Source organism: Acinetobacter sp. UBA1496 (genome assembly GCF_002324975.1).
Taxonomy (GTDB): Bacteria; Pseudomonadota; Gammaproteobacteria; order Pseudomonadales; family Moraxellaceae; genus Acinetobacter; species Acinetobacter variabilis.
In genome coordinates, this window is the sequence record NZ_DCRI01000099.1 from 1 (window position 1) to 51,851 (window position 51,851).

Annotated in this window: 53 protein-coding genes and 3 tRNA genes; 21 read left to right on the forward strand and 35 right to left on the reverse strand. The window is 43.1% G+C overall.

The genetic code is table 11. The features are described 5' to 3' along the window. Window positions 1-37: 37 nt before the first annotated feature. The 5 genes from B3143_RS12335 to B3143_RS12355 form a co-directional block, all read right to left on the reverse strand. Window positions 38-122 (reverse strand) — tRNA-Leu (locus tag B3143_RS12335). Between the two features lie 38 nt (window positions 123-160). Then, window positions 161-234 (reverse strand) — tRNA-Trp (locus B3143_RS12340). Between the two features lie 33 nt (window positions 235-267). Continuing rightward, window positions 268-352 (reverse strand) — tRNA-Leu (locus tag B3143_RS12345). Between the two features lie 107 nt (window positions 353-459). Beyond that, window positions 460-1,281 carry a protein kinase domain-containing protein gene (locus B3143_RS12350; RefSeq protein WP_005235111.1) on the reverse strand — a complete coding sequence of 274 codons (822 nt, stop codon included), beginning with the start codon at window positions 1,279-1,281 and terminating at the stop codon, window positions 460-462. Then, window positions 1,271-2,779 carry a DUF3336 domain-containing protein gene (locus B3143_RS12355; protein ID WP_214001362.1) on the reverse strand — a complete coding sequence of 503 codons (1,509 nt, stop codon included), beginning with the start codon at window positions 2,777-2,779 and terminating at the stop codon, window positions 1,271-1,273. Before B3143_RS12355 ends, B3143_RS12350 begins: the two co-directional genes overlap by 11 nt. 194 nt (window positions 2,780-2,973) lie before the next feature. Between B3143_RS12355 and B3143_RS12360 the strand changes: the two genes are divergently transcribed. Next, window positions 2,974-3,846 (forward strand): ATP-binding protein, encoded by an 873-nt coding sequence (locus B3143_RS12360; RefSeq protein ID WP_214001363.1) that lies wholly within the window; start codon window positions 2,974-2,976, stop codon window positions 3,844-3,846. A gap of 56 nt (window positions 3,847-3,902) precedes the next feature. Here the strand turns inward: B3143_RS12360 and B3143_RS12365 are convergent, their stop codons facing one another. The 3 genes from B3143_RS12365 to tsaD form a co-directional block, all read right to left on the reverse strand. Then, window positions 3,903-4,946 (reverse strand): hypothetical protein, encoded by a 1,044-nt coding sequence (locus tag B3143_RS12365; protein ID WP_214001364.1) that lies wholly within the window; start codon window positions 4,944-4,946, stop codon window positions 3,903-3,905. Between the two features lie 489 nt (window positions 4,947-5,435). After that, complete coding sequence (locus B3143_RS12370; RefSeq protein WP_286740762.1) at window positions 5,436-6,392, reverse strand: sensor domain-containing diguanylate cyclase; 957 nt, start codon at window positions 6,390-6,392, stop codon at window positions 5,436-5,438. 205 nt (window positions 6,393-6,597) lie between these two features. Then, window positions 6,598-7,614 (reverse strand): tRNA (adenosine(37)-N6)-threonylcarbamoyltransferase complex transferase subunit TsaD, encoded by a 1,017-nt coding sequence (tsaD, locus tag B3143_RS12375; RefSeq protein ID WP_214001366.1) that lies wholly within the window; start codon window positions 7,612-7,614, stop codon window positions 6,598-6,600. A gap of 146 nt (window positions 7,615-7,760) precedes the next feature. Here tsaD and rpsU point away from each other — a divergent pair, with 146 nt between their 5' ends. Both rpsU and B3143_RS12385 read left to right on the forward strand, forming a co-directional pair. Beyond that, window positions 7,761-7,976: a 30S ribosomal protein S21 gene (rpsU, locus tag B3143_RS12380; RefSeq protein WP_001136722.1), complete on the forward strand. Its 216-nt coding sequence runs from the start codon at window positions 7,761-7,763 to the stop codon at window positions 7,974-7,976. A gap of 33 nt (window positions 7,977-8,009) precedes the next feature. Next, window positions 8,010-8,456, forward strand: a complete 447-nt coding sequence (locus B3143_RS12385) for a GatB/YqeY domain-containing protein (RefSeq protein ID WP_005235099.1) — start codon at window positions 8,010-8,012, stop codon at window positions 8,454-8,456. Between the two features lie 80 nt (window positions 8,457-8,536). Here the strand turns inward: B3143_RS12385 and B3143_RS12390 are convergent, their stop codons facing one another. The 13 genes from B3143_RS12390 to B3143_RS12450 all read right to left on the reverse strand — a co-directional run bounded on the left by B3143_RS12390 (window position 8,537) and on the right by B3143_RS12450 (window position 21,472). Continuing rightward, the gene (locus B3143_RS12390; protein WP_214001367.1) at window positions 8,537-8,896 is read right to left on the reverse strand and encodes a hypothetical protein; all 360 of its coding nucleotides are present in this window, start codon (window positions 8,894-8,896) and stop codon (window positions 8,537-8,539) included. Window positions 8,897-8,997: 101 nt separating this feature from the next. Next, the gene (locus B3143_RS12395) at window positions 8,998-10,440 is read right to left on the reverse strand and encodes a M48 family metalloprotease (protein ID WP_214001368.1); all 1,443 of its coding nucleotides are present in this window, start codon (window positions 10,438-10,440) and stop codon (window positions 8,998-9,000) included. Window positions 10,441-10,525: 85 nt separating this feature from the next. After that, on the reverse strand, window positions 10,526-11,506 hold the full coding sequence (locus B3143_RS12400) for a 2-hydroxyacid dehydrogenase (RefSeq protein ID WP_214001369.1): 981 nt from the start codon (window positions 11,504-11,506) through the stop codon (window positions 10,526-10,528). A 22-nt stretch (window positions 11,507-11,528) separates the two neighbouring features. Further along, window positions 11,529-12,176 carry a hypothetical protein gene (locus tag B3143_RS12405; protein ID WP_214001370.1) on the reverse strand — a complete coding sequence of 216 codons (648 nt, stop codon included), beginning with the start codon at window positions 12,174-12,176 and terminating at the stop codon, window positions 11,529-11,531. Window positions 12,177-12,385: 209 nt separating this feature from the next. Continuing rightward, window positions 12,386-14,275, reverse strand: a complete 1,890-nt coding sequence (locus tag B3143_RS12410; RefSeq protein WP_214001371.1) for a M48 family metalloprotease — start codon at window positions 14,273-14,275, stop codon at window positions 12,386-12,388. A gap of 91 nt (window positions 14,276-14,366) precedes the next feature. Next, on the reverse strand, window positions 14,367-15,902 hold the full coding sequence (purF, locus tag B3143_RS12415; RefSeq protein ID WP_214001372.1) for an amidophosphoribosyltransferase: 1,536 nt from the start codon (window positions 15,900-15,902) through the stop codon (window positions 14,367-14,369). A 24-nt stretch (window positions 15,903-15,926) separates the two neighbouring features. Next, window positions 15,927-16,508, reverse strand: a complete 582-nt coding sequence (locus tag B3143_RS12420) for a CvpA family protein (RefSeq protein ID WP_005235088.1) — start codon at window positions 16,506-16,508, stop codon at window positions 15,927-15,929. Between the two features lie 5 nt (window positions 16,509-16,513). Further along, entirely contained in the window at window positions 16,514-17,515 is a 1,002-nt protein-coding gene (locus B3143_RS12425; protein WP_005235085.1) for a quinone-dependent dihydroorotate dehydrogenase, read from the reverse strand. Window positions 17,516-17,605: 90 nt separating this feature from the next. Continuing rightward, window positions 17,606-18,085 (reverse strand): type II secretion system protein GspM, encoded by a 480-nt coding sequence (gene gspM / locus B3143_RS12430; RefSeq protein WP_214001373.1) that lies wholly within the window; start codon window positions 18,083-18,085, stop codon window positions 17,606-17,608. Next, window positions 18,085-19,227, reverse strand: coding sequence for a type II secretion system protein GspL (gene gspL / locus B3143_RS12435; protein ID WP_214001374.1), 1,143 nt, complete (start codon window positions 19,225-19,227; stop codon window positions 18,085-18,087). Before gspL ends, gspM begins: the two co-directional genes overlap by 1 nt. Window positions 19,228-19,257: 30 nt before the next feature. Next, window positions 19,258-19,713, reverse strand: coding sequence for a SixA phosphatase family protein (locus tag B3143_RS12440; RefSeq protein WP_214001375.1), 456 nt, complete (start codon window positions 19,711-19,713; stop codon window positions 19,258-19,260). A 73-nt stretch (window positions 19,714-19,786) separates the two neighbouring features. Further along, window positions 19,787-20,860: an NAD(P)H-dependent glycerol-3-phosphate dehydrogenase gene (locus tag B3143_RS12445; protein ID WP_214001376.1), complete on the reverse strand. Its 1,074-nt coding sequence runs from the start codon at window positions 20,858-20,860 to the stop codon at window positions 19,787-19,789. A gap of 33 nt (window positions 20,861-20,893) precedes the next feature. Beyond that, on the reverse strand, window positions 20,894-21,472 hold the full coding sequence (locus B3143_RS12450) for a nitroreductase family protein (RefSeq protein ID WP_004782456.1): 579 nt from the start codon (window positions 21,470-21,472) through the stop codon (window positions 20,894-20,896). 265 nt (window positions 21,473-21,737) lie between these two features. Between B3143_RS12450 and B3143_RS12455 the strand changes: the two genes are divergently transcribed. Then, on the forward strand, window positions 21,738-22,115 hold the full coding sequence (locus B3143_RS12455) for a hypothetical protein (protein ID WP_375725705.1): 378 nt from the start codon (window positions 21,738-21,740) through the stop codon (window positions 22,113-22,115). A 62-nt stretch (window positions 22,116-22,177) separates the two neighbouring features. Here the strand turns inward: B3143_RS12455 and rhlB are convergent, their stop codons facing one another. Both rhlB and B3143_RS12465 read right to left on the reverse strand, forming a co-directional pair. Continuing rightward, window positions 22,178-23,329: an ATP-dependent RNA helicase RhlB gene (gene rhlB / locus B3143_RS12460; protein WP_004782458.1), complete on the reverse strand. Its 1,152-nt coding sequence runs from the start codon at window positions 23,327-23,329 to the stop codon at window positions 22,178-22,180. A gap of 96 nt (window positions 23,330-23,425) precedes the next feature. After that, the gene (locus B3143_RS12465; protein WP_004782461.1) at window positions 23,426-23,641 is read right to left on the reverse strand and encodes a cold-shock protein; all 216 of its coding nucleotides are present in this window, start codon (window positions 23,639-23,641) and stop codon (window positions 23,426-23,428) included. A 384-nt stretch (window positions 23,642-24,025) separates the two neighbouring features. Here B3143_RS12465 and B3143_RS12470 point away from each other — a divergent pair, with 384 nt between their 5' ends. The 6 genes from B3143_RS12470 (at window position 24,026) to B3143_RS12495 (ending at window position 27,843) form a co-directional block, all read left to right on the forward strand. Next, entirely contained in the window at window positions 24,026-24,259 is a 234-nt protein-coding gene (locus B3143_RS12470) for a sulfurtransferase TusA family protein (RefSeq protein ID WP_175968201.1), read from the forward strand. 141 nt (window positions 24,260-24,400) lie between these two features. Further along, entirely contained in the window at window positions 24,401-25,270 is an 870-nt protein-coding gene (gene rpoH / locus B3143_RS12475) for an RNA polymerase sigma factor RpoH (RefSeq protein WP_004782464.1), read from the forward strand. A 135-nt stretch (window positions 25,271-25,405) separates the two neighbouring features. Then, window positions 25,406-25,771, forward strand: coding sequence for a DUF423 domain-containing protein (locus tag B3143_RS12480; protein WP_214001378.1), 366 nt, complete (start codon window positions 25,406-25,408; stop codon window positions 25,769-25,771). Window positions 25,772-25,810: 39 nt separating this feature from the next. Then, window positions 25,811-26,008, forward strand: a complete 198-nt coding sequence (gene thiS / locus B3143_RS12485; RefSeq protein ID WP_005235073.1) for a sulfur carrier protein ThiS — start codon at window positions 25,811-25,813, stop codon at window positions 26,006-26,008. A 17-nt stretch (window positions 26,009-26,025) separates the two neighbouring features. Continuing rightward, a complete protein-coding gene (locus B3143_RS12490) occupies window positions 26,026-26,808 on the forward strand; it encodes a thiazole synthase (RefSeq protein ID WP_214001379.1) in 783 nt (260 codons plus the stop codon). A 309-nt stretch (window positions 26,809-27,117) separates the two neighbouring features. Further along, window positions 27,118-27,843, forward strand: a complete 726-nt coding sequence (locus tag B3143_RS12495; protein WP_005235069.1) for a hypothetical protein — start codon at window positions 27,118-27,120, stop codon at window positions 27,841-27,843. Between the two features lie 40 nt (window positions 27,844-27,883). Here the strand turns inward: B3143_RS12495 and B3143_RS12500 are convergent, their stop codons facing one another. The 3 genes from B3143_RS12500 to B3143_RS12510 all read right to left on the reverse strand — a co-directional run bounded on the left by B3143_RS12500 (window position 27,884) and on the right by B3143_RS12510 (window position 29,560). Continuing rightward, a complete protein-coding gene (locus B3143_RS12500) occupies window positions 27,884-28,195 on the reverse strand; it encodes a putative quinol monooxygenase (RefSeq protein ID WP_005235067.1) in 312 nt (103 codons plus the stop codon). 15 nt (window positions 28,196-28,210) lie between these two features. Beyond that, entirely contained in the window at window positions 28,211-28,792 is a 582-nt protein-coding gene (locus B3143_RS12505) for an NAD(P)H-dependent oxidoreductase (protein ID WP_005235065.1), read from the reverse strand. Window positions 28,793-28,948: 156 nt separating this feature from the next. After that, window positions 28,949-29,560, reverse strand: coding sequence for a glutathione binding-like protein (locus tag B3143_RS12510; RefSeq protein ID WP_004782472.1), 612 nt, complete (start codon window positions 29,558-29,560; stop codon window positions 28,949-28,951). Between the two features lie 216 nt (window positions 29,561-29,776). Between B3143_RS12510 and B3143_RS12515 the strand changes: the two genes are divergently transcribed. Both B3143_RS12515 and trmB read left to right on the forward strand, forming a co-directional pair. Then, the gene (locus B3143_RS12515) at window positions 29,777-31,222 is read left to right on the forward strand and encodes a SulP family inorganic anion transporter (protein WP_214001380.1); all 1,446 of its coding nucleotides are present in this window, start codon (window positions 29,777-29,779) and stop codon (window positions 31,220-31,222) included. Between the two features lie 150 nt (window positions 31,223-31,372). Beyond that, the gene (gene trmB / locus B3143_RS12520; RefSeq protein ID WP_005235062.1) at window positions 31,373-32,089 is read left to right on the forward strand and encodes a tRNA (guanosine(46)-N7)-methyltransferase TrmB; all 717 of its coding nucleotides are present in this window, start codon (window positions 31,373-31,375) and stop codon (window positions 32,087-32,089) included. Window positions 32,090-32,132: 43 nt separating this feature from the next. Here trmB and B3143_RS12525 read toward each other — a convergent pair whose 3' ends face one another. The 5 genes from B3143_RS12525 to B3143_RS12545 form a co-directional block, all read right to left on the reverse strand. Beyond that, window positions 32,133-32,909, reverse strand: coding sequence for a Rossmann-like and DUF2520 domain-containing protein (locus B3143_RS12525; protein ID WP_034169997.1), 777 nt, complete (start codon window positions 32,907-32,909; stop codon window positions 32,133-32,135). Between the two features lie 83 nt (window positions 32,910-32,992). After that, complete coding sequence (locus tag B3143_RS12530) at window positions 32,993-33,790, reverse strand: thioesterase family protein (RefSeq protein WP_214001381.1); 798 nt, start codon at window positions 33,788-33,790, stop codon at window positions 32,993-32,995. Between the two features lie 62 nt (window positions 33,791-33,852). Then, window positions 33,853-34,524: a class I SAM-dependent methyltransferase gene (locus tag B3143_RS12535; protein WP_005235056.1), complete on the reverse strand. Its 672-nt coding sequence runs from the start codon at window positions 34,522-34,524 to the stop codon at window positions 33,853-33,855. Window positions 34,525-34,766: 242 nt separating this feature from the next. Next, complete coding sequence (locus B3143_RS12540; protein WP_034169998.1) at window positions 34,767-36,455, reverse strand: AMP-binding protein; 1,689 nt, start codon at window positions 36,453-36,455, stop codon at window positions 34,767-34,769. Between the two features lie 97 nt (window positions 36,456-36,552). Then, window positions 36,553-37,188, reverse strand: a complete 636-nt coding sequence (locus B3143_RS12545; RefSeq protein ID WP_214001382.1) for a TetR/AcrR family transcriptional regulator — start codon at window positions 37,186-37,188, stop codon at window positions 36,553-36,555. 146 nt (window positions 37,189-37,334) lie between these two features. Between B3143_RS12545 and B3143_RS12550 the strand changes: the two genes are divergently transcribed. The 8 genes from B3143_RS12550 (at window position 37,335) to B3143_RS12585 (ending at window position 46,818) form a co-directional block, all read left to right on the forward strand. Further along, the gene (locus tag B3143_RS12550; RefSeq protein WP_214001383.1) at window positions 37,335-38,507 is read left to right on the forward strand and encodes an isovaleryl-CoA dehydrogenase; all 1,173 of its coding nucleotides are present in this window, start codon (window positions 37,335-37,337) and stop codon (window positions 38,505-38,507) included. Window positions 38,508-38,542: 35 nt separating this feature from the next. Continuing rightward, the gene (locus tag B3143_RS12555; protein ID WP_004782485.1) at window positions 38,543-40,144 is read left to right on the forward strand and encodes a carboxyl transferase domain-containing protein; all 1,602 of its coding nucleotides are present in this window, start codon (window positions 38,543-38,545) and stop codon (window positions 40,142-40,144) included. Window positions 40,145-40,156: 12 nt separating this feature from the next. After that, window positions 40,157-40,951 carry an enoyl-CoA hydratase/isomerase family protein gene (locus tag B3143_RS12560; RefSeq protein ID WP_180139268.1) on the forward strand — a complete coding sequence of 265 codons (795 nt, stop codon included), beginning with the start codon at window positions 40,157-40,159 and terminating at the stop codon, window positions 40,949-40,951. Window positions 40,952-40,970: 19 nt separating this feature from the next. Next, window positions 40,971-42,965 (forward strand): acetyl/propionyl/methylcrotonyl-CoA carboxylase subunit alpha, encoded by a 1,995-nt coding sequence (locus B3143_RS12565; protein ID WP_214001384.1) that lies wholly within the window; start codon window positions 40,971-40,973, stop codon window positions 42,963-42,965. Continuing rightward, complete coding sequence (locus B3143_RS12570) at window positions 42,962-43,864, forward strand: hydroxymethylglutaryl-CoA lyase (protein ID WP_214001385.1); 903 nt, start codon at window positions 42,962-42,964, stop codon at window positions 43,862-43,864. Before B3143_RS12565 ends, B3143_RS12570 begins: the two co-directional genes overlap by 4 nt. A 100-nt stretch (window positions 43,865-43,964) precedes the next feature. Next, window positions 43,965-44,669, forward strand: a complete 705-nt coding sequence (locus tag B3143_RS12575) for a CoA transferase subunit A (protein WP_180013207.1) — start codon at window positions 43,965-43,967, stop codon at window positions 44,667-44,669. A gap of 2 nt (window positions 44,670-44,671) precedes the next feature. Further along, entirely contained in the window at window positions 44,672-45,310 is a 639-nt protein-coding gene (locus B3143_RS12580; protein WP_214001386.1) for a CoA transferase subunit B, read from the forward strand. Between the two features lie 95 nt (window positions 45,311-45,405). Further along, window positions 45,406-46,818: a short-chain fatty acid transporter gene (locus B3143_RS12585; RefSeq protein ID WP_104426287.1), complete on the forward strand. Its 1,413-nt coding sequence runs from the start codon at window positions 45,406-45,408 to the stop codon at window positions 46,816-46,818. 57 nt (window positions 46,819-46,875) lie between these two features. Here B3143_RS12585 and B3143_RS12590 read toward each other — a convergent pair whose 3' ends face one another. The 4 genes from B3143_RS12590 to B3143_RS12605 form a co-directional block, all read right to left on the reverse strand. After that, a complete protein-coding gene (locus tag B3143_RS12590) occupies window positions 46,876-48,369 on the reverse strand; it encodes an OmpA family protein (RefSeq protein ID WP_214001387.1) in 1,494 nt (497 codons plus the stop codon). 193 nt (window positions 48,370-48,562) lie between these two features. Then, a complete protein-coding gene (locus B3143_RS12595) occupies window positions 48,563-49,801 on the reverse strand; it encodes a dihydroorotase (protein ID WP_286740792.1) in 1,239 nt (412 codons plus the stop codon). 10 nt (window positions 49,802-49,811) lie between these two features. Continuing rightward, the gene (locus B3143_RS12600; protein WP_005235044.1) at window positions 49,812-50,828 is read right to left on the reverse strand and encodes an aspartate carbamoyltransferase catalytic subunit; all 1,017 of its coding nucleotides are present in this window, start codon (window positions 50,826-50,828) and stop codon (window positions 49,812-49,814) included. Between the two features lie 225 nt (window positions 50,829-51,053). Continuing rightward, a complete protein-coding gene (locus B3143_RS12605; protein WP_286740794.1) occupies window positions 51,054-51,386 on the reverse strand; it encodes a hypothetical protein in 333 nt (110 codons plus the stop codon). A gap of 305 nt (window positions 51,387-51,691) precedes the next feature. Here B3143_RS12605 and B3143_RS12610 point away from each other — a divergent pair. Next, window positions 51,692-51,851 (forward strand): transposase (locus B3143_RS12610; RefSeq protein WP_286740796.1); only part of this gene is annotated, 160 nt, incomplete at its 3' end.

Consider the following 51,851-nt stretch of genomic DNA (forward strand, 5'->3'; position numbering starts at 1 on the left):
GCAAAAAAAAACAAGGCATCAACCTTGTCTCTTTTGATGGTGGGGACGGAGAGACTCGAACTCTCACACCTCGCGGCGCTGGAACCTAAATCCAGTGCGTCTACCAATTTCGCCACGTCCCCATCAGGGTACCAACTTTGTGTTGGAATTTTTCAAACTTTGGCAGAGGATCAAGGATTCGAACCTTGACGAACGGTTTTGGAGACCGTCATGCTACCATTACACCAATCCTCTACTCGGCCATTTTACTCAATCTCTTAAGTAAATTGGTGGGGACGGAGAGACTCGAACTCTCACACCTCGCGGCGCTGGAACCTAAATCCAGTGCGTCTACCAATTTCGCCACGTCCCCGATGGCTGTGTATACTATAGGGATCAATTTCACCTGACAAGCTCTTTTTAAGAAAAAACTACTCGTTTGATTAAATAAAAAACAATATCCAATTTATTGTATTTTTCTCATGCAATTTCAGTAAGTAAGGCCTGTTTTACGGCTTTGAAATCAGACAATCTATCCTGTGAGTGCTTTCGAAGCATATTTTGTAGCAGGCTTTGCAAAGCTTGATATTGTGCAGGGAGCTCAGGTTTAAAATGCTGACAATGCAATAATGCCCAATCTTGATAATCTGTCGCTTCTAAACGTTGCCCTGTAAGCCACTCATAAAAAATGATACCCAGCGCATAAACTTCGCTCTGTAGCGACTTGGCTTGCCCTTGGAACAATTCGGGCGCCATATAACGAGGCGTTGCGTTCATTGCTTGGCTGGTAGTGTTGAGGGGCTGCACCTGCTCAAAATCAATCAAACAAACCCGATTCTGATAAATGACAAAATGCTCTCGTTTGAGATCAGCATGCAGATACCCGAGTTCTTGTAAGCTTATCAACGTTTCTAATGCCCGTAGTATATGCTGACGGACTTCTTGAATTGAAAACAGCTTAGGGCATACCTCAAAATGTGCTGGTGCATCAGGCAGGATCAAAGCCAGTTTGAAAGATTCATCTCCAATCTGAAACGGCTTTCGAATAGTTTGATGCGGAAGCATGAAAGTCCGCCCTTCTTGCTCACCATAAGCTTCATAAAAATCCAATTCATGACTTAAGCCAGTCTGGGCATAGTGAGAAATAGCCGTTGAATCCAGATTCTGGGTTTTTAACCACAATGCTGACCCGGTCTCAGGATTAAATTCTAGATAATAAAGACGGCGACCAAAACCCAGACTTCGGGCTTTGGTCTTAAGCTGAAAATCAAGCTGATGCAGTTTGGCGGGGTTAAGTAACAATATATTCCTGCTTGGCATCTGGAGCATGCTGGTAATTTAGCAGTTCCAGACAATGCTGAATAGTTTTACCTACCCGCTCCTGAGTTTCGATCAGAGAGATTTTTGGCCAGGTCGCCCGCTCACCTTCACGCTGCAACACCTTGAATAAATGCGGACGAGGATTTTGCAGCATATAGCTATAATGACGCAGGCTATATTTACCCACAATATTCACATCGCCATAGTAACGCTGATCCACCACGCCATAACCATGATCCAGCAAACGGCGGACTGGCGGCAAACTTCCCGCATGCTCACGGGCAAAATCCATAATCCCTTTGGTAAATACCACACTCTGACGGCGTACAATGCGTTTCGGCCAGCTTAATGTCCCTTTACGGAAGCGTGAAATATCATCCTGCATAAAAGGCACAATGTGTGGATTGGCCTGACTGGCAATGGTGTAATTGATATTGTACAGCCGCGCCATTTTCTCCTGCGGGAAATCGCTACGAACACTGCCATCTACCCAGCATGTTGCGCCCATATAAGGCGTATATTGCCCATCGTGGCGTTTACTGGTGAGACGTACCGGCGGGAACAAAATTGGCACAGCACAAGATGCCAGCACCGCACTCCAGACTAGTACATCTGGAGAGGTATAGGCATTCATGATCCGGGCATCCTGCGCTGCATCATAAGGCGCGACCGCAATATTAATATGTAGACCCGAAGTTTTTAATGCTTCTTCAAAGGTCATATCTCCCAAGTTTTCGATCAGGAATTTTTTCAGGTATTTAACATCCGCCAGACCACCATTACCCTTCAGTAATTCACTCATGGTACGGAAATGGAATGCTTCATGGAAAAAGTTATGACCTTTTAAAATATCCACATATTGTGCGGGTTTGGAGACGCCCAACATAGCGGTCATAATTGCACCAGCACTAGAACCCGACATCACTCGAGGTAACAGATCCTGTTCCATTAGCGCTTTACATACACCGGTATGAAATAAGCCGAGTGTTGCACCGCCCGAGAACATTAAAGCTGGCTGACCATAAGCACGTTGGCAGTGCTCAAAATATTCAATTTTCTCTTCAAGAGTCAGACAGGTACATTGTGCAGAAGCAATATAAGCCAAGCCCAGACTGACTTCTTCTACATAATCCTCAATAATTTTTTTAGTGCCGACATAAGTGACGGTAAACAATAAAGGATGGGCGATATTGGCAATATCGTAACTCAGCCCTTCACGCAGGATATACATCAGGTCACGAGTGCGTTTCTGCTGACGGTAACGTCTTAATTTCCCCAGTCGATGCGCAATCACTTCGGCATCAAAATACGGTGAACTATTATCCAATTTCCATTCTTGTGCCCCAGATTCTTCGTCGATCTTTAAGGCAATATATTTCCATTCTTCGTAAGTTTCAGCCTGCTGCAATTGCTGCTTCAGCTTTTTAATACGATAGGCCTGATGTGGATTGATATCCTGAGTAAAATCTTTAAACAGCATCTGCCCCTCTTCCCTATCTATATTGTAATTTTCAGACACCCTGCAGCCATAAACAAAAAACGGGCATCTATTTTCTTTGTACTACAATAACGAAAATTCACCACTTTAGGCAAATTATCACACTTTCCAGACTTTGACTGTGAATTTTACAGTGATAGTATTCTAGCCATAATTGTAAATGTACTGCTCAAATCTTGGCGAAAATTGATTTACCTGACAATATCGTAAATGCTCTTTCTACTGTTCTTCTCCAGCTCCAGCAAAGCCTGCCTGAATTAAAACAAAGTCCTGATTTTTCTGCTTATGCCTATAAATGGCAGGCTGGAGAACTCAAACCCATTCACCAGCTTAAACAGATTGAACTGGCAGATTTAAAAGGCATTGAGCGACAAAAAGAAAAAGTCATTCAGAATACTTTGCAGTTTCTAAAAGGATTACCTGCCAATGATGTCTTACTCACTGGCTCTCGCGGTACAGGCAAATCTTCGATCGTGCGTGCCTTGTTGACTGAATATGCAGATCAGGGTCTACGTTTGATTGAAATTGAACGTGATGATTTGTCAGATCTTCCACAAATTCAGCAACTGATCGCCGGTCGTCCGGAAAAGTTTATTGTCTATTGTGATGACCTGGCCTTCAATGCGGAAGATGAAAACTATCGCAGTCTAAAAAGTGTTTTAGATGGCTCATTACAGTCCGGTTCCAGTAATTTTGTGATCTATGCGACTAGTAACCGTCGTCATCTATTACCGGAATTCATGCATGAAAATACCCCGGTGACCAAAGTAGATGTACCGCAATATACAGAGTTACATCCACAGGAAGCCATTGAAGAGAAAATTTCCTTGTCGGATCGTTTTGGTTTATGGCTGTCGTTCTACCCAATGGATCAAAACCTGTATCTGGAAATCGTTGAGCATTATTTGAAAAAGGCAGATATGCAACTTACAGCTGAAGCCCGTGCTGAAGCATTACGCTGGTGTCAGGCACGTGGCCAACGCTCAGGCCGTGCAGCCTATCAGTTCTCTAAACACTGGATTGGTTCGCAGCAGTTAAATTCTCTGTAAATTTTTCCCCAAATAAAAAAAGCTCCTTAATGGAGCTTTTTTTATAAGGTTAGTTCTTATTTTTTATTGCCAATAATCGTAGACCACAGCAGATCATCCAGCTCACTGCCATTGAAATAGACAGTCGCTTTTAAGGATTCAGGCTGATTCTGTTTAACCTCAATCACCTGATCATAACTGTCAGTAATTTTAAGCACCCCCTCTTTCGGCAGATGCTTATAATTATTTAACACCGTTTCGTCCATCTTGAATGATGTAGTCGTATTAAAATCAAAACTATAACGGTAATCCGCCAAATTTGGCTGACCAATAATGCTGTCGCTGCTGGTTAAGGTACGAATACCATTACTGCCACTACCATAGTCATCTACAAGGCTATAGTTATAATTACGTACCAGTAAGTATTCCTTGCTCAGCTCATCATACTCGGCGCCAGATTTACCCGCATTCTTGTCTTCCGCTACACGCTGAAATTCCAGACGGGCAATTTTATAGCTTTCCAATGCACCCAAATTGTTTTTGCTTTTGGTATGAACAATCGTACCTGAAATCAGATAATCATCTTTTAGATTAAAATCAACATTGGAACCATAATGTACATTGCTAAAGGTCAAGGTCGTAGTATCATCGTTGACCGTTTGGGTAATGGTTGAATCTTTGCGATAGGTTTTATCCAGAACAATACAGTTATTTTTATCGGTTTTTAATTTAAAAGTTTTCACTGCACCATTGGTATTCACTTCAGAACAGATCAGATTCGGATATTTGATGCTGTTCACACCCAAATTATAAATCTTGATAATACGGCTCGTGCGTCCATAAGGATAATCCGCAAAAACTTCACCAATCATATGACCTAACGCAACGTTATAGTCCGTATCATTACTGGTGCTATTGTTAATTTTGTCGCGGATTTTCTCGATGATATCGCGATCCTCAAAAGGAATAAATTCTTCTGAAAGTTCAGGAGAAATACTCTGCTCTGGAACATTTGGCGGTGTGGTCACTGTAGAATTGTCTGAGCTACCTCCACTGCCACCACATGCGGTAAGCAAGCCTGAAACCAAAACCAGCCCAAAGAATGACATCTGCTTTTTCATAAAATTTTATTCCCTAGAATTTCTTTGCATTTTTATTCACTGAGAATGAAAGATGGGTGTATTAAAACTGCACAATACAAACCCACTACCTGTCGATGATATTTTTTCTGGACAGTATTTCTTACACTCTGATCGTGCTTTATCTTTTAATAAACTAAGGATTAACTCTGTAATTTTAATTTATATTTCGAACAACAATTATCATAAGAAATGAAGCGCTTATTTGAATTTTTTTCCTTACCAGAGTCACTTTTCAACACACTTAAAGCACATTTAATTAGATCGATTAAGTTTGCAACAAAGCTTATAAAATTTGTAATGGTTAAGTTAAAGATGGATTGAATTTTCTTTTTTATGGAGAATCATGTTCAACTTTCATACATGGCGATGAAAGAGAATATTGAAAGATAGGATGACTTTAGAGCATAGAAAATAATCATTTTCATGATATGAGATGCTTAATCACTTATAGAAGATTTAAAGCGTGAATTATTTTAGATTGCTCGATTCACTGGATTTTTTCCGACGCTTATACTCAAACATGTTCTGATCCGCTTGTGCGAGCGCTGCAAATAAACCATGACCAGGATGACGCATCGCCATACCAATCGCTGCGCCAATGTTTGCTGCTGCAAAGGCATTAATTAAACGATCCACTAAACTTTCAGTACTCGTTTCATCATTTTCCACGCTAAGAATCACAAACTCATCGCCACCTAAACGGGCAACAATATCGTTGATCCGTACATTATCTCGTAATACTTGAGCCGCGTTTTGAATCAGCTTATCACCTTCATCATGACCCAAACTATCATTCACCTTTTTTAGGTCATTCAGGTCAATAAATAATACAGCGGCGGGATGACCATATTGCTTGCAACGCTCTTCTTCAGCTCGCAGCAGTTTTTCCCAGGCCCGGCGATTATAGAGCCCGGTCAATTCATCTTTACTGGCTTCTTCCTGCAATAATTCATGCTGTCTTATCTGCTCACTCTGACGCAATTCTGCCTGCAAGATCGAACTGAGCAATTGTCCCAATAACTCGATCAGTTGCATATCTTGCAAAATAGCTTCCGATTTGGTTTCTGGATCAATCGCACAGAGTGTTCCAAACAAACTGCCATCTTCTTTAAGGAGTGGCTGACCAATATAAGATTTTATACAGACCTGCTGATTAATCGGCGCTGTGGCGTATAAAGGAATTTCTTCAGAGCGGGGGGCAATTCTCGGGGCCTTACCTACGACCATATGAGAACAAAAAGAATCAGCCCACTGAAACACTTGGCCGGGTCGTATATCATAACCATGGTCTTCACTTTGCAGCACAATCCAGTCTTGGCCTTCTACTCGAGTGATCATCCTTAAATTAAAGCCAAAATGCTGATGCAGATATTTTAAAACTGCCTGTCCCGCATCCTGAAAACTTTTGAAATTTATAATTTCCATCCGAGATTGCCTCTGCTGCGAACCTGTAAAAATATGCATGATATAAACTTAAGCTATTAAACTATTTTTCCGGTTTCAATAGAATATACGAGCTCTAAATACAGCCATAAAACTATATATTTACAACATACCGTTGCTATAAGTTTTCATTTAAAAATTCACAATAAAAAAAGAGGCCTAAGTCTCTTTTCTTCAAGCCTGAAATCTATGCCTCTGTCGGATTAGTCAGTTCCGTCATTGGCCAGCGTGGTGTGGTGGTCACCGCCAAGCCATCATGCTGTCCTGCTTTTAGACGCTGATAGCCCGCAAAAGCAATCATGGCACCATTGTCTGTACAGAGTGCAGGTTCCGCATAATAAACCGATGCACGAATCTTGGCTAAATCTGCTTCTAAACGCTCACGTAAACGCTTGTTGGCACTGACACCGCCCGCAATTACCAGACGTTTAAGCCCTGTTTGCTTCAATGCTTTCACCGACTTTTTCACTAAAGTATCTACAATAGCTTCCTGAAAACTGGCAGCGATATCGGCATCGCGGTTTTCATCACCGAGTTTTTTCATTTGTACAGAAACTGCGGTTTTTAGACCACTGAATGAAAATTCTAAACCTTGATGCAGCATTGGACGTGGGAAAGCAAAGGCATTCGGATCGCCCTGCTCAGCCAGTCTGGAAATATTCGGGCCACCTGGATATGGCAAACCCATCATCTTCGCAACTTTATCAAATGCTTCACCCGCTGCATCATCAATCGATTCACCGAGTAATTCATACTGCCCAATGCCATAAGCAGCCATGAGCTGTGAGTGACCACCAGACACCAGTAATGCCACAAATGGAAATTCCGGTGGCGTTTTAGAAAGTAATGGCGCCAGCATATGACCTTCCATATGATGCACACCAATCGCCGGTTTATTTAAGGCAAAGGCCAAAGTCCGACCAAACAGTGCGCCCGTCATTAATGCGCCCATCAGGCCCGGACCACGGGTATAAGCCACCGCATCAATTTCTGATTTTTTGATGCCACTTTGTTCAAACAGTTCATTCAGTAAAGGAATGAGTTTACGCACATGGTCCCGCGAAGCTAGTTCTGGTACGACGCCGCCATATTCAGCATGCAGTTTAATCTGGCTGTACAGCACCTGTCCGCGCAAACCCAACTCGCTGTCATACAGCGCAAGTCCTGTTTCATCACACGACGTTTCCAAGCCTAAAACGATCATTAAACTGCCTATAACCTGTATCAAATATATTGCAGCAACTATTATAGACTTGTGATATGAGATGTAAATGAGTAAAATACTGACCTTCACTTGTGATCGAGGGCAATTCGGCCCTGATCTTATCCATAACTTAATGAGGATTCTTCATGCCACAAGTTAAATTGAAAGAAGGCGAACCAGTAGACGTAGCTATCCGTCGTTTCAAACGTTCATGCGAAAAAGCGGGTGTTCTTGCTGACGTTCGTAAACGTGAATTCTACGAAAAACCAACTCAAGAACGTAAACGTAAAAAAGCTGCTGCTGTTAAACGCTACCAAAAGAAATTGGCACGTGAATCAGTACGTACTACTCGCCTTTACTAAGATTAATTTGTGATTGACTGCTTGGAATAAATAATGACTACTTTAAAAAACCAGATTACTGACGTATTGAAAGCCACTATGCGTGCCAAAGATATGTCAAAGTTGACGGTCATTCGTAGTCTGCAAGCAGCAATTAAGCAAATCGAAGTCGATGAGCGTAAAGAACTTGACGACGCTCAAGTTCTTGCGGTCATTGAAAAGCAAATTAAACAACGTAAAGAATCGATTAAAGCCTTTGAAGGCGCTGGTCGAGATGATTTAGCTAGTAAGGAACAAGCCGAAGTTGAGGTTCTCTCTCAATTTCTACCAGAAGCTATGACTGAGGAAGAACTTGATTCCCTGATTGCGCAAACAATTGAAGCGCAACAAGCTACTAGCATGAAAGATATGGGTAAGGTGATGAATTCTCTGCGTCCGCTCATAGCCGGGCGCGCCGATCCTGCACAAGTTTCAGCAAAAATTAAAGCAAAACTTGCTTAATTCCCCCATTCTATTTCAAATCTAAATCTGCGTTGAACTGCCTCCATTCTGGACAGTTCTCAGCATTTTCTTATTTATTCTTACTGTAAATTACAGTCCACATTATAACGTTTCAGCAACTGCATCTCTTTTGAAGATTTTACCTGCAGTATGACATCCTGCTTGCCTACATTTTGATACTGACGATCCAGATAAGCCCGGTTCTGGTCTGCCGCTTTATATAAACGATCCACATAGCGCTGCACAATCGCGCAAAACTGCTGATTCTGCGATGCGCTAAAACCCTGCTGCTGTGGATTTAAACCTTTTAAAAACTGACGTGATTCTTTTTGATAATCAGCATTAATCTGCTCAACGGACTGCACGTATTCTGCCGCACTAGCCGCCAATACATTTCCGCCACACCCCAATATCAATAAACCCAATAATATTTTTTTCATAAAATAATTAAAATAGACAACTTAGCTTTGCCCGGATTGTAGCGTGATTTAGTGAACTTCGGCTATATCTACTGAAGCTAAAAATCATTAGAAAAATAGACTTAAATTTTAAACTGTCGCGTTTGCTGCATCTGTTTTAAACGTTGACCAATGGTTGCTGACAAAGATTGATTATTTTTGCTGATGCGTTGAGCATGTATTAAGGATTTAATCGCAGTTTCTTCATAGCCTGACCAGTACTCTACTTCGGCACGATAACGTAAGACATTGGCGGCTTTTATCGATGAATCAGGTGCTGCATTCGCTGCCAGTTGCATTAATCTCCAGCCACTAACATCACGGGTATTGCTATTTAAAAAGGGCTGCACAATCGTTTTGGCCTGATCAGGTTGTTTGGCACGAATCAGGGTTTCGGCATATTTATAATTTAAAGCACGGTTTTCCGGCATGATCCTTGCGGCTGAACTAATGCTTTTTAGCGCATTATCCAGCTGATTTTGCCCCAGATAAATATCAGTCTGAAATAACACCTGCAAAGGATGCATTTTATTGTGCTTTTTGGCTTGATCCAGTGCGGTTTGTGCCGCCTGAAAATCTCCCTGTTGAAGCTGATAAGCCGTTAAAGCGAGCTGACCAGGAAAATCATTACGTTGCACCATTAAGTTGAGCTGTTGTTCAGTAGTCTGACGTGACAGTACCCGTGTATACCATTTAATGATTTCAAAATCCTGATCATTTAAATTACGCTTAACCGCAGGCAGCTGATTGGCACGCAAACGTGCTTCACTCATACGCTCAGTAGTTAGAGGATGCGTCAGCCAGAAATCAGGCATAAAGCTTAAACGGCTAGTGGAACGATGCATCACTTCAAAGAAATCCGCCATACTGTGCGGACTGTATCCGGCAGCATACATATATTGCATGCCGATCCGGTCCGCCTCACGTTCCTGATTACGGCTATAAGTTAATTGCTGATCCAGTAGAGCTGCCTGAGAACCCATCATCACTGCTGCACCTGCATCACCATCTGCCTGTGAAGCCACTAATGCACCCACCAGAATCCCTGCCAGGGCCAACAGTCCTTGTCCTTTAAAGGTTTCTTGCGAACGACTGTAATGACGTTGTGTGACATGTGCAATTTCATGTGCCATCACCCCTGCCACCTCATCCGTATTTCGAGCAGAATTAATCAAACCCGCATTCAGGGCAAATAACCCACCAGGTACCGCAAAGGCATTAATTTGCGGATCATTGATTACCATTAAACCGATCGGTTGCTGTAATTTGGTCTGACTGAGAATTTGGGAAAATATGGAAAGTAACTGATCTTCAAGCCATGGATTCTGAATCACAGGCATTTGTTTCTGGACTTGACGATAGACCTTTTCACCAATCATTTGTTCTTTTTGCTGGTCGATCAATCCGACGCCCGCACCAATATCCGGTACAGAAAATTGTGCAGCAGGCTGATTAAAATAATCATTATCACTATGTCCTGCTGCTGCACACAGACTTAACCCGCACGCCAATACCAAACGTTTCAATGAAAAATCTCTAAAATTCAGTTTCAACCTGTCTCGAATATAGCATCGAAAAATGAGCATAGATGCAGGAAAATGTTATTTAATATTACTTAGATGAACCAATCACTTGCGGATTCACCACATAGCGTGGCACCCGCCCTTCAAGTGCATCGACCAGATTCTGATAAGCCAGCTCAGCCATTTTTCGACGTGTTGCCACTGTGGCCGAACCGACATGAGGCAAGGTAATAACATTATCCAGCTCAAATAATTCTGATTCTTTTAAAGGCTCTTTCTCATAAACATCCAGCCCCGCAGCAAAAATTTGGTTGGCTTTTAAGGCTTTGATCAAAGCCTGCTCATCAATCACAGACCCACGGGAGATATTCACCAGCACCGCATGTGGCTGCATTTGTGCCAGTTGTTCGGCTCCAATCAGAGCTTTTGATTCAGCATTTAAATCCACGGTAACCACCACAAAATCTGAGCGCTGCAAAAGCTCATTCAGAGAGCAATACTGTGCATTGAGGCCTTGAGCCAATTCCGGTTTTTCATGGCGATTATGGTACAGGATATTCATATTGAAACCGTAAAACCCACGACGTGCAACTGCTGCCCCAATATGCCCTAGGCCGATTATCCCCAGCGTTTTTCCGAAAATATCCACACCAAACTGTGCTTCACGTGTTGTACGGTGCCATTGTCCCTGCTTGGTCCAGTGATCCAGATAAGCCACTTTGCGTGCAGCTGCCATTAATAGCGCAAATCCCAGATCTGCCGTGGTTTCAGTCAGGACATGGGGGGTATTGGTCAGATAGATATTTTTTTCATTCAGATAATCAACTTCATAGTTGTCATACCCGACACTGACACTAGAAATGATTTTAAGTCGGGTTGCTGGTGCCAGATTATCGCGATTGAGCAGTCGGCCTGTCCCAATCATGCCATCGGCATCGCGCACCTGTTCCAGCAACTGCTCATGCACATTGCCCAGTTTCGGCTGTAAGGTCACTACATTAAAATTTTGTTCGAGTTTTTTTTGGACATCCTGATCGATCTGGCTGAATACAATCACTTTTTGTTTCATATGTCCCTATTCCACATCAATATTAATCTGAGTTCGCTGGCCTGTTTTGCATAAACTGCCATAAGCGTTTTTTATGTATTGGCTGATCCAGCATTTCCTGTAAAGATGCCAGTTGAATCATTTTATTATGTGTCACATGCGGAATAGAGCCAAGGGAAATGATATTTTTTTCCAGGCTCATCATGTCCAGAAAACCTTGAATATAAGATTCAACACCTCGACCATCTTGCAGATTCACCCAAGGAAATGGCCAGTTCAGTTCATAAAATTCACTTTGCAGAGCACGCTGGATGTTGATCCATAAAAGCTGGGTTTGCTCGGTCATTTCTGTGGCATCGATGACAATCGTACAATGTTCCAAGCTTAAAGCCTGCAAGTTGAATGGCGGAATATGTAGAATTTCCCGCTGTTCCTGAATTGTTGCAACAACTACTGGCGCTTCACTTTTAGCTTCAGCTTTTGCTTCAACTGTAACAGGCTCAGGCGCAATTAAAGGAGCTTTTGCTACCGGAGCAATCTGAGCCGGTTGTGGCAGGATGATTTCGCTATGCAATTCTGCTGGGGCCTGATCACGCCAGATCGAAACCTGATGCTGCTGACATACGTCGCCCTTGGGAATCCAGATATCTATTCCTAATGTTGCCAGTATGTCACGCTGATGCCCAATCATCTTTTCTTCATCACCTATTTCAGGTCGAACATTTTAACGGGATTCGCTTTTCTTTGCCGAACTATTTCCAGTTTTTCACTCTCTATCTTGAATCATTTTAACTCAGAATAGAAATCAATTTATAAGATTACTTTTTTTCTACTGCAAGTTCTTTTATAGATCAGTTCTTGAAAAACTGGACTTAAATACATCTTCTTAATTTAAAAATATTAGATAATCATCAAGCTGTTTTTCTTAAGCATTTGCGAGGTAATTTCATTGGATTCAAAGCCCAAGCGCCAGTATAAAAGCTCCATCACATCCAATTCATCCTGAGTCATGATCCGGTCGCTCCACAGGCAAACTTCTGCAATTCCCAACATGCTCAGACGATCACGCAATAACAATCCGGCAATATCATTTAAAATCTCAGCTAAATCAATCGGCTCATCTGAGATTTCACTATACAGCTCAAGTTCTCGTGGTGTCAGAATACGATTTAAAATCTTTTCCCTAACTTCCAGCTGATTATCGCTATTAATCTGCTGCACATGCAGCAAGGCATCAATCAGACGTACAATCTGTGGTTTGACCTCATCCAAAGACGTTGGCGTATGCATCGGCAGTAAATTCAGTTCATACTTCACCCGCTCTAGCAATAAAGCATCCAGCAAACCGATTTCACCATCTTCCTGAATAATCCTTGCCAGCTTCATTAAAAACTGCCGTGCAACTGTGGTAGGCATTCCACCAATATTTTTACAGGCTTGCTGGAAAATCGAGATATGTACCCGTCCATCCAGATTTAATAATGAATCAATAATCGCACGACTGACCTCTGCCTCGGTCGGAATAAATTCACGATATTGCCGGATCATCAAAATTGCGACCATCACTTCACGTGAACCGGTCGAAGTTTGCAAAGCACGTTCAATCAGCTCCGGACGCGGCATATTGGCACGCAGCTCCGGATTTAATGGCTTGATGGCATCTTTAATGGCGAAGCTAATTGGAGACAAGCGTAACAAAGGCAAAGGTTGTGGGGATTCCCAGACTGCTGTGCTTTCAGGCACGACATCTTCGAGTGAACGAAACAGACTAAACAAAGGCTGGTTTTTTAATTTCTTCAGATTTTCAAGCTGCAGATCCTGAATCAAGGCAGGATTTAATTCATAAATACGCTGATTAATATTCGGATGAATATTCAACCAGTTCTGTGGACTTAAAGAATTGGCAAAACACATATGTGAAATGGATTCGGCATATTCACTGTAAATCTGTGAACCTGAATGATGCACATGAATGCGCAATAAAGTCTGAATATTGGCATCATTCTGAATCAGGCGTCGGGTTTTCTGGTCATTTTTATAGGTACGTCCGCCCAATGAAATATATTTAATAAAACGTGTAATCAAAATACCCAAGCTGCCAATCAACCAGATGACTGCTCCGATTGAGACATAGAAAGTTTCAAACTTGTTTTCGCGAGGTACATCATTTCGATAAAACCCCAACTTCGCAATCTTGCTGCCCCACTGGCTAAAAGTGGTCAGACTGCTATATAGAATTTTCAGGCGGGTATTTTCAGCTGTTTCACCAGATAGAATCTTGTTAAATTCATGACTGAGCAAGCCATAAAGTTCAATTTCATCAAGAGTTTGTAATGCACCCCAAGTCAGAATAATAGCAGTATCACGTGGACTAAAACCCGCTGTTAATGCATTAACCCCCACTTCATTCGGCAGGACATACATAGCTGGCGGTTCAATCAGGAACGTATCTGCCAGTTGAGTATTGATCCGTAGTGCAGCACTTTCTTCCGGGATACTTTCCATTTGGTTCAGTCGACGCGCGCCCATTTGCTGGGCTAAAGAATAGCCGCCGGCACGAAACGTATAAAATTCATAGATGACCGAAATAATCATCAAGAACAAAACCAGTGCTACCAGATAAGGACTAAGGACATGCCACCATATCGACTGGCCAGGATCAGCATAGAAAACAAACAGGCCAACCACTGTATTGATAATCAGAACTGTTAATAGTATCGCAATCAGACAAAAGCTGGCTAGCAATAGCATATTCTTGTTTTTGACCAAAGCATATCCTACGCTTTTCAATCTACCACCCTAACTGATCTGGTCTTTCCTTGGGCTCATCATAAAACAAAAAAGCGGGAAATTCCCGCTTTTTCATCATGATTTTAATTGCTTAGACTTCGCGTACACCGGTCAGATCAACTGATGCTGCATCAATATTCACATCAATAAAATTGTCGCCTTTTTTGACGCCATCACTGCGTTTTTGCTCTAATTGATCGAGGTATTCAGCATTAATTCCACCTGCGACATACACACCATCAAATACAGAACAGTCAAATTCACGCAAATGAGGAACTTTTTTGGTACGTACTGCATCTTTCAGGTCTTCCAGATCCTGGAAAATCAGACGGTCAGCACCAATAATTTCACGGATTTCTTCTACACTACGTTCAGAAGCGATCAGTTCAGATTTCGCCGGCATATCAATACCGTATACGTTTGGATATTTCACCATAGGTGCCGCAGAAGCGAAGAATACTTTTTTCGCACCCGCATCACGTGCCATCTGAATAATTTCATTACAAGTCGTACCACGCACAATCGAGTCATCGACTAGTAGAACGTTTTTGCCCTGGAACTCGAGCTCAACCGGGTTCAGTTTTTGACGTACTGATTTTTTACGCAGTTGCTGACCTGGCATGATGAAGGTACGGCCGATATAACGGTTTTTCATGAAACCTTCACGGAATTTCACGCCCAGCATATTAGCCAGTTCAAGTGCAGAAGTACGTGAAGTATCCGGAATTGGAATCACCACGTCGATGTCGTGCTCATCGCCCCACTCGCGCAGGATTTTTTGTGCCAGCTTCTCACCCATTTTCAGACGGGCTTTATACACAGAGATCCCATCAATGGTTGCATCTGGACGGGCAAAGTACACATATTCAAAAATACATGGACGGTATTCTGGATTTGCTGCACATTGCTGGGTAAAGAAGTTACCGTCAGAATCAATGAAAACCGCTTCACCCGGTTCGATATCACGCTCAACCTTGAAGCCTAGCGCAGTAATCGCTACAGATTCAGAAGCAATGATATATTCCATACCATTTTCTGTTTCGCGCGAACCGTAAATCAATGGACGGATACCGTTTGGATCACGAAAACCTACCAGACCTTGGCCAGTAATCATCGCAACAACGGCATAACCACCTTTACAACGCTCATGTACACGCGTTACAGCCTGGAAAATATCTTCAGATGTTGGTACCAGCTTGCCACGTTTTTGTAATTCGTGCGCTAGTACGTTTAGTAGCACTTCTGAGTCTGAATCAGTATTCATGTGACGCAGATCAGTTTTGAATAAGTCATCATGAATTTCTTCAGCATTGGTCAGGTTACCGTTATGCGCCAGCGTAATCCCATAAGGTGAGTTTACGTAGAATGGTTGCGCTTCAGCACTGCTTGAGGTACCTGCCGTTGGGTAACGCACATGACCAATACCATAATTACCCTGAAGAGCACGCATATGACGGGTATGGAATACATCACGCACCATACCGACATCTTTACGCAGGAACAGACGGCCTTCCTGACAAGTCACAATCCCAGCTGCATCTTGTCCACGATGTTGTAACATCGTTAATGCATCAAACAACATTTGGTTAACAGGTGATTTACCAGCTATACCAACTACTCCACACATAGCAACCTCGCAGACAAGCTAGGATTAATAAAAAGGATTATTCGTTGACGCATCTGAACTCTTGGCCTTGGATGCCGGTTCAGATGAGGAATCTGAAGGTTTCTGTGCCCCTTCAGACTTGATATGTTGCAGGGCGCCATTTGCGGCTTCTTTGGAGAGCTCTGTTGCCCAAGGCGCATATGGCAATAAGACCTGTATAAATTTAGACTGCTTCCAGTGCGGCGAACTTTCGACCCACGGACCAATACCCTGCATGGTAATCAGAACAATCAGCAAACCTTTCAGGCTGCCGAAAACACCCCCCGCAAGACGATTCAGCGGACCAAGTTTCAGGGTTTTTAAAATGCGGTTGAGCAGAAAGGTGACAATCCAGGTGAGTACCACAATCATCAGAACAATAAAGGCAAAGGCTGCAATCTTCTGTACCACTGGATCTGTACTGAGAGCAACCATTGAGGGCGCAAGTAGTGTTGAATATTTCGCCGCAATAATCAAGGCAAAAATCCATCCCACTAAGTTCGCAAAGGCTTTGATAAATCCTTGGCGCAAACCGTTGAGCCCTCCAATGAGCAAGATAATCAGTAGAAAGATATCAATGGCATTCATAGGACTTAAAGCGCGGCTACACAGTCTTTAACCAGTTCCGGCCCAGTATATATGAGGCCACTATAGACTTGTACAAGGCTTGCACCAGCTTTTTTCTTGGCCAGCGCATCCGCACCTGAAAGAATACCACCCACACCAATCAATGGAATTTGTCCCTTTAATTCCTCTGCAAATGCAGCCAGACATGCCGTGCTTTTCTCAAAGACTGGCGCGCCTGATAAACCGCCCGCTTCTTCTGCATGCTCCAGACCTTCCACACCTTCACGTGACAATGTGGTATTGGTCACGATCAGACCATCAATCTTGTATTGCAATAACTGCTTGGCAATAAAGGCAATATCTTCAGCTTCAAGATCCGGTGCAACTTTTAATACCAGAGGAACGTAATGCTGATGTTCCTGAGCCAGTTCCAGCTGACGATTCTTCAGCGTTTCCAGCAATTCAGTCAGTGCATCGCCACTTTGTAAACTGCGCAGGTTCTTGGTATTTGGAGAAGAAATATTAACGGTGATATAGGAAGCATAATTATAGACTTTTTCTAAACAAATAAGGTAATCATCTACTGCTTTTTCTACCGGAGTATCAGCGTTTTTACCGATATTGATTCCCAGTACACCTTTAAATTTTGCAGCTTTAACGTTTTCAATCAACTTATCCACGCCATCATTATTAAAGCCCATACGGTTAATAATCGCTTTGGCTTTCGGAAGACGGAATAAACGTGGATGAGGATTACCAGGTTGCGGGCGTGGAGTAATGGTACCAATTTCAATAAAACCAAAGCCTTGACTGGCCAAGGCATCAATATAGGCACCATTTTTATCTAACCCTGCTGCAAGACCGACCGGATTAGGAAATTCGATTCCCATACAGGTCACAGGTTTCACAGCAACATTTTGACGCATCATGCCCATTTTATGGGATGATTTTAATAGTGATAGTGTCAGCTCATGTGCACGCTCTGGTGCTAAAGAAAACAACAAAGGGCGGGCTAGAGAATACAACATATCTAGAAAAGTCTACTGCTTTTTAAGTCGGCATATTATAGGCATAGGCTGACAAAAAAACCATGCTTTGCAAATCTTTATTTTTACCAGTTATTGCACAGTCGCTGTTAATTTAATCTGCCCTGCTTCATTATTTAGTTCCATTTTCTCGATACTTAGCCCCATTTGTGCCAGCTGCGTCAGGAAGTTGGCCAGCACAGAATAATTTTCATGAGACAGCATCAACTGAATTTTTCCATCCATTTGCTGTGATGCAATCGACAGCCCTTGTTGCTGGGCAATGCGTTGCACTTTTTCTGCTGCATCTAATTGCAAGTCTCCTGCCGGCTTCATGGTAACCGCATTGCTTTGCATCCAGACCAGCGTATCTTTTAGATCATTTAAACGTTTCTGCTGGGTATCTGCTGCCTGATGCATCGCCCAGAGTGCACTTGCAACAGCGGTCACCAACACAAAGATCGTTGTAAAGATCACCAGAATGCGTTCACGTGCTGACAAACGATCCAGATAATCGGTCAGTTTTTCAATTTGCAGATCCATACGGTTCTGTAAAATTTCAATGGCTTTCATTATTGTATTTTCACCAGTCCTACGACGCCTGTTCCATTCGCCTGTATATTTCCCAATTCCACTTTAAAGCCCTGCTGCCCCAGTTGCTTGGTTAAAGTATTTAAACTTTCAGATGAATTGGACTGTAATTGTAGACTCAATCCTGACGGGTCATAATTGACGCGCTGTGCCACAATCTGGTTTTGCATTAGTACCGGCCCGACTCGGCTGATGAGCTGTAAGGCCTGAGTGTCTGCGGTCTGGCTTTGACGAAGCTGAGCTTCGAACTGGCTTTTAATGTTCTGCTCAGTGACCGGATAATTCTGTCCGAACCAGTATTTAAACTGATCAATCGCCTGCATTGCAGTGGTATTGGCGACTTTCTTATATTGGTACCAGCGCACTGCATCGTAAGTGACCTGCAGTACCAGAATCCCAAGAAAAACCGCCGCACAGGCTTTCCAGTAACCAGAAACAGTATGATCCGATTTACCCTTTGGCAGGATATTAAATGGATGCTGTTTCGGTTTTTTTAGCATTGGCAACGTATATTGGAACGAGTTTAATTGTTCACGTGTTGCTACTGCTTCTAAACTACTCATTTGTTCAGGGCTGAGATTGCTGACCTGATATTCCAGATCTTTAGGCTGAAAATCCAGATAAAGGCTCAAATCATCCACTGACTGGCCGATATATTCAGCTTCACGTACCAGCAAATGCCCACCAATTTGTGCAATAGCGCGCTGCTGTGCATGTTCAGGCGCTGGCAGGACCAGAAAGTCTGGCAATAAAGCAGCGACTTTAACAGGAATCAAATTCAGGGCATGCTGCAAAGTTTCAACTGTAGAATTTGCAATCCCCATAATACTGATCTGGTCAGGCTGCTGAAAATGATGCAGCACTTTCATGGTATCGACAGGCAGTACCACATATTCTTCTAACAGATATTTGATGCCATCATTGCCCATTTTTTTATATTGGCTCTTTGGCAAAGTCTGCTGCAAAATCTGCACATGACGACTTGGAAAAAAGACCGTCGCCTCTTCACCATGATAGGCCTGAATATCCTGAATCAGCTGCTCGAGTGTCGCAGCAGTGCTCCAGAATTCCCCCTTTGACCATTGCCAAACCCCATTGGCTTCCGGCATCCATAAATACAACATCGATTGTGTTCTACCGTTTTAATTGGTTTTTTATACTGTTGGAATAAAGCTTTTAACTTGTGTTGATAGACCTGGTGCAATCACGGCCTGATCATAAATACGTGCTTCTGACAAATGAAATGGATGAAAAGACTCTGTCACGAGAATGGAGGCAATATGCGCCACAACATTCATATGACAAACCACCACAATGGACTCATACGGCAGTTGTGATAACCATTCAACTGCAACTTTGGCATCATCATCAGGCTTGATGGTATTACAGATCACCACGGGTACATCTTTAAAATAGTGCTGTAAATGCGCCAGAGTTTCCTGCGCACGCAATAAAGGACTTACCACAAACACTTCCGGTTTAATGATGTCCTTTAAATACTGTGCTGTCTGTTCCGCCTGTTGATGCCCGCGCTCCGTTAGGGGACGCTTGGTATCATTCCCATTCACTGGTGGCGCGGCTTCGCCATGTCGCACTAAAGTCAGTTGCATCTTATTTCCCTATTTATTTGGTCGCTACGATCATCAGTCAGCATCATAATCATCGCGCTTCTTGTGTTATAGATCAGACTTGATGATGTGGCAAGACAAATTCGACATCACTGCGATGACCATTTTTCATCAAGGATAAAGCGATCGTCAGCGGCGGCGCTCCTTCAAAGATCACTTCATACAAAGCAGTTGTAATCGGCATATACACATCCAGCTCTTCTGAGCGTGCTTTTACCTGCACAATCGTGTTAATCCCTTCTGCCGTCTGCCCCAGTTCAGTCGTCGCCTGCTCTAGGGTTTTACCCTTACCTAATGCATAACCAACCTGATAGTTACGACTCAGCGGACTGTTACAAGTGGCAAATAGATCACCTACACCTGAAAGCCCCAGGAAAGTCAACGGGTTTGCACCTAGCTTGACTGCAAATCGGCTCATTTCTGCTAAAGCACGGGTTAGAATCATACTCTTGGTATTTTCACCGACATTATAGGCAGCCGCCATTCCCATTGCGACCGCATAAATATTTTTCAGTGCACCGCCCAGTTCTACGCCATGTACATCATCACTGGCAAAAACACGGAATAACGCACTATGGAGTGCTTGTTGCACTGCATAACGTACCAGTTCAGATTCACTGGCAATCACCGTACCTGCCGGCTGTCCTGCAACAATTTCCTTGGCCAGGTTTGGACCAGACAGCACACCATAAGGCACTTCCGGTAATTCTTCACGAATGATGTCACTCATAAAGCTGAAAGTATTGGCTTCAATCCCTTTTGTCAGGGAAATCACCGCTTGAGATGTGATAAAAGGCTTGATCTGCTGCAATACATCACGGAAAGAATGGCTTGGAATCGCGACTAGAATAATATCGCGATCACGAACAGCCTTCTCCAGATTGGACACAGCAAGCAGATTTTCTTCCAGCTTAAAATCCGGAAGATAGCGCTTATTGATATGTGTTGCATTAATATCTTCAGCTACTTCCGGGTCACGAATCCAGATCATGGTATCGCAGCCATTTCGAACCGCGGTATTGGCCATTGCAGTACCAAAACTACCACCGCCTAAAACTGTAATTCTTAAAGCCGTATTCTGGTTGACCGCAACCGGTTCAATCAAATTGGTAAAATTTAATTCTGACATCTTATTTTCTAATATCCTGTGTCTTGAAATGCCTTAGTTTTGATTCCAATAACTTACATAATTCTGGGTTTGGATTTCAGCACGTGGTGCAATCGCTTTTGCCGCCGTACCGATATAGATAATGCCAGAAACCAGATCATCTTTACCAATGCCGAGCGACTGCTTGAAAAATTTTGATTCTACCACTGCGCCACTACGCCACATGGTTGAAAAACCTTGAGCCTGTAAAGACAGCAGGAAGTTTTGAATAGCGGCACCTGAACTCAGAATCTGTTCAAAATGTGGCACTTTAGGATGATCCTGCAAACGGGTTAATGCCAGTACCAGCAAAGGTGCACGAAAAGGATGATTTTTGACCCGTTCAATCTGAGCTGATTCAGTTTGACCCAGATCTATCAGTGCTTGTGATAATAGTTCGCCAAATGCTTCACGTTGCGCATCCGGGATGATCACAAAAGTGGTAGGCTTCAATCGGTGATGATCTGGTGCTGTCAAAGCAGCTTTAAATGCCAGTTCTAACTGCTCTGCATTTGGTGCAGGTGCCAGCAAATGTCCTATTGATTGACGTTGGTGAATATTTTGATGAACGATGTCGACCACAGATTCCGTCATTGTTTTATAGATCTATAACTTAAAAACTACGGTCAAGATTAGCATATTCCACTAGTAATACTCTAGAAACTTGCAAATACCTCTACCTTGAAAATATTTAAGGAAGATTATAATATTTTCCGTGGAATCAATAAAATGCCTCTTTCATTCACTTTTCTCTTATAGAGTAACATCAAAAATTGCCAAACTTATACAACAGCTCCTAATTCTGTGCTTTTTACTGTGTTTCAATATTCCCAGTTCTGTTTTCAAGCGAGATTTTATGATGAAAAAAACAATTGCGATCAGCGGATTAGCAGCTTTAGCTCTACTTTTAACTGCCTGTGCATCTAACCCGACTTCAGTGGCGGTTCAAAAGGAAAATAATCAGTTTGAAGTAACAGGATTAGGTAAAAACCAGTTAACCTCTAAAAATAATGCAGTGAATGCCGCCAGCAAAACCTGTGGCTCCAAAGCAACTGCGATTATTCTGGATGAAAAAACTTCTTATGATGGTGCACTAAAAGGTGTAGTCGATGAACAGACCGGACAAATGATTCAGGCTGCTGCGACTGTATTAGGCAATATTGCCGGCACCAATACCGGATTGAACCAGAATGATGATTATCAGACTGTTTTAACGTTCCGTTGTGAAGCTAAATAAGCTTCAACATGTGCAACAATAAAAAAACCGCTCTTTAAGAGCGGTTTTTTTTGCAATTTAGATTAGCAATAACCTTCCAAACGGGTCAGCGGTAATTTCTGTCCAATCGCTTTTTCAATCTCTGGCAGATAGAAGGCATCATCTTCAGCCAGGAAACTGATACTTACACCACGCGTTCCCGCACGACCGGTACGACCAATACGGTGTACATAATCATCTGACTGTTCAGGCAAAGTAAAGTTAATCACATGAGATACGCCGTCTACATGAATACCACGACCGGCAACGTCTGTCGCAATCATGATGTTATGTTTACCATTTTTGAATTGGTCTAACATTTTCAGACGTTTGTCTTGAGCAATTTCACCTGACAACATTACCACCTTATAACCATCACGTTTTAAATGATCATACAGCTTACGCACCTGATCACGACGGTTAGCGAAAATCATGACTTTCTCAATCGGTTCATCACGCAGAATGTCTTGCAGCAATTTATATTTATCTGCCTTCGCGACCATATACACACGCTGTTCAACGTCGGCATTGGTTTTCTTTTCCGGCTCAATTTCAACAGTCACCGGTTCAAATAACCATTGTTGTGCCAGATTCAACACATCATAGCTAAAGGTTGCAGAGAACATCAGCGTCTGGCGCTGTTCTTTACGTGGCGAGAAACGCACGATACGTTTTACTGATGGAATAAAGCCCATATCTAGTAAACGGTCGGCTTCATCAATCACTAGGAATTCAATCTGGTCTAGCCAAACTTCTTTTTGCTCGACAAAGTCAATCAGACGCCCTGGCGTTGCCACCATGATATCGACTGGCGCTTTATCCAATTGAGCTTTCTGCTTGTCAAAATCTACACCACCCAGAAGTGTTACGACACTTAGATCCGTAAATTTAGTCAGCTCATGCGCGTCGCTTTCAATCTGTAATGCCAGCTCACGAGTCGGTGCCAGAATCAAAGCACGCGGTTCACCACGATAACGCTGTTCTTTTACCGGATTATTCAGCAAATCATTAATCACGCTAATCAGGAATGCGGCAGTTTTACCCGTACCCGTTTGTGCACGACCAATAGCATCATGTCCTGCCAAGGTGAATTTTAAAACCTTCTGCTGAATCGGCGTCATCGACGTAAAACCTAAAGCATCAATTGCCTTTTTCAGTTGGGGATGTAAATTTAAGGTTTCAAAACCAGATGACATAAAGCACTGCTCTAATTTGATAATCACTAAGATAGAATAGTATAAACAAAAAACGCCCCAATTTATATTGAGGCGTTTATTAGCTTAATCCGAAGATTAGTCTAATGGTTGAACTTCTTCAGCTTGGAAGCCTTTTTGGCCTTTAACTACACTGAATTCAACACGTTGGCCGTCACGAAGTGAACGGTGGCCTTCGCCTTGGATTGCACGGAAATGAACGAATACGTCATCACCGCCGTTGCGTTGAATAAAGCCGAAGCCTTTAGTGTCGTTGAACCATTTAACTACGCCTTGTTCACGAGCAGCTGTCATAAGTTAATCCTCATTGATACTAAAAAAAGGACCACCCGGTGTTGCAAACAGCAGAGCAAACAAGTTTGAAAATATTATTTTTAAGCTTGTAATCATTCTGTAAAACTATTAACAAAATCCCGGTTACATCCATTGTGTATAGGGCGAAAAACAATCAATTTGTTTATCTGAAATCCTAAATACACAACGAGCTTAACATGGGTTTATGACAATTAATAGATATTTTTTAGCTTTGTTCCTTTTGATTTAGTTATTTTTTTCACAATATATATCAGAAAAATTATATATATTATTTCATGTAACTTTTTAGCCAAATAGTTGGGTTTTGGCATCCTATTTGCTAATATTTATAGCCTTTTTTTTTGCGATATGAATAAAACGGAAATGAGTGATAACCACGGTCAAGCGCATATTATAGATGCCATGGGTAAACCCTGTCCGATGCCGCTCCTGATGTTAAAGCGTGCATTAAAAGCAGATCAGGGCAAAACATTCTTGCTAAAGTCATCAGATCCACATAGTCAAACTGATGTTACACGGTATTGCCAAATGCATCAGTTAAAATGCGAATCTCAACAGATTTCTGCAACCGAGTATCACTACCTGATTGAATCTTAAAAATTTTCAATTAAACTGGATGCTCCCCATACTCGTATAAAAGTTTACATTTCTCTACCCAAATATTCATTATTTGAGGATAGTTTGGATTAAGATAAAACCTAGTTAAGGGTTAAATCCCCCGCACTTCAAGGAGAACACATGAGTGACAGCCGCAATCAATTGATGCCTCTGTCATTATCGGCGCCAGGTGTCAATCTTGGTGCTTATATTAGCACTGTCAATCAAATTCCTATTTTAACGGCCGAACAAGAAAAAGAGTTGGCCGAACGCTATTACTACGACCAAGACTTGGACGCAGCAAAAATGCTGGTTATGTCTCATTTGCGTTTCGTGGTGCATATTGCACGTAGTTATGCAGGTTATGGCCTGCCTCAAGGTGACCTGATTCAGGAAGGCAACCTTGGCCTGATGAAAGCCGTTAAACGTTTTGACCCGAGTATGGGCGTACGTCTGGTGTCATTTGCGGTGCACTGGATCAAAGCTGAAATTCATGAATATGTAATTCGTAACTGGCGTATTGTCAAAATTGCGACTACTAAAGCGCAACGTAAACTGTTCTTCAATTTACGTAGCCTGAAAAAGTCTTCTAAAAAGTTAACGCTTGAAGAAGCCCAGTCGATTGCCAATGACCTGAATGTAACGCCAGAACAGGTTCTGGAAATGGAAGGCCGATTGACTGCTTATGATGCGGCATTTGAAGCATCAGGTGACGATGATGATGAAAATTCAACTCACGTTGCTCCAGCACTATATCTGGAAGACAACCGTTATGACCCGGCACGTCTGATTGAAAATGAAGACTATGAGGAACAAAGCACCTCTGCCCTGCATGAAGCAATGGAACAGCTAGATGACCGTTCCCGCAATATCTTGCAGCGTCGCTGGCTGGATGATGAAAAATCAACCTTGCATGAACTGGCAGCTGAATATAATGTTTCCGCCGAACGTATTCGTCAGCTTGAAAAGAATGCAATGGAAAAAATCAAAGTGGCAATGTCTTCAAACTGATGTATTGAATTAATAAGCTACTAATCTTAAAAAAAGCCTTCATGTATGAAGGCTTTTTTGTCTTTTAATGCCGTGTTTCAGCCTTGGCTTTTATGTTAAGGTTAAGCGCAAACTTTATTGGGAAGATCAATTCAAATGTGGATTGCGATTTCAGCACTTAATCTTGCGCTTGCAGTCATGCTCGGTGCATTCGGTGCCCATGGTTTAAAGACTCGAGCAACTGAAGCACAGTTGACCTGGTGGCAAACGGCCACAGATTATTTCTTCTACCATGCTCTTGGCTTACTTATTGTGGCAGTGATCAGCCGAGTGATTCCTGAATTGCCAATCAAATGGAGTTTTCTCCTGATTCAGGCGGGGATTTTCCTGTTCTGTGGCTCACTCTATATCATGGCACTAGGTCTGCCGCGCGGTTTAGGTGCAATTACGCCAATTGGTGGTGCCTTAATGATTGCTGGCTGGTTAATTTTGGCCTGGAATGCCGTAAAATACCTCAAATAGGTCTGATGCTTTAATCAATAATCATGGAGGGTTGCCAAGATGCTGGTATATATCAATGGCGAACAACAAGAAACTCAATGCAAGAACCTGCTGGAACTGGTTCAAAGTCTGGCGCTTGAGGGTAAGCGCTTTGCTGTTGAGGTAAATGAAATGATTATTTCTAAAAGCAGATTGGGTGAAACGCCCATTTGCGAAGCGGACAAAATAGAAATTATTCACGCAGTCGGTGGCGGCTAATAACACTTGGAACAATTATGCAAGATTTATTACAGATCGGTTCACGCCAATTCCAGTCTCGTCTCTTAGTAGGCACAGGCAAATATAAAGATTTAAATGAAACAGATCAGGCCATTCAGGCCAGCGGTGCAGAAATTGTAACGGTTGCTATTCGCCGGGTGAATATTGGTCAGCATCCGGACCAACCAAACCTACTTTCAGTGGTTCCACCAGAAAAATACACCATTTTGCCAAATACAGCAGGCTGTTTTGATGCCAATAGCGCAGTACGCACCTGTATGCTGGCACGTGAACTGTTGGATGGTCATAACTTGGTAAAACTGGAAGTTCTGGGTGATGAAAAGACGCTTTATCCAAATATTACTGAAACCTTGAAAGCAGCGCGTACCCTGATCGATGACGGTTTTGAAATCATGGTCTATACCTCAGATGATCCGATCGTAGCACAAGAACTGGAAAGTATGGGCTGCGTAGCAATCATGCCTTTGGGGAGCCTGATCGGTTCTGGTCTGGGGATTCTGAATCCACATACAATTTCGATCATTAAAGAAAATGCCAAAGTGCCTGTGCTGGTTGATGCGGGTGTCGGTACAGCCAGTGATGCAGCGATTGCCATGGAACTGGGCTGTGACGGCGTACTAATGAATACGGCGATTGCAGCAGCACAAAATCCGGTCTTAATGGCCTCTGCGATGCGTAAAGCGGTTGAAGCTGGTCGTGAAGCATTCCTTGCCGGCCGTATGCCATGCAAACGCATGGCCAATGCCAGCTCACCTGAAACCGGTTATTTCTTTAAATAATAATCAGGGCTAGAAGCTTAAAAGATTATTTGAATCATATCGATCTGTTCAGGAGTTTCTAGCAAACTCCTGAACTTTTAAATTTAGATACCCAAGTTAAATTTGAAGATTGAATATTAAAAGTTCACTTCTTGGTTTAGACAAATTTGAATAGGAACTTCAAATCCCCATAGTTGAATTTATAAAAAAGCTTTAAAGTTCACCATAAATATCTATCCAATATTCAAAGAAATGACTTAACCTTGTTGGCTAAACTTATTACTCAGCTTTGACCATCAAAAAAATTATAAATAAAAGGAATTTAAACCGATGCTTCATCAGATCAAACTGCCTTTCCTATTTAGCACCCTGCTGTGTATAGCATTTACACAAAATGCATGTGCAAAACCTCAGACAGATAGTTCTTTCAAATCAAGCTATCAATCTTTTATTCCGAAAAACTGGAAAGTTCTAGAAAAAACGCAAGGCGATTTAAATCAGGACGGTCAAGCAGATCTCGCGCTGATTATTGAAGATACTAATCCCGAAAACCTTGTTGCAAATGCAGGTGTAGGCAATCATGTTCTGAATACCAACAAACGAAAACTTTTGATTTTATTCAAGCAAGAAAGTGGTTATCAGCTTGCAGCTAGCAATACTACTTTGCCAAACGAAGGTGATGTTGAATCACCTTGTCTCGCTGATCCACTTGGTGAATCCGAAGCCTTAAGCATTCAAAAAGGTGTACTTCGGGTTCATTTATATTACTGGCTAAGCTGTGGTTCATGGTATGTCACCAATCATACTTATACATTCCGATACCAAAATAATGCTTTTAAGCTGATCGGCTATGATGTAGATGATTTTCACCGTGCTTCGGGTGAGAGTACAGCACTAAGCATTAACTTTTTAACAGGCAAGGTAAAAACTACAACAGATGAAAATGAATTTGCAGAACAGACGCAACCTGCCAAAGTTCAATGGTCCACTTTAAAACACCGCTACGCACTAAAATTTGAACAGGTTCAATTTAATCAGCCACAAGAGTTCAAATAAAATTAAATATCACAAACTCTTTCAAACTGAGAATTACAGCTTAAAGTGCTTCTAAAATTCGGATCTTTACACTCGCAACCGCACCTTGAGTGGCTTTAGCATGTTGCTGCATATTTACACTATGCATATGGGTTTCCAGATGCTGAATACTTTCCCATTTTTCAAACATCATGATTGAAAAAGGCACTTTGGTCTGTAATCGGCTCTCAATCTCTGGATGATCAATATAAACATCATAAAGATGACAGCCTGGCTCTTGTAATACCTGTGCGCGGATGTTGTTAAATGAATCCAGCACTGTTTTCATATCTTGTTCCGAATGACAAATGATTTCAGCAATAACGGTTAGCATGGTCATATCTCCTGGTTAAGCAAAAATTTGAATTAAATGTTCACGATACTGTGTAATATACGCTTCAACTTCAGGGGCTTTAATTACATCATTCACAATAAATGTCGGTAAAGCCTGCATCCCCAAGAATTGGTTGGCTTTATGAAAAGGTAGGTAAACGCCATCTACACCCACGCCATGAAAAAACTGCTCGGTATCCGTAAACGCATCCATCGGTGCATTCCAGGTAAGAGATAACATATAGTTTTTATCGTGAATCAGGCCACCTGAGCCGTATTGTTTTGAAGCATCTGAACGTGAGCGACCATCATTTGCATATAGGCTGCCATGCCCTTCGGTAAAAACATCATCAATATACTTTTTCACTGGCCACGGCGCACCCATCCACCAGCCTGGCATTTGGTAAATGACCGTATCTGCCCAAAGATATTTTTCCACTTCTGCTTTTGCATTATATTCACTATCAGCACGAGTCACCTGAACCTGATGCCCCAGCTTTGTTAATACTTCTTGAGCCAGTTCGGCCAAAGTATCATTTAACTGACCATTTGAATGGGCGAAAGCTTTTGCGCCGTTAATTAATAGAATATTTTTCATGGAAAGAACCTGAAACCAAAAATTTATACGGGCACTATATAGATTCTGCTTATTGCTAAAAAGCAGTGATTTTGCAAATCATTATTGACTAAATATCAACAATTACTTTGGAAGGAATAAAAAAGCGCCCTACGGCGCTTTTTCAAAATTTTGTGATTAAGGGATTAAACCTTCATCACGCATTGCAATCTGTACAGATTGACGTTCTGCAACCTTATTGCGGATATGAATAATATTTTTATATGGACTCAGATCATGTTCAATCTGGTTCGACCAGTTGGTCAGAACAAATAGGTAAGCATCTGCCGGACCGAAATTATCATCGACCAGATAATCATTGTCCGATTCACCAATGGCCTTATCGATATAACTCAATAAACGGTCAATTTCTGCATATGCTTTTTCTTTGGCTTCATCTGATAATTTTCCTGTGAAGAAGACAGCATAAGCATCATGCAGTTCTGAGTTGAGATAACCTAACCACTCCAGCACTTTGGCACGTCCCATGCCAGAAGGAGGAATCAGATCTTGTTTTGGATCGTGTTGAGCAAGAAACGGTAAAATTGCAACATTTTCTGTAAGAATTAAACCCGGATTAATTTCTAGTGCTGGGACATAACCCTTTGGGTTAATTTCGTAATAATCTGCACCTTTTTCTGTTTTATGGGTTTTTAAGTCAACACGTTCCAAATCAAAATCGACATTAATTTCATTTAAAATAATATGAGCTGCCAAAGAGCATGCGCCTGGCGAATAGTAAAGCTTCATTTCTGATCCTTGTTATACACTTCTCAATGTTTTAAATCGCTTCTGACAAACTTTCAAGTGATCAAACCTGTAAATTGCAAAAAAGCGTAACTGTGATTCGGCACAGTTACATATCCAATATTGAGGAATTTACAGGCTTTTGCAAGTCAATCTTGTGTAGATTTTTATCTGTATCTGTTTAAGATACGCAGGTTCTCAAAATTTAGATGATATTTCGTGATTAACCTGAAAAAAGAAGAATGGTTTTCCAATATCCGGACTGATGTGCTGGCAGGTCTGGTGGTTGGACTGGCCCTGATTCCTGAATCTATTGCTTTTTCTGCGATTGCAGGTGTTGATCCGCAAGTCGGCTTGTATGCCTCTTTCTGTATTGCGGTGTCCATTGCCTTTTTCGGTGGCCGTCCTGCCATGATCTCTGCGGCGACTGGTGCAATGGCGCTACTGATGATTACGCTGGTCAAGGATCATGGTTTGCAATATCTGCTTGCAGCCACAATTCTGACCGGGATTATTCAGGTGATTGCGGGCTTTTTTAAAGTTGCCAAGCTGATGCGTTTTGTGTCGCAGGCTGTGGTATATGGTTTCTTGAATGCCCTCGCGATCCTGATTTTTGTGGCACAAATCCCGGAAATTAACCGGATGGACAGTACGGGTTATCTGTTCATTTTAGTAGGTTTGATAATTATCTATCTGTTTCCTTATATACCGAAAATCGGTAAAGCGATTCCATCGCCTCTGATCTGTATCGTCGTGCTGAGCGCACTTGCGTTATTGCTTGGTGCAGATATGCGTACTGTGAGCGATCTGGGACAGTTTCCAGATACCCTACCCGTCTTTCTTCTTCCAGAAATTCCACTGAATCTGGAAACCTTGCAGATTATCCTGCCTTATTCCTTTACTTTAGCCACTGTAGGTCTGCTTGAAAGTATGATGACGACTACAGTGATTGATGAAGTTACCGGAACTGAAGGTGACCGCCATCGGGAATGTCGTGGTCAGGGTATGGCCAATATTGTCAGCGGTTTTATGGGCGGAATGGCCGGTTGTGCCATGATTGGTCAGTCGATTATCAATGTCTCTTCAGGTGCACGTACCCGTTTATCCACTTTGGTGGCTGGCGTGTTTTTGCTGTGTCTGGTAGTCTTCCTGAAAGACTGGCTGGCTTATATTCCAATGGCTGCGCTGGTTGCTATTATGATTATGGTGTCATTTACCACCTTCCAGTGGGGTGCAATCAAACAGTTTGGCAAGCATCCGCTAGAATTTAATACCGTGATGATTGCTGTGATAACTGTCGTGCTTGCTACTCATAATCTGGCGCTCGGTGTATTTGTCGGTGTATTGCTCTCTGCTTTGTTCTTTATTAATAAGCTAGAAAGAACTGTACATGTCTCGACTTATTTGCATAAGCCTAATTCACGTAGCTATAAAATTTCTGGACAGATCTTTTTCAGTAGTACAGAAAAGTTCTACCAGTTTTTTGATTTTAAAGAAAAGCCGGATCATGTTGAGCTGGATCTGACCCATGCACATATCTGGGATGTGACTTCAGTAAATATGCTCAATAATGTCATCCAGAAGTTTAAAGCCCAAGGCATAGACGTGACCGTAATTGGTTTAAATGAAGCCAGTAGCACTTTGATCGACCGTTTTAGTACCTGATCAAGCTTGATCTATAAAAGAGCCAACTGGCTCTTTTATTTTGCCTGGGATCTCTGGCTCGATTTTTATGGAGAAATACCGAGAAAAGTTTGACTTGCACCGCTCAGGACTTAAAATACCGCATTCTGAATTTTTAGATTTGCCAAAATTATGTCGAACGATCAATTAGACCAGCAAGTCGTGGAGCTGGACAATTTAAGCGAGCACCGTGAAATTGTGACGTTTATGCGCCGCTCAGCGCCATTAAATACCTCTCAACGTACTGCGCTTGAACAATATGGTCACTTAATTTTGGAATATCCGGTAGGTGATTTGCGTCAGTATTTTGAACATCCTGAACGTCCGCTGACTGTAGAAATCGGTTTTGGTATGGGCCGCTCTCTGGTACTCATGGCTAAAGCGAATCCAGAGCGTAACTTTGTCGGAATTGAAGTGCATGTACCGGGTATTGCGCAGTGCGTGTATGAAGCAGGTATGGCGGGCGTGACTAATTTACGTGTACTGGATGCTGATGCGATTCAGGTGCTTCGTGAAATGCCAGACAATAGCATTAACACCGTTCAGTTGTACTTCCCTGACCCATGGCAGAAAAAACGTCACTTTAAACGCCGTTTTGTATCTCATGACCGCATGTCATTGGTTGAGCAAAAACTGGAACTTGGCGGTACTTTCCATGCTGCAACAGACTGGGAACCGTATGCTGAGTGGATGCTGGAAGTTCTGGAAGAACGTCCACGTTTAGAAAATCTGGCGGATAAAGGCAACAGCTATCCTCGCCCTGAATGGCGTCCACAAACCAAGTTTGAGCGTCGCGGAATCGAAGCTGGCCACAAGATTAATGACTTTATCTTTAAGAAAATTTCTTAATATCTATAAGTCTAAAAAGCGCTGATTATTCAGCGCTTTTTTATTAGCTATGATGGCGTTCTAAAATCTGCTGACTGAGTAATTTATACACACCTGCCAAGTCTTGTCGTTGAGATTGCTCTAGCATCTGCTGATGCATATTCAGAATATTCTGATCACCACGCATCGCAGGTCCCGTCTGTCCTTGGCGAGGATCATTTTGCGTCGCCTTATTGGCTGTTTCCAGAATCAATGGATAAAGCAGGCTAAAATCTACCTGTTGTGCATCTACCACCTGCTTAGCCATGTCATAACAGTAATTGCTAAAATTGCAGGCAAACACAGCAGCCAGATGCAAGCTCAAACGTTGGTCCGAACTATATTGATAAACTCTTTTGCTTAGGCTATTTGCTAAATGGGTTAAGATTTCTTGATCTGTTGGGTCAGATGCTTCAATAAATAAAGGCGTATTTTCCCAGTCGATTTCACGTTCCAGACTAAAGGTTTGCAATGGATAAAAGACGCCAGACTTTGCATGTATATCTGCTAGAACATTCAGGTGAGTACTACCCGAAGTATGGACAATCAGCACATCTTGCAAATAAGAATGGACTTGTCTGATGACATTAGCAATTGATTGATCACTCACGGCAATGATGATCAAATCTATATTCTGATTCAGATTCTCAGGTTGAGCGATAGCTTGCGCTTTAAATCGATTAGCCAGTTGCTGTGCTTTATCCAGAGTCCGGCTGTAGATCTGTACAATTTCATGTTGTGCTGACAATACACGGGCAAGATGATAAGCCACTCGTCCTGCCCCAATGATACTAATCCGCATTCATCAATATTCCTGAACCATTGCGCACAGCATGCCAATAAAAAAAGGATGAATCAATTCATCCTTTTGCTTTTGAATCGGATTTAGAATTTACGTAAGGTCAGAATCTGTTCACTGCGACCGAAAGGCCCGTGAATATCATGCAGCACACCGCTGGTGAGACCAATCCCATCTTCACCATACTGTTGCACTACTTCCAGCCCCAGCCATTCACCTTGCGGCAGACGGTGCATATGAATCTGTAAATCCAGATTTGGAAATCCCCAGCCCGCATTTGGATCCTGACGCGGCACAATGCCATTGGCCGTATCTACCATACCAAGTAAACGACTAAAATCTGTAGTCGGTTGTCCTTCGACCATATCCAGTGAATTTCTGAGCCAGACAATGCCTTTGCCTGCTCGATGATCAGGATGTGCACGGGTTTCAATACTTTGAATATAACCACCCGGCCAGCAACTCATACCCTCCCAAACCGGTAAAAACTCAGGGCTTTCAATCGGAAAATCTTCGATACCTGCAATGGCCCGGCTATCCGAAGTCAGCATCCTCCAGGCACGAGCAACGATACAGGTTTTTCCATTGGCACACATTTCCGCCTCAATCAGTTCAATAGTTTTGCCAGGACGGATCATGCGCGTAGTAATAGAAAACTCACCAAATGCAATCAGTCCAAAAATATCCAGTCCAACCCGGCCAATACGCATTTCTGATCTAGGCTGAAACTGTTCTAGTTCAACACATAGAATACCGGTTGCCGGTGCCATGTGCTGTTCATGAGGATTCCACGCACCTTGAGCATGAATATTGGAACAATAATAGGCAGTAGTACTGCCATCTGCATGCTGTTCGCGCTGGATCAAACTATAATATGCTGACATTCTTCTTAAACTTCCTTGATTATTCTCTTAAACTTTAAAATTCATATAAGGTTTCATGATCTTTATTTTCTGAGTAAAAAACCACAATAATTCATAATTTGACTATAAATTTTGTGTTGTTTAAATCCGACTTTTGTTAAAAGTTCATTTAAATTTTCTACTGAAATCAGGAAAAAGTCCTGCTGCAATCTGGCCATCATATTTTCGCTTTGCTGCACACTAAGTCCGGTTTGTTGTGCCATTTTTTGCATTACCTTTAATTCATTCTCACCTTCAGGCTGCATCAGATCATAGGTCAATACGATCCCGCCAGTTTTAAGGCTGTGATAGATATCCTGAAAAAAATCAGATTTCTGAGGTTCAGGAATAAAATGGGCGACTAAAATAGCGAGTGCAGCATCGTAAGTATTTTGCTGATCCAGTTCTTGAGTGGTGCACTGTATAAACTGAACTCGTTGTTCAACTCCAATAGAAGCCAGATGCTTCCTTGCCTGCCCAAGCATCGCAGCGGAAGGATCAATCGCAGTAAATGTCCAGTTTGGATGCTGCTGCAATAAATAAGATAGCTCATAACCCGTCCCGCAGCCCACTACCAAAATATGAGCGGTTTCCGGGAGTTCAGTGCTGAGAATTGCTTCAATCTGCTGATGCACCAGTTCATATCCGGGAATCAGTTTGCGGATATGATCGTCATAGCTGGCGACCACGACTTCACTGTGAAAGTTTTTTGCCATCTGTTTACTCTGATTTATATAGAAATAAATTTTTATCTATTTAAAGAAATTGCTAAATACATGACCTCAATTTGCAAGATGGATTCTTCTTCCATTGTGCAGGTGCTTCGTTACTTTGACTGGGCAAAGTAACCAAACCCTTCTGTTTCATTGATATGGCATCCTTGCCATACAATGAAACGGCGGCATCCATGCCGCCAGGTCATCTGATCAAATACTATTTAAACTTAGCTTTAATTAATTTAAGCAATCTCTTTTAAATTTAATTCTTCACGCATAAATTCACGCAACTTGAACTTCTGTGCCTTACCTGAAGCTGTCATCGGGAATTCATGGAAGAAACGCACATAACGCGGCACTTTATTGTGAGAAATATGCTCAGCACAATATTGGCGGATGGCCTCTTCGGTACATGGGTCATTTTCATGCAGGATAATGCAAGCACAAAGCTCTTCACCATATTTATGGTCTGGCACGCCAATCACCTGTACATCTGAAACCGCTGGATGGGTATAAAGGAAATCTTCAATTTCTTTCGGGAATAGATTTTCACCGCCACGAATGACCACATCCTTGATACGACCCTTGATTTTGACAAAGCCTTCATCATCCATTTCCGCAATATCACCAGTATGCATCCAGCGCGCAGCATCAATGACTTCCTGGGTCTTGTCCTGATCTTCCCAATAACCCAGCATCACGGAATAACCACGCACACACAGTTCACCCAATTGACCGCGCGGCACCACCTTGCCATTTTCATCGACAATTTTAACTTCCAGATGCGGATGGACACGGCCAACTGTACTCACACGACGTTCAACACTGTCTTCTGTTGAACTTTGGGCACTTACCGGTGCTGTTTCAGTCATGCCATAACAGATGGTAATTTCAGACATATGCATTCGCTCTATTACACGCTGCATAATTTCCTGTGGACATGGACTACCCGCCATAATGCCGGTACGCAGGCTAGACAGATCAAAATCGTCAAACTGTTCATGTTCTAGCACAGCAATAAACATGGTCGGTACACCATAAGCTGCCGTACATTTTTCTTGTTGAATGGCTTTTAAGGTTTCCAGCGGATTAAATACGGCAGATGGATAGATCATGGCTGAACCATGGGTAATACAAGCCAGATTACCCATTACCATGCCAAAGCAGTGGAATAATGGAACAGAAATACAGACACGGTCTTCTGGAGTTAAGTGAATCGCTTCACCCACAAAGTAACCATTATTTAAAATATTGTTATGGGTCAGCATCGTACCCTTAGGGTTACCTGTGGTGCCTGACGTAAACTGGATATTAATGGTTTCATCGAACTGCAAATCAGTGGAGATCTGTTGCAGCTGTTCCAGCTCTTGAGCACTTGGTATAGGCATTAAATCCTGAAAACGATGAATACCCGTATGCTGCTGCTCATCAATTTTAATGACATGCTTTAAATGTGGTAGACGCTCTGCATTCAGTAATTTATTTTCAGCCTGTTTTAATTCAGGCGCAATTTTGGTCAGAATTTCCTGATAGTCCGTTGTTTTAAACTGCGATGCAATAACCAGTCCCTTACAGGACACTTTATTCAAAACATATTCCAGCTCATTGCTTTTATAGGCTGGATTCAGGTTAACCAGAATAATGCCTGCCTTGAAAGCTGCGAATTGGGTAATAGTCCATTCCACACAGTTCGGCGACCAGATCGCCAGACGGTCACCTTTTTGCATACCCAATTTCAGCAGCTGACAGGCAAAGGCATTGACCTGATCCTGTAGCTGCCGATAACTCAGGCGTATGTTCTGATGCATGCTGACGACTGCATCGCGATCTGCATATTGCTCGCAAGCCTGATCAAATTTTTCACCAATCGTCATGCCCAATAAAGGCTGGCTGCTGGTTCCATAGGCATAGCTTAACCGTACTTGTGTCATTGAATCGATCTCCTTGATTCTTTGTAATTCTGATTTTCAACTTTACTAATTGTTTTATGACCACGACGACCTTGTCTATGTGCCTGTTTTTGTGTGTTTATGCTGCTGAATTCCCCTCCTGTCGATGTACTGCGTTAACACAAAAATCGGCAATCTGTTTGACAAAGTGATCCTTGTAGTTCTGATCAAACATCACATTACGGGACGGATTCAAAGGTTCAATCACGACAAAGGTCATGGCACCGACCACACCCAAAGCTGCCGTATTTAAATCTTCAAACTCGAACTCTCCATTCACCTTTCCTTCGGCCAGGATTTCCTTAATGCTTTGTTTAAGCAGCTGTTTACTGCGAAAACGCTCATGTTCCATTTCCGGATCAACCGGTTCAAACATAAGTGAATACGCCAACTGGGGGCTATTCATGGCACGTTTCACAAAAATTGTAACAGATTTTTGCAATTTCAGTTTTGGCGACAAATCCGACCCAGCAATGGAAACAAGAATTCCCACTTCATGCTGAATCGCTGCCGACAAAACCTCAATCAAAATCTGGCTTTTGTTTTCAAAATATCGATATACCAGCCCTGTAGAAACGCCTGCGCGTTCTGCAATCGCCTGAATCGACGCCTCTTTAAAGCCCCCTTGAGTAATCAGTTCACGAGCAGACTGTAAAATCGACAAACGATTTTGTTCCATTCGTTCCTGCATCAGTGATGATCTTTTATAACTCATAATCTTATTCTCAACCAGATAAAATGAATTGTAAATCATTTTGTGAATATAGGTTCACTTTTTTAATTTTTCGTTGTATGTTAAAAAAACAAGCACAACAAAAATGCTTTTGGACACAACAAATATAATCTCAGGATGGATGAAGAATGAATTTACAAAGCTTAGATTTCGGTTTAGATGAAACTCTTATTGCGCTTCGTGATTCAGTGGCCGCTTTTTGCGCCAAGGAAATTGCCCCAATTGCCCAGCAAGTTGACCGTGACAATGAATTCCCGGCTCACCTCTGGAAAAAATTTGGTGATATGGGCCTACTTGGTTTAACGGTCAGTGAGGAATATGGCGGTACCAATCTGGGGTATCTGGCCCATATTATTGCCATGCAAGAAATTTCCCGTGCTTCAGCATCCATTGGTTTGTCCTATGGCGCCCATTCTAACCTATGTGTAAACCAAATTAAGCGAAATGGTAATGAAGAACAAAAGCAGCGTTATCTGCCAAAACTGATTTCTGGTGAATATGTCGGTGCATTAGCAATGTCTGAGCCGAATGCCGGATCAGATGTGGTCAGCATGAAACTGAAAGCTGAAGACAAAGGCGATCATTATCTACTCAACGGTTCCAAGATGTGGATCACTAACGGCGGTGATGCCGATGTACTCGTCGTCTATGCCAAAACCGATTTACAAGCTGGCGCCAAAGGCATGACCGCCTTCCTGGTTGAGAAAAATATGCCAGGTTTTAGTCACGGCACCCACTTAGACAAACTGGGTATGCGCGGTTCCAATACTTATCCCCTGTTTTTTGACAATGTCGAAGTTCCGAAAGAAAACGTGCTTGGCGGTGTCGGCAATGGAACTAAAGTGCTGATGAGTGGTCTGGACTACGAACGTGCGGTTCTGAGTGCTGGCCCACTGGGCATTATGGATGCCTGCATGGATACCGTGATTCCTTATATTCATGACCGTAAACAGTTTGGTCAGGCACTGGGTGAATTCCAGTTGATGCAAGGCAAAATTGCTGACATGTACTCTACCTGGCTGGCGAGTAAGGCACTGGTGTATGCCGTTGGTGCTGAATGTGACAAGGCCGATCATAGCCGTAGCCTGCGTAAAGACGCTGCCAGTGCCATTTTATATGCCGCTGAAAAAGCGACCTGGATGGCGGGTGAAACTATTCAGACTCTAGGTGGTAACGGTTATATCAATGAATTTGCTGCAGGCCGTTTATGGCGCGATGCCAAACTCTATGAAATTGGTGCCGGAACTTCTGAAATCCGCCGCATGCTCATTGGCCGTGAGCTCTTCAACGAAACAGCCTAAACATTAACACTTAGAATAAAACAAGGATGTTCGTCATGAATCAGTTACAGAGCAAAATCAATATACGTAGTGAAGAATTTAAGACCAACCAGGCTGCCATGCTGCAACTGGTCGATGATCTGAAACAAAAAGTAGAAAAAATTGCCTTGGGTGGCGGAGAAACTGCCCGCCAGAAACATCTGGATCGCGGCAAATTACTGCCGCGTGAACGGATTAATCATTTAATTGATCCAGGCACGGCTTTTCTGGAAATCGGTCAACTGGCTGCCTATCAGGTTTATCAGGATGATGTTCCTGCAGCAGGCGTGGTCGCAGGTGTGGGGCAGGTCAATGGTGTGACCTGCATGATCGTGGCCAATGATGCCACAGTCAAAGGCGGTACTTATTATCCCCTTACGGTAAAAAAGCATTTACGTGCCCAGGAAATTGCCGAGCAGAATCATTTGCCATGTATTTATCTGGTGGATTCTGGTGGTGCTTATCTGCCTTTACAGGATGAAGTCTTCCCGGATCGTGATCACTTCGGTCGTATCTTTTACAATCAGGCACGTATGTCGAGTCTGGGTATTGCCCAGATTGCAGTGGTAATGGGTAGCTGTACGGCAGGTGGTGCTTATGTGCCAGCGATGTCAGATGAAACCATTATTGTGCGTAATCAAGGCACGATTTTCCTCGGCGGCCCTCCTCTGGTGAAAGCGGCAACCGGTGAAGTGGTTTCTAGTGAAGACTTAGGTGGTGGTGATGTACATACCCGTTTATCTGGGGTTGCCGATCATCTGGCAGAAAATGATGAACACGCAATTGCCATTGCCCGCAACATTGTGGCGAACCTGAACAAAAAGCCAAATAAAACTGCAGATGAAATCGAAGCACCGCGTTTTGACAGTTCAGAGCTGTACGGCATTGTGCCAAGCGATGCACGTAAACCGTTTGATATCCGTGAAGTGATTGCGCGTATTGTCGACGGTTCACGCTTTGACGAATTCAAGGCACGCTTTGGGACTACCCTGGTCACTGGCTTTGCCAAGCTCTATGGAATGCCAGTTGGAATTATTGCCAACAATGGAATTTTATTCTCTGAGTCTGCACAAAAAGGCGCGCATTTTATTGAACTATGTACCCAGCGCAATATTCCGCTGATCTTCCTGCAAAACATCACCGGCTTTATGGTGGGTCGTCAGTATGAAAATGAAGGTATTGCTAAAAATGGTGCCAAGCTGGTGATGGCCGTCGCGACAGCCAATGTGCCTAAACTGACTCTGGTGATTGGCGGTTCTTTTGGTGCCGGTAACTATGGTATGTGTGGCCGTGCTTACTCGCCACGCTTTATGTGGACCTGGCCAAACTCACGTATTTCGGTGATGGGCGGTGAACAGGCCTCTAGCGTATTGTCGACTTTGAAACGCGATCAGATTGAGCAAAAAGGTGGAACCTGGTCAGCTGAAGAAGAAGACCAGTTTAAACAGCCAATTCGTGACCAATATGAACGCCAAGGCCATCCTTATTATGCTTCTGCGCGTTTATGGGATGACGGTGTCATTGATCCAGCGCAATCGCGTGAAGTCCTGGCCCTAAGTCTGGCTGCAGCGATGAATGCACCAATCCAGCCAACCAAATTCGGCGTGTTCCGCATGTAAGAGGTGACAAAAATGGACTATCAATTTTTACAGCTCGAACAGCAGAATCAGGTAGCAACGGTCTGGATTAACCGGGCTGAACTGCATAATGCGTTTAATACCCAGGTCATTGAAGAGCTACATGCCTGTTTCCAGTCTTTAAATCAGCGTGATGACGTACGCGTGGTGATTCTGGCAGGCCGAGGCAAAAGCTTCTCTGCGGGTGCAGATCTGAACTGGATGAAACAGGCCGGTCAGGCCTCACAGGCAGACAATGAAGCCGATGCTCTCAAACTGGCAAAAATGTTGCAAAGTCTGGCGACATTAAAACAACCGACGATTGCCCGTGTCCATGGAATTGCTTTTGGCGGCGGTATGGGACTGGCATCCGCTTGTGATATCTGTATCGCCAGCACTGATGCCAAGTTTGCAACGTCTGAAGTACGTTTAGGATTAGCCCCTTCGACCATTAGTCCGTATGTGATTCGTGCGATTGGCGCCCGTCAGGCGTCACGTTATTTCCTGACTGCTGAGCGAATCTCAGCTGAACAGGCGAAAACCATTGGTCTGGCACATGAAGTGACTGCACCAGAACAGCTCGACAGCAAAATTGATGAGATTGTGGAAGCGCTCTTACTCGGTGGACCAGCAGCGCAAAACGCTTCAAAACAGCTGATTCAACTGGTTGATCAGCAAGTTCTGACTGAAGATCTGCTGCTTAAAACCGCACAGCATATTGCCCATGTTCGCCAGGGAGATGAGGCGAAAAATGGACTGAATGCATTTTTAAACAAACAAAGCCCGGCCTGGATCAAGACCACGGCATAACAACAAGAAGGATCGTAGGATGTTTGAAAAGATTTTAATTGCCAACCGTGGTGAAATTGCCTGTCGTGTAATTCGTACAGCGAAAAAGTTAGGCATCGCTACTGTTGCCGTATATTCCGATGCCGATGCACAGGCACAGCATGTCAAACTGGCAGATGAAGCCATCCATATTGGTGAATCGCCTGCTGCACAAAGTTATTTACAGATTGAACGTATTATTCAGGCAGCTAAAACTACCGGTGCTCAGGCCATTCATCCAGGTTATGGTTTCCTGTCTGAAAATGACCAGTTTGCCCTGGCCTGTCAGGACAACAATATTGTCTTTATTGGTCCGCCAGTGGATGCAATCTTAGCAATGGGTCTGAAAGCGACCTCTAAAGCACTGATGGAAAAAGCCGGTGTACCGTTAACTCCAGGCTATCATGGTACCAATCAGGATGCGGATTTCCTGAAACAGCAGGTAGACAGTATTGGCTATCCGGTACTGATCAAGGCTAGTGCTGGTGGTGGCGGTAAAGGCATGCGTCTGGTCGAGCGTAGTGAAGATTTCCTCAGTTCACTCGCTTCATGTAAAAGCGAAGCACGTTCCAGCTTCGGCAATGAAGATGTGCTGATTGAACGCTATGTCGTGCAGCCACGTCATATTGAAGTTCAGGTCTTTGGTGATACACATGGCAATTATGTGCATCTGTTTGAACGTGATTGCTCCGTGCAGCGTCGTCACCAGAAAGTTCTGGAAGAAGCACCAGCACCTAAAATGCCAGAAGACAAACTTGAAGCGATGCGCCAAGCCGCGATTGATGCTGCACGTGCCGTGAATTATGTTGGTGCGGGTACAGTCGAGTTCATCGTTGAACAAGATGGTACTGCCTACTTCATGGAAATGAATACCCGTCTACAGGTTGAGCATCCAGTCACTGAAATGATCACCGGTCAGGATCTGGTGGAATGGCAGCTACGTGTCGCGTTCGGTGAGCCTTTACCGAAACAGCAACATGAATTACAGATACACGGTCATGCGCTCGAAGCACGTGTCTATGCTGAAGAACCAGAAAAAGGTTTTATTCCTGCCATCGGTCAGATCAGCTATTTGCACTATCCAGAACAAAATGACAGCGTGCGTGTGGATAGTGGCATTGTCGAAGGTGATGAAATCAGCACCTATTATGATCCGATGATTGCCAAACTGATTGTTTGGGGCAAAAACCGTGAAGCGGCTTTAACCCAGATGCATCACGCCTTGGGTCAGTTCCATGTCGATGGACTCGGGAATAACATCGCTTTTCTTGATCGCTTAGTATTATGTGACTCATTTAAAAATGCCCATCTCGATACTGGCCTGATTCAACGCGAAGAAGAGTTCCTACTCAAACCATCTGCTGATATCAGCGCAGAATTAGTGGTCAGTGCCGCCTTGGTTGAACTGTTATCTCGTCTGGCTCAAAACCCGACGAGCAATAATCCTGTCTGGCAGCAAAAAGCATTTTGGCGTCTGAATCAGCAAAATAGCTACACAATCAAATTACAATGTAATGACGTTTTACGTGTGGTGAGCTTTAAAGCGCTAGAAAATAGCTTCCTGGCAAACCATGAAGGCCAGACACTCAATATCCAAGGTGAACTGCTCGATCAACACCTACTCCAGTTAAATCTTGCAGGTCAACAGCAGAAACTGGCATTTAGTCAGACTGAACATGGCATTACCCTGTTCCAGAATGGGCAAAGTTACAAGTTTACTTATCTGAAGTCTGATTTTAATGGCCAGGATGAACAAGGCACTGAAAACAATCTGACTGCACCAATGCCAGGTGTGATTACTCAGGTTCTGGTTGCGGCAAATGACAAAGTGAAAAAAGACGATGTACTGCTGACTTTGGAAGCAATGAAGATCGAATATACCATTCGCGCTCCGCATGATGGCATTATCGCAAACTCATACTTTCAAAAAGGTGACCAGGTTAAAGCTGGCGATGAACTGGTAGAGTTCCAGCCTCTAGCGGAGGAAGTTGCATGACAGATTTCGTTAAAATCGTAGAAGTCGGGCCACGCGATGGTCTGCAAAACGAAAAAACACCTTTAACACTAGATGACCGCAAAAACCTGATTCTGGATTTGATGAAAACAGGTTTACAGGCAATTGAAGTCGGTTCCTGTGTTTCAGCCAAATGGGTCCCACAGATGGCAGATAGCGATGTGCTATTTGCCAGCTTGCCTAAAGATCCGAATATCCAGTTCAGTTTACTGACGCCAAATATGAAAGGTTTTGAATCAGCGCTGGCTGTGGGTTGTAAAGAAGTTGCGGTATTTACCGCAGCTTCTGAAAGCTTTACTCGTAAGAACATCAACTGCTCTATTGATGAAAGCTTTAAAAAGTTTGCAGATGTGATGGCAGCTGCCAAAGCTAATGATGTCAAGGTTCGTGGCTATGTCTCTTGTATGGTGGACTGCCCTTATGAAGGTGCAATTGATCCGAAGCAGGTCGTAAAAGTTACGCAGCGCTTACTAGATATGGGCTGCTATGAAGTATCACTGGGTGAAACCATTGGTACGGCAACTCCAGATCGCGTGAAGAACGTCTGGGATGCGTGTCTTTCAGAAATTGATAGTAAAGCGCTGGCTGGCCATTTTCATAATACCTATGGCATGGCCATCGCTAATATTTACCAGTCACTATTACAAGGTATTCGGGTATTTGACTCCTCTATTGCCGGCCTCGGTGGCTGTCCTTATGCCAAAGGTGCTTCCGGCAATGTTTCAACTGAAGACCTGTATTACCTGCTCTCCAAGATGGGCTTTGAAACCGGTATTCAACTGGATACTCTGATGCAGACCAGCCGTAATATCAGTGAGGTTCTACAACGCAATAATCCCTCCAATTATGCCAATGCCTATTGGCAAAAAGCCTGTGCTTAAAAACTTGAAATAGCCGGACACTCTATAAGTCCTCATGGATAGAAATCAGCAGATCTTTAAATAAAAGAGATCTGCAAGAGAAGAATAAATCGAGGTAAAAATGTCAAATAAAGTGTATGACAGTGCAAAAGCCGCTTTAGACGGCGTGGTCCAGGATGGACATACTCTTGCAGTTGGCGGTTTTGGACTCTGTGGTATTCCAGAAGCCCTTATTGCAGCTTTAAAAGAAACCGGTGCCAAAAATCTGACCTGTATTTCCAATAATGCCGGTGTCGATGGCTTTGGCTTGGGACTATTGCTGGAAACAAAACAGATTAAAAAAATGATCTCTTCCTACGTGGGCGAGAACAAAGAATTTGAACGCCAATACTTAAGCGGGGAACTCGAAGTTGAACTGACTCCACAAGGCACGTTAGCGGAAAAATTACGTGCCGGTGGTGCAGGTATTCCCGCTTTCTATACCGCGACTGGTGTCGGTACCGTTATTGCTGAAGGTAAAGATGTCCGCGAATTCAATGGCAAGTCTTATATTCTGGAAGAATCCTTGACTGCTGATGTGGCTTTGGTTAAAGCTTATAAGGCCGATAAAGCCGGTAACCTGATTTTCCGTAAAACTGCCCAAAACTTCAATCCGGTCTGTGCGATGGCTGGTAAAGTGACCATTGCTGAAGTCGAAGAAATTGTCGAGATCGGTGCCCTTGATCCAGATGAAATTCATCTTCCAGGCATTTATGTGAACCGGATTGTACTGAATACCCAACCGGAAAAACGGATTGAACAGATGACTTTAAAGGCGGAGGCTTGATCATGGCTTGGACACGTAATGAAATGGCGCAGCGCGCCGCACAGGAACTTGAAGACGGTTTCTATGTGAATCTGGGTATTGGTCTGCCAACCTTAGTCGCGAATTATATTCCAGAGAATATTAATGTCTGGTTACAGTCTGAGAATGGCCTGTTGGGTATTGGAGAATTTCCAACGGCAGATACTGTAGATGCCGACCTGATCAATGCTGGCAAACAGACGGTAACTGCCCGCAAAGGTGCTTCTTTCTTTTCCAGTGCCAACTCCTTTGCCATGATTCGTGGTGGTCATGTCAATATCGCCATTCTGGGTGCTATGGAAGTCTCAGAAAATGGTGATCTAGCCAACTGGATGATTCCGGGCAAGAAAGTCAAAGGCATGGGTGGTGCCATGGATCTGGTCGCAGGTGTGCAAAAAGTTGTGGTGCTGATGGAACACTGCGCCAAAGATGGTACGCCTAAAATTGTCTCACAATGTAGTCTTCCGCTTACTGGCCAGGCCGTAGTCAATCGGATTATTACTGACTTAGGTGTATTGGATGTCACACCTGAAGGTATTCAACTTGTAGAACTGGCACCCGATGTCAGTTTTGATGAAATTCAGAAAGTCACCGGCGTACCTTTACTCCGTAAAGCAGCCTGATTTTTCCCAGCCCTTAAAATAAAATTTTAAGGGTTTCTTTTTGGCTGAAGAAAGCCACTTCTTAATAACAAATGCAGAATAAAGGGATTTTAATCATGCAAACTCAACAAAATATCTTGCAGCGCTTTGCCATGCGCGTCAGCGACTGGTCTGAAAAATGGTTTCCGGACTCTTATATCTTTGCCCTACTCGGTGTCATCATCGTTGCGATTGCCGCGATTGGCATTGGTGCACCGGCACAAGACGTCGCGATTTCATTTGGTGATGGATTCTGGAGCCTGATTCCCTTTACCTTACAGATGTGTATGCTGATCGTGGTCGGTTATGTAGTTTCGGTTTCCAAACCGATGCAATTATTGATTCAGAAAATGGCGCGCATTCCTCATTCTGGACGTGGAGCTATCGTTCTCGTCGCCACAGTTAGCCTACTGATTTCCCTGATTAACTGGGCGATGAGTACAGTGCTAACTGCACTTTTGGTGATTGCCTTGGCACAGCGTAAAGAGCTAAATATGGATTACCGTGCAGCTGCCGCAGCAGCGATTATTGGGATGGGTGCAACCTGGGCGCTCGGTATCAGCTCTTCTGCCGCACAATTACAGGCCAACAAATCCAGCCTGCCAGAACCTCTGTATAATCTGACTGGCGTGATTCCATTTACTGAAACGATTTTCCTGCCGCAATCCATGATTATGACAGCAGTCTTGATCATCGCCTCGATTGCCATTGCCTACTGGTCTGCGCCCAAAGGCAATCATATTAAAACCATTGATCATTTCCCGATCCAGATTGAAGAAGAAAAGACTGAAACCGTGATCCATAAACGGCCAGGTGACTGGCTTGAAAACTCGCCAATCTTAAGTATTCTGATTGTGGTTCTGGGTCTGGTCTGGATGTTTAACGAGTTTTCCAAGAGCAATCCGATTCTGGCAATCTCCAGCTTAAACACTTATAACTTTATCTTTCTGATTTTAGGTGTAGCTTTACATGGTACACCACGTAATTTTCTCAATGCCGTATCCAAAGCTGTGCCGGCCATTTCAGGGGTGCTGATCCAGTTTCCGCTTTATGGCAGTATTGCCTTTATGATGACCAATGCCCTGAATTCTGCTGATCTTTCCCTGTCACATTATATCGCCGAATTCTTCGTGTCGATTGCGTCGCAGGAAACCTTTGCCATCGTTATGGGAATTTATTCTGCGATTCTAGGCTTCTTCATTCCTTCTGGTGGAGGAAAATGGATTATTGAAGCGCCTTATGTGATGCAGGCCGCACATGACCTGAAAGTACATCTGGGCTGGTCTGTCCAGATCTATAATGCAGCCGAAGCCTTACCCAATCTGATCAATCCTTTCTTTATGCTCCCCATGCTGGGAATCTTGAAATTAAAGGCTAAAGATGTAATTGGCTTTACAGTGACACAACTGGTCTTTCATCTTCCGTTGGTACTGTTCTTACTCTGGTTCCTGGGAAGAACTTTGACTTATACCCCACCTGTCTTCTCTTAATTCATAATAAATAAAAAAGGACGAATCATTCGTCCTTTTTTATGATGAAAGAATTATTTAGCTGGCTTTCTTTTCAACTACGCCTTCATTATCTACAGTATGGACACGATCATCTTCGGTACTCATAACTTCAAAAGTTACACGACGGTTTTGATACTGACCGTTCGAAGTCGCATTCGATTGAGCAGGCTGATTCGCCGCCATACCTACTGGTTGTAACTGCGCCGGGTTCACCCCTTTCTGCACCAGATAATTCACAATGGCTTGAGCACGTTTTAAAGATAGCTCCTGATTTTGAGTGCTGCTGCCTTCCGTATCAGTATGGCCCATCACGATTAGACGTACATCTTTGGCATATTGTAATAAAGCTGCGGTCTGATCCAGCAAGCTTTTATTCACTTCAGGAATTTCGGTGGAACCTGTCGCGAAATGAATAATTTGCAGGTTTAAGGCAGTTGCAACATCTAACGCCTCAATATTTTCCATCTGAAGTTCGTCTAAAGCTTTTTTAGCCTCGGTATTGGCTGTATTGATCGCCTCATCCATATCAACTGGTTTTTGGGTCACAACTTCTACATTTTTAGCCAGACCACGAATCTGACCCGCCAGACGCTGTGCATCTGCACTGTTCGCTGCCTGTACAGACACCTGATTACCTGCCCAAGTCAAAGTCACATTTGACATGCCTTGCAGTAATTTCAATACGGATGGAATTGTATCCTGATCAATAAATTCTGAGTGGTAATTTTCATTGGCTACTGCGCCACAGCCAATACTGTAATTAAAGATCTGTTTAATTTCATTTTGCAGAATTTGCATATATTTCGGATCATTCATCTGTACCTGACAGTTGACAATTTCACCTTGGCTACCGGTGCTGATTTTTAAAATTGCAGGGTTCGTTGCAGCAGCTTCGCTTACCGCCTGAGCATTTCGTAATTCATCCGGATCATCATCACGCAGGCATCCACGGAAGAAGAATAAGATAATTGCAGCAATAATCACGAGGAGAATAAATGGCCAGAACACTACTGCTTTTTTCTCTTCAGTCAGTTCCGGCTCTGCCTCCGGTTCGGAAGCCCGACCCGGTGCGCGGTTCAGGTTTTGTCCCGCCAGCGGAGATACACCTAAAGATGCCAGTATAGGACCGGCCCATACTGGTAATGCCCGTTGAATCGAGTCTGCATGGGTATCTAACAAATGGCCTACCGCTTCAGCAGTGGGTGCACCCGCTTCTGCCTGCAAGAAGTTCATGGTTGGAACAATTGCCCGGTTCAGGGTCTGTTCAATTTCATCTTGAGGTGCAGTTGAATCTAACTGAGCCAGGAATTGTTGTTTTAGGGTCGGATTATTATTAAATAATTCATCAATCTTGGGATTAAGTTGCTGCCCCAGACTTTCAATCCAGGCCGGTCTTGCACGAAGAATACTTAACAATACAGGATAGAATTGGGCTAAGGACTGATCCTTGGCAAATAGATGTTCTGTTTCACCTTGCAGCACAATGGCGGTCACATCACTCTTTAAACGTTCAATTAAATCTGTATTCATCAAGATCACCATTATTCTGATTTATAATGTTTAATATTTAATCAGTGTAGCGACCCACCCTCTTTGGAATGTTAATAATTGTACTGATATCATAAAGTTTCACTGTTTATGTATGGCTAACTTTTCTAGTATTTTGATTAAGATATAAAAAAGTCAGCCGAAGCTGACTTTTTGTAAACGCGAAATGTAAGTGTTATGCAGCAATAAAAGTTTGCAGCACTTTACCTTTCACTTTTTGATTGAGCAGTGGTGTATTTTTACCTTGAGAAACGATCGTTTCTTTGCTCAACGTCCATTCCTGTTCTGGATCAACCAGCACACAGCCAGCTTCTGCCTTCCAGCGATTAAACATGTTAGCGACTTTCGCGGGAGCAACTGTGACTTTCTCCACCCATTCTAACGGCGTAAAGAAACCTTCATTCACCAGTTGGATACCGAACGGTACGTAGGTATCAAAAGCGGTAAAACCAGGCTGTGTCTCTGCGAACGGTGCCATTTTGGCAGAGCTGCTCAGGGGTTCATGATGGGTACAGATCGCATCAATCACACCAGATTTCACGCCTTGACGCAGTAATTCTTTATCTTGTTCAGAACGTAATGGCGGACGCACATGTGCAAGAGAGTTAAAGCCATCAATCAGATGGTCAGTCAGATGTAATTGATGCATTGCGACATCACAAGTGACTGGCAAGCCTTTTTCTTTGGCAATACGGATCAGTTCTACTGATGCACCACAAGATAACAAACCGAAATGAGCGCGTACTTTAGTCGCTTCAATCATGAGCAGGTATTTGGCAATGGCCACAGTTTCAGCTAATGCCGGAATCATTGGCAAACCTTGGCGTGAAGCAATAAAGCCTTCATGCACACAGCCATCTTTGGCAATTTGCGGCTCTTCTGCATAGAACACTACAGTCAGGTTTAAGCCCGCTGCGTATTCAAGTGTACGCAATACCACATCATCATTGGCAAACGGAGCACTGGCATTAGAAACCGCAGTACAACCGCCCTTTTTCAAACCTGCCATATTGGCCGGTTGCTGACCTTGCAGACCTTGAGTTTGCGCACCGATCACCTGTAAATAAATACCACCATCCAGCATGGCTTTTTCAACCAGACCATGAATCAGCGCACCATTATCCTGCACAATCGGTTTGGAATCTGGCGGGGTAAATACATGCAGAATACCGTTTTCACGTGCAGCCTTACCTTCAGACTTTAAAGTTCCGTGTTGCTGCTGACCCGGTTCACGTAAACGTGCGCATAGATCCACCATGGTTGGCATCAGCCATTTGCCCTGTCCATCAATGGTTTCAGATACGTTAGCAGTCTCTGCAACACGTTTACCATTTTCCAGATAAACCGTTTCGACTGAATCAGTGTTTTGGATTGGGTCAAGAACACGGACATTTTCAATTTTTACAATAGACATGACTTATTCCTTATACCGCAATCGCTTCAATCAAACCCTGTTCCTGTAACTGACCCTGCATCGCAAGAGCCAGTACCGCCATACGTACTGCAATCCCGTTAGTAACCTGTTTCAGAATCACGGATTGCGGACCGTCTGCAATACTGGAATCAATTTCCACACCACGGTTCATTGGTCCTGGATGCATCACGATACAATCCGGCTTGGCCATGGCGAGACGTTCTTTATTCAGGCCATACATTTTGTAGAATTCAGCCTGAGAAGACAGCGCTGGCGAATCAATACGCTCGTTTTGAATACGTAAGGTAATGATTACATCACAGTCTTTGATGCCATCTTCCATTTTATTAAACAGGCGTACATCTTCACTGTAGTCATCAAAACCGTATGGCAACAACGTATTCGGTGCAATCACGCGAATATCTTTACAGCCTAAGGTTTGCAGTGCCGCCACATCTGAACGTGCTACACGCGAATGCTTGATATCGCCAATAATCGCAATCGACATATCTTCGAATTTTTTATTGGTCTCGCGGCGAATGGTCAGCATATCCAGCATCGCTTGAGTTGGATGGGCATGACGGCCATCGCCTGCATTAATAATGGCGACATTTGGACAGACATCTTTGGCAATAAAGTGTGCTGCACCTGAAGATGAATGACGTACCACGAAAATATCTGCCGCCATAGCTTCAAGATTCCACAAGGTATCACGTAAAGTTTCACCTTTAGAGGTACTTGAACGGGCAATATCGATATTTAGCACGTTGGCAGACAGACGTTTGGCCGCTGCCTCAAAAGTAGTACGCGTTCGGGTAGAATTTTCAAAAAATAAGTTCATCACCGTTTTGCCTTCGAGCAAATTATTGGTGATCAGCTGATTTTGGTCATTAAAAAAGGACAACGCAGTGTCCAGTATTTTTGTAAGAGTTTCTTTAGAAAGACCTTCGATGGTCAGGAAATGTTTAAGATTACCTGCTTTGTTGAGTTGAATCTGGCTCGGTGTATGCAATGCCGCCAAGTGCATGAGAGATTCCTTATACGTTAAGTCAACGTATTATACAGAGATTAGCGAATCTTTATAGTTGATAAAGAGCTCAGTTGTACAAAAACCATCTCAGTAATAAGAATGGAAATTTAAATTCCCATGCATTTTTTCAATAAGATAATTTAACCTGTTTATCTATATGCTTGTTTTTTCATTTAAACATGAGTGCTTCAGTCTGGAGCATCCACACCCAATCCCCCCCAATTAGCGCAATGCGCCAATATAATGATGTGAAACCTGTGCGCGATAGATATCTTCTTCGCTTGGTTCCACAGAAATCAGTTCCTTTTCCGCCTGTTCTTCAGCCTGCAGTTCTGAAAATGACGATAAATCCAGAGTGGTTTTTAAGCGGTTGACCAGATGCAATAATTCAGGATCTTCAGTCTGCTCTGCCAGCTCAATCACATGCTTTGCATAGTAGATATTTTCTGCAAGATACATGGCATCAATTACTCGTCCAGTTACTCGTCTTAAACGTGCGTAGATCAAGGTAGCGATTGAAAATACCTCATTCCTGCGTAATTGAAGATCCAACATCTAAGCCCCTCCGAAATAATAATTAAGAATAAAGATGAAGCTGTAATGATTCCCCTCAGCATTACAGCTTCATTGATATTAGATAGAGCAATAAACGTACCAAAATTACTAAATAAGTTATGTGAGTTATAAATTGAGATGAATGAAAATTGATCTACCTCGAGCAATAGTAGGTCAGTGTCTTTTTTGTTTTAGATTCACTCCTCGTCTAGCTAATCAATTCTTAGGGCGTGTCCTCATTTGAAGAATTGGTTTTAAATACTTAAAATCCTCCTTTAAGCTCTTTTCATTTCTATATTTTTTCAATGGCACGTACTCTTCTTACCGATGATATTTGGCAGAAAATTCAAGATACTATGCGATTACACGGTTGTTACTGTTCAAAAAATAGTAGAAATATCATGGAAGCCATCTTATGGAAACTACGTACGGGTGCGACATGGCGTGATATTCCTCAAGAACTTT

Excerpts from the sequence above, each read along its gene's own strand:
- B3143_RS12355 (WP_214001362.1), bottom strand. The coding sequence starts at position 2,779 with ATGCTGTTTAAAGATTTTACTCAGGATATCAATCCACATCAGGCCTAT.
- B3143_RS12365 (WP_214001364.1), bottom strand. The coding sequence starts at position 4,946 with ATGAAAAAGCAGATGTCATTCTTTGGGCTGGTTTTGGTTTCAGGCTTG.
- B3143_RS12370 (WP_286740762.1), bottom strand. The coding sequence starts at position 6,392 with ATGGAAATTATAAATTTCAAAAGTTTTCAGGATGCGGGACAGGCAGTT.
- tsaD (WP_214001366.1), bottom strand. The coding sequence starts at position 7,614 with ATGATCGTTTTAGGCTTGGAAACGTCGTGTGATGAAACAGGACTTGCG.
- rpsU (WP_001136722.1), top strand. The coding sequence starts at position 7,761 with ATGCCACAAGTTAAATTGAAAGAAGGCGAACCAGTAGACGTAGCTATC.
- B3143_RS12385 (WP_005235099.1), top strand. The coding sequence starts at position 8,010 with ATGACTACTTTAAAAAACCAGATTACTGACGTATTGAAAGCCACTATG.
- B3143_RS12390 (WP_214001367.1), bottom strand. The coding sequence starts at position 8,896 with ATGAAAAAAATATTATTGGGTTTATTGATATTGGGGTGTGGCGGAAAT.
- B3143_RS12400 (WP_214001369.1), bottom strand. The coding sequence starts at position 11,506 with ATGAAACAAAAAGTGATTGTATTCAGCCAGATCGATCAGGATGTCCAA.
- B3143_RS12405 (WP_214001370.1), bottom strand. The coding sequence starts at position 12,176 with ATGATTGGGCATCAGCGTGACATACTGGCAACATTAGGAATAGATATC.
- purF (WP_214001372.1), bottom strand. The coding sequence starts at position 15,902 with ATGTGTGGAGTAGTTGGTATAGCTGGTAAATCACCTGTTAACCAAATG.
- B3143_RS12420 (WP_005235088.1), bottom strand. The coding sequence starts at position 16,508 with ATGAATGCCATTGATATCTTTCTACTGATTATCTTGCTCATTGGAGGG.
- B3143_RS12425 (WP_005235085.1), bottom strand. The coding sequence starts at position 17,515 with ATGTTGTATTCTCTAGCCCGCCCTTTGTTGTTTTCTTTAGCACCAGAG.
- gspM (WP_214001373.1), bottom strand. The coding sequence starts at position 18,085 with ATGAAAGCCATTGAAATTTTACAGAACCGTATGGATCTGCAAATTGAA.
- gspL (WP_214001374.1), bottom strand. The coding sequence starts at position 19,227 with ATGTTGTATTTATGGATGCCGGAAGCCAATGGGGTTTGGCAATGGTCA.
- B3143_RS12440 (WP_214001375.1), bottom strand. The coding sequence starts at position 19,713 with ATGCAACTGACTTTAGTGCGACATGGCGAAGCCGCGCCACCAGTGAAT.
- B3143_RS12445 (WP_214001376.1), bottom strand. The coding sequence starts at position 20,860 with ATGTCAGAATTAAATTTTACCAATTTGATTGAACCGGTTGCGGTCAAC.
- B3143_RS12450 (WP_004782456.1), bottom strand. The coding sequence starts at position 21,472 with ATGACGGAATCTGTGGTCGACATCGTTCATCAAAATATTCACCAACGT.
- B3143_RS12455 (WP_375725705.1), top strand. The coding sequence starts at position 21,738 with ATGAAAAAAACAATTGCGATCAGCGGATTAGCAGCTTTAGCTCTACTT.
- rhlB (WP_004782458.1), bottom strand. The coding sequence starts at position 23,329 with ATGTCATCTGGTTTTGAAACCTTAAATTTACATCCCCAACTGAAAAAG.
- B3143_RS12465 (WP_004782461.1), bottom strand. The coding sequence starts at position 23,641 with ATGACAGCTGCTCGTGAACAAGGCGTAGTTAAATGGTTCAACGACACT.
- B3143_RS12470 (WP_175968201.1), top strand. The coding sequence starts at position 24,026 with ATGAGTGATAACCACGGTCAAGCGCATATTATAGATGCCATGGGTAAA.
- rpoH (WP_004782464.1), top strand. The coding sequence starts at position 24,401 with ATGAGTGACAGCCGCAATCAATTGATGCCTCTGTCATTATCGGCGCCA.
- B3143_RS12480 (WP_214001378.1), top strand. The coding sequence starts at position 25,406 with ATGTGGATTGCGATTTCAGCACTTAATCTTGCGCTTGCAGTCATGCTC.
- thiS (WP_005235073.1), top strand. The coding sequence starts at position 25,811 with ATGCTGGTATATATCAATGGCGAACAACAAGAAACTCAATGCAAGAAC.
- B3143_RS12490 (WP_214001379.1), top strand. The coding sequence starts at position 26,026 with ATGCAAGATTTATTACAGATCGGTTCACGCCAATTCCAGTCTCGTCTC.
- B3143_RS12495 (WP_005235069.1), top strand. The coding sequence starts at position 27,118 with ATGCTTCATCAGATCAAACTGCCTTTCCTATTTAGCACCCTGCTGTGT.
- B3143_RS12500 (WP_005235067.1), bottom strand. The coding sequence starts at position 28,195 with ATGCTAACCGTTATTGCTGAAATCATTTGTCATTCGGAACAAGATATG.
- B3143_RS12505 (WP_005235065.1), bottom strand. The coding sequence starts at position 28,792 with ATGAAAAATATTCTATTAATTAACGGCGCAAAAGCTTTCGCCCATTCA.
- B3143_RS12510 (WP_004782472.1), bottom strand. The coding sequence starts at position 29,560 with ATGAAGCTTTACTATTCGCCAGGCGCATGCTCTTTGGCAGCTCATATT.
- trmB (WP_005235062.1), top strand. The coding sequence starts at position 31,373 with ATGTCGAACGATCAATTAGACCAGCAAGTCGTGGAGCTGGACAATTTA.
- B3143_RS12525 (WP_034169997.1), bottom strand. The coding sequence starts at position 32,909 with ATGCGGATTAGTATCATTGGGGCAGGACGAGTGGCTTATCATCTTGCC.
- B3143_RS12530 (WP_214001381.1), bottom strand. The coding sequence starts at position 33,790 with ATGTCAGCATATTATAGTTTGATCCAGCGCGAACAGCATGCAGATGGC.
- B3143_RS12535 (WP_005235056.1), bottom strand. The coding sequence starts at position 34,524 with ATGGCAAAAAACTTTCACAGTGAAGTCGTGGTCGCCAGCTATGACGAT.
- B3143_RS12540 (WP_034169998.1), bottom strand. The coding sequence starts at position 36,455 with ATGACACAAGTACGGTTAAGCTATGCCTATGGAACCAGCAGCCAGCCT.
- B3143_RS12545 (WP_214001382.1), bottom strand. The coding sequence starts at position 37,188 with ATGAGTTATAAAAGATCATCACTGATGCAGGAACGAATGGAACAAAAT.
- B3143_RS12550 (WP_214001383.1), top strand. The coding sequence starts at position 37,335 with ATGAATTTACAAAGCTTAGATTTCGGTTTAGATGAAACTCTTATTGCG.
- B3143_RS12555 (WP_004782485.1), top strand. The coding sequence starts at position 38,543 with ATGAATCAGTTACAGAGCAAAATCAATATACGTAGTGAAGAATTTAAG.
- B3143_RS12560 (WP_180139268.1), top strand. The coding sequence starts at position 40,157 with ATGGACTATCAATTTTTACAGCTCGAACAGCAGAATCAGGTAGCAACG.
- B3143_RS12565 (WP_214001384.1), top strand. The coding sequence starts at position 40,971 with ATGTTTGAAAAGATTTTAATTGCCAACCGTGGTGAAATTGCCTGTCGT.
- B3143_RS12570 (WP_214001385.1), top strand. The coding sequence starts at position 42,962 with ATGACAGATTTCGTTAAAATCGTAGAAGTCGGGCCACGCGATGGTCTG.
- B3143_RS12575 (WP_180013207.1), top strand. The coding sequence starts at position 43,965 with ATGTCAAATAAAGTGTATGACAGTGCAAAAGCCGCTTTAGACGGCGTG.
- B3143_RS12580 (WP_214001386.1), top strand. The coding sequence starts at position 44,672 with ATGGCTTGGACACGTAATGAAATGGCGCAGCGCGCCGCACAGGAACTT.
- B3143_RS12585 (WP_104426287.1), top strand. The coding sequence starts at position 45,406 with ATGCAAACTCAACAAAATATCTTGCAGCGCTTTGCCATGCGCGTCAGC.
- B3143_RS12590 (WP_214001387.1), bottom strand. The coding sequence starts at position 48,369 with ATGAATACAGATTTAATTGAACGTTTAAAGAGTGATGTGACCGCCATT.
- B3143_RS12595 (WP_286740792.1), bottom strand. The coding sequence starts at position 49,801 with ATGTCTATTGTAAAAATTGAAAATGTCCGTGTTCTTGACCCAATCCAA.
- B3143_RS12600 (WP_005235044.1), bottom strand. The coding sequence starts at position 50,828 with ATGCACTTGGCGGCATTGCATACACCGAGCCAGATTCAACTCAACAAA.
- B3143_RS12605 (WP_286740794.1), bottom strand. The coding sequence starts at position 51,386 with ATGTTGGATCTTCAATTACGCAGGAATGAGGTATTTTCAATCGCTACC.